Origin of the sequence: Pseudomonas sp. MCal1 (genome assembly GCF_026341415.1) — a bacterium.
In the GTDB taxonomy this organism is placed as follows: Bacteria; Pseudomonadota; Gammaproteobacteria; order Pseudomonadales; family Pseudomonadaceae; genus Aquipseudomonas.
Window position 1 is genome coordinate 337,697 of record NZ_JAKUMP010000001.1, and the last position, 57,111, is coordinate 394,807.

Consider the following 57,111-nt stretch of genomic DNA (forward strand, 5'->3'; position numbering starts at 1 on the left):
AGTGGCACCACGTACTCGGAATGAACGCGCAGATTCGCGGTGAGTCCAGGCACCCGGCAGTCGCCGCCGAAGCGCTGAAAACCGATTGGGTCATGGATCAGATTCTCAAGCGCCAATAATTCCCCAGACCACACCGTACCCCCTGTGTGCGAGCTTGCTCGCGATAGCGTCCTGTCAGTCAATAACTTGGGTGACTGATACACCTCTATCGCGAGCAAGCTCGCTCCCACAGGGGATGGTGTTGGACATCTAACCTTATGCTCATTCGGTATTTCTCAAGCTTGTCATAACGTCTCTAAGATCACGTCATAACTCGTTATAACAAGTGATCCCGTGATGACCGATAACGCTCTCTCCTCAAGCCCGCTCTCCTTATCAAGTGTCCCGCTGCACACCCAACTGCGCGACGTGCTGCGCGCCCGCATTCTCGACGGCGAATACCCGCAAGACAGCCAGATGCCGTCCGAAAGCGAGCTCGGCACGCTGTTCAAGGTCAGCCGCATCACCGTGCGTCAGGCCCTGGGCGATCTGCAGAAGGAAGGGCTGATCTTCAAGATCCACGGCAAAGGCACCTTCGTCGCCAAACCCAAGACTTTTCAAAACGTCAGCACCTTGCAAGGCCTCGCCGAGTCCATGACCGGCCGTGGCTACGAGGTGATCAACCGCCTGCGCAGCTTCAAATTCATCGCCGCCGACAAACGGGTCGCCGAGCGCTTGCAGGTCGCCGAAGGCGAAATCGTCGCCCAGATCAAACGCGTACGGCTGATCAACCGCGAGCCGATCTCGCTGGAAATCACCTATCTGCCCAAAGCCATAGGCGAGCGGTTGAAGAAGGCCGATCTGGTGACCCGCGACATCTTCCTGATCCTGGAAAACGACTGCGGCATTGCCCTCGGCCATGCCGATCTGGCCATCGACGCGGTGCTGGCCGATAGCGACCTGACCCAGGCGCTGAACGTCGAGGCCGGCTCGCCGATCATGCGCATCGAGCGTCTGACCCACGATGCCAACGGTCAACCGCTGGACTTCGAACACCTTTACTACCGTGGCGATGCGTTCCAGTACCGCCTGCGGATCGACCGGCAAAAAGGGGAGCAGGCATGAGTCGAACGACACTCGAACAGGAATACGACATCGTCGTGATCGGCGGCGGCACCGCTGGCCCGATGGCCGCGATCAAGGCCAAGGAAAAGAACAAGGACCTGCGCGTGCTGTTGGTGGACAAGGCCAACGTCAAGCGCAGCGGCGCCATCAGCATGGGCATGGACGGCTTGAACAACGCGATCATCCCCGGCCACTCGACGCCCGAGCAGTACACCAAGGAAATCACCATCGCCAACGACGGGATCGTCAACCAGGCGGCGGTGTACGCCTATGCCACCCACAGTTTCGAAACCATCGAGCAGCTCGACCGCTGGGGCGTGAAGTTCGAGAAGGACGAAACCGGTGATTACGCGGTGAAGAAAGTCCACCACATGGGCGCCTACGTGCTACCGATGCCGGAAGGGCACGACATCAAGAAGGTTCTTTATCGCCAGTTGAAACGGGCGCGAGTGAACATCACCAATCGCCTCGTCTGCACCCGTTTGCTGACCGACGAGGAGGGCGCCGTCAACGGCGTGATGGGCTTCGACTGCCGCACCGCCGACTTCCATGTGATCAAGGCCAAGGCTGTGATCCTTGCCTGCGGCGCGGCCGGGCGTCTGGGCCTGCCGTCCTCGGGTTACCTGATGGGCACCTACGAAAACCCGACCAACGCTGGCGACGGTTATGCGATGGCCTATCACGCCGGCGCCGAACTGGCGAACCTGGAGTGCTTCCAGATCAACCCATTGATCAAGGATTACAACGGCCCGGCCTGCGCCTACGTCACCGGCCCGCTCGGCGGTTATACCGCCAACAACAAGGGCGAACGCTTCATCGAGTGCGACTACTGGAGCGGGCAGATGATGTGGGAGTTCCACCAGGAACTGGAAAGTGGCAACGGCCCGGTGTTCCTCAAGCTCGATCACCTGGCCGAAGAAACCATCCAGAACATCGAGGAAATCCTGCACAGCAACGAGCGCCCGAGTCGCGGCCAGTTCCACGCCAATCGCGGCACCGATTACCGCACGCAGATGGTCGAGATGCACATCTCGGAAATCGGTTTTTGCAGCGGTCATTCGGCGTCCGGCGTGTGGGTCAACGAGCGCGCCGAAACCTCGGTGAAAGGTTTGTACTCGGCCGGTGACATGGCCGCCGTGCCGCACAACTACATGCTGGGCGCGTTCACCTACGGCTGGTTCGCGGGCAACAACGCGGCGGAATTTGTCGCCGGGCGCGAATTCTCCGCGCTGGATGCCGAGCAGATCGCGAAGGAAAAGGCCCGGGTCTACGCACCGCTGGACCGCGAGCACGGCCTGCCGCCGGCCCAGGTCGAGTACAAGCTGCGGCGCTTCGTCAACGACTACCTGCAACCGCCGAAAGTGACCAGGAAGATGGAAATCGGCCTGCAACGCTTCGGCGACATCGAACGCGATCTCAACGAGATGAAGGCCAACAACGCCCACGAACTGATGCGTGCAATGGAAACCAGCGTGATCCGCGACTGCGCCGAAATGGCCGCCCGCGCCTCGCTGTTCCGCGCCGAAAGCCGCTGGGGCCTGTACCACTACCGCGTCGATCACCCACAACGGGATGACCGCGAATGGTTCTGCCACTGCCACCTGAAGAAGGGCGAGGACGGGCGCATGACCAGTTTCAAGAAAGCCGTCGAGCCATACATCATCCCGCTCGATGCCGAGGAAATGCAGGCCTACGACCGCCTTCGGGTTGGCGCTTTCGCCGCTTGAGGCATCACCAGAGAGAGTCCGAACCATGGCCTATCAAGCCCAGGAAATCTTCTTCCGCTCCAATGCCCCCGTCACCGTGGACGAGGACAAATGCATCGCCGAAAAGGGCTGCACCGTGTGCGTCGACGTCTGCCCGATGGATCTGCTGGCGATCAACCCGGCCACGCAAAAGGCCTACATGGCGTTCGACGAATGCTGGTACTGCATGCCTTGTGAAAAGGACTGCCCGACCGGTGCCGTTAAAGTCGAAATTCCATATTTACTGCGTTGACCGGTAGTCCGCTTTCGCGAGCAAGCTCGCTCCCACAGTGGATAGAAGTCAGCCGCAAATAATGAGTAAACCGACGATCATGTGGGAGCGAGCTTGCTCGCGAAGATGCCCGCACAGATAGTCCCAAAGCCATCCGTAAACCCCGGACGCTGGATTCACCAAACACCCCTCGTTTCCCACCGCGCCCTGATCGCGGCGGAGACGAACATTCTGAAAATGATTCGAGGGGATTCAGCCATGTTGCGTGCAGCAATCGCCGGTCTGGTACTGGCTTCGTTCACCTCGTCGGCCTCGGCCGAAACCATCCGCATTGCCATCGGCACCCAGGACACCACCATCAACTGCGCCGCTGGCGGGCTGTTGATTCGTGAACTGGGCCTGCTCGACAAATACCTGCCTCACGACGGCGCCTACAAAGACGCCAAGTACGACGTGCAGTGGAAGAACTTCACCAGCGGCGCACCGCTGACCAATGAAATGGTCGCCGGCAAACTCGACTTCGGCGCCATGGCTGATTTCCCGGGTGCCTTCAACGGCGTGGCGTTTGAAACTGCCGGCAAACACAGCCTGTTCATCAGCGTGCTGTCGGGCAGCATCAAGGGCAGCGGCAACGGGATCGTGGTGCCGAGCGCGTCCGGCGTGCAGTCGCTGAGCGAGCTCAAGGGCAAGACCATTTCCGTGCCGTTCGCCTCCACCGCCCACGGCATGTTGCTGCGCGCCGTGGCAGAGCAGGGCTGGGATCCGCTGAAAGATGTGAACATCATCGCCCAGCCGCCGGAGGTTGCAGGTTCCGCGTTGCAGGCCGGCAAGATCGACGCACACGCCGACTTCGTACCGTTCGCCGAACTGTTCCCGAGCCGTGGCTTCGCCCGCAAGATCTACGACGGCGCCCAGGCCAATGCGCCAACCTTCCACGGTGCACTGGTGGATCAGGCCTACGCGAAAAAGTACCCGGAAATCGTCGTCGCTTACCTGCGCGCCAGCATCGAGGCCAATCAACTGCTGGCCGCCGAGCCCGAGAAGTACAGCGAACTGATCGCCAGGGTCACTGGCGTCGATGCCGAGGTCAATTATCTGTTCCACGGCCCGCTCGGCGTGCAGACCCGCGACCTGAGCTGGAAGCCGGAATACCGCCAGGCTGTGGGCACCGCGATCGACACGCTGAAGTTGCTGAAGAAGGCCGATCGCGGGCTCGATCTGAACACCTTTATCGACGATCAGTACATCCGTGCCGCGTTCAAGGCCTCGAATCTGGATTACACGGCGCAAGTGGCCAATTACGCGCAGACGCCATTGAAGTCTGTCGATGCGGCGACTGGAAACACCATCAGCGATTTCAGCCATGTCGCGGAAATCTGGGTGCGGGGTGAGGACAAGGTCCGGCGCTATGCCTCGGCAGGAGAGGCATTTACCGCACTGGCGGGACTGAAGTCGGAAGGCAAGAGCATCCGGGCGGTGTATGCGCAGGCGAGTGACAGCGGGATCAAATTGCTGGCGGAGCAGGCGTGGTTTGCCAGTGATGGGAAGGGGCGCCTCAGCGCGTTTTTGCTCAAAGGCCAGGCCCAGCAATTTGCCTCCGCTCAGGGCGGGAAAGTCTTTGATTTCACCGACGCCACGACCCAGGCCGTTGCCACCCGTTAACTCAAGCGAAGATCGTTCCCACGCTCTGCGTGGGAATGCATCCCGTGACGCTCTGCGTCACAGTGGACGCGGAGCGTCCATGGCGGCATTACCACGCAGAGCGTGGGAACGATCAGAGGTGATATATGTTTTCACGCTGGATCCCCCGAGCCGCCTCACTGCTGCTCTGCCTGCTCTTCTGGCAACTCGCCGCCAGCCATCACTGGAACCTCGGCCTCGTCACCTTCGCCAACGTCCCGACCCCGTTGGCCGTGATCGAAGCCGCCCTCGGCCTCGGCGACTCCGGAAAGCTCATCCAGCACCTGAGCGCCAGCCTCGGCCGGGTCTTCGCGGGCTACCTCGCCGCTATGGTGGCCGGCATCGCCCTGGGCCTGGCCATCGGCCGTTCCAGGTGGGCCGAAGACCTGCTGCTACCACCCCTGGAAGTGCTGCGCCCGATCCCCGCCGTCGCCTGGATTCCACTGGCGATCCTGATGTTCCCGTCGTCTGAACTGTCGATGGTGTTCATCACCTTCACCGGCGCGCTGTTCCCGATCCTGCTCAACACCGTGCACGGCGTCGAAGGCGTCGACCCGCGCCTGATCGCCTCGGCCAAAAGCCTTGGCGCCGCGCGCCGGGCGATCCTGCTGGAAGTGATTCTGCCGGGCGCCGCGCCGAGCATCATCACCGGCCTCGCCATCGGCATGGGCACCTCGTGGTTCTGTCTGGTGACTGCCGAAATGATCTCCGGCCAGTTCGGCATCGGTTACTACACCTGGGAGTCCTACACCATTCAGAACTACGCCGACATCGTGGTCGGCATGTTGCTGATCGGCGTGTTGGGCATGGGCAGCAGCCTGCTGATCAAACGCCTGGGCGGGCTGTTCACGCCCTGGCATCGACCACGAGGGAAAGCCTGATGAGCGTGATGCAAACCCCGGATGGGCGGATCCTTGAAGACCTGCGCCTGGATTTCCCCCGGCCACGCACCACTGAACTGGTGACCAGCCATGCGTTCTCGCGCCTCAAGCGCCACTGCCTCGACCTGCTGCGCCACGACAACGACCGACCGCTGCCGCGCCTCAATCCGCTCGGCTTGCCTCCTGAAAACCCCTTGCCGAGATTTGCCCTATGACCTCATTTTTTGCGGTGACCGATAACGACGACATTCTCGCCCTGCAACCGCGTCTGACGGCCGATGACGCCGGGGTACGGCGGATTGCCCTGATCGACCTGGCCGACCTCGAAGAACCGGACGGTCTGCTCTGGCTGGTCGAGCGCCTGGCCGAAGACCCTGCCGAAGAAGTGCGTGCCGAAGCGGCGCGCCTGTTGGAGGCCTGGGAAGATGAGCCGGTGGTTGAAGCGCTGTGCCAGGCGCTGACGGATCCGTCGCCGGCGGTGCAGGCCGCTGCGGCGCAGAGCCTGAGCCTGCTCAAGACCGAAGCGGCGGGCCGGGTGATTCTGCCGTGGACCGCCCATGTCGAAACCGGCGTGCGGATTGCCGCGTTCCGGGCCTTGCGTGAGTTGCGTTTCCCCGGCGCTGCGTCGGCCGCGATTCAGGCGCTGAACGATGCCGATGCCAGTGTCCGCCGCGAAGCTGTCGGGGTGCTCGGCTGGCTCAAGCAGCTCGACGCACTGCCGGGCCTGGCCCGCTTGGCGAGTGATGACCCGGACACCGAAGTACGTCGCGCCGCCACCGGCGCCCTGGGCCTGGCGAGTGATGCCGAGGTGCTGCCCGCGTTGCGTCAGGCCTTGCAGGATCAGGCCTGGCAAGTACGCGAAGAAGCCGCAACCACCCTTGGCAAGGTCGGCCATACAGATGCGGGCCCGGCGCTGATCGAAGCCCTGGATGACGATTACTGGCAGGTTCGTCTGCGCGCGACCCGCAGCCTCGGCCGTTTGCGCTATGTGCCGGCACTCGATGCCCTGATCGACACCCTCGGCCATCGCATCAGCAACCTGCGCAAGGAAGCCGCGCTGGCCCTCGGCGAATTGAATGATCGCGGGGCGGTGGCGGCATTGCAGGCCGCGCAGGACGACGGCGACCCGGAAGTGCGCAAAGCCGTGCGGATTGCCTTGAGTCAGCTGCAATGAATCCGCTGTCGGTCGGCAATTCCCGACGTGAGCACCGGTTACGGCTGAGCTGGCCGGATGGCCGCGAGCAGCTGCTGGACCATGCCGAACTGCGCCGCCAATGCCCGTGCTCGCAATGCCGGGCGTTTCGCCTGCGGGGCTCGCCGCCAATGATTGACCCGCGTGTGCGGGTCATCGAATTGAACGCTCAGGGGTACGGTCTGCAACTGGTGTTCAGCGACGGCCATCAACGCGGGATTTACCCGTGGGCCTATCTGGCGCAGCTGGAGGGGATCACTGTCCCGCCGTCATTGCCGGCCGACAACCATGGAAAATGTCCAGCCCAGGCTGATACAGCGACGTCCTGACCTCGAACAACCCCAGCACTGAGTGAAACAGATTGTCATGGCTCAGATCCGATTGGCTGCTTTTGCCTTGCAGGCAGCCACGGTCGATGCCGAGTTGCGCCAGGGTGTTGTTGCCGAACCACATCACCATCGGCACATGGGTCTGCGCTTCCGGCGCCAGCGCATAAGGCGCGGCGTGCAGGTACAGACCGTTCTCGCCCAGCGATTCGCCATGGTCGGAGACGTACAGCATCGACGTATCGAGGTGATCCTGATTGCGTTTGAGCAGTTCGATTACCTTGGCCAGGAAATGGTCGGTGTAGAGGATCGTGTTGTCGTAGACGTTGACCAGTTCGTCACGGCTGCAACTGCCCAGCTGGTTGGTGTGGCAGATCGGTTTGAAGCGCTCCATGTCCTTGGGGTAGCGCTCGTAGTATTCCGGGCCGTGGCTGCCGTCGGCGTGCAGGACGATGATCGCGTTGCCCTTGAGGCTGTCGATGTAGCCTTGCAGGTCGGCCAGCAGTGCTTCGTCGAGGCAGTTGTTGCCGTCGCAGAACGGTCCCGGCTGGTTCTTCGCGATGTCGCGGTTCGGCACGCGCAGGCAGGTGCCCTTGCAGTCGCTGTTGTTGTCCAGCCACAGCACCTGCACGCCGGCCCGTTGCAGGATGTCGAGCAGGCCTTCGTAGGTTTTGCCTTTCTTGTCGCTGTAGTCCTCGCGCGGGAACATCGAGAACATGCACGGCACCGACACCGCCGTCGAAGTGCCGCAGGAATGCACTTGGGTGAAATTGAGGATGTCGAGTTTGCTCAGCTGCGGATTGGTCTCGCGCTCGTAACCGTTAAGCGAGAAATGGTCGGCCCGGGCGGTTTCGCCCACTACGAACACCATCAGCGATTTCTTCTCGCGACTGGCTGCCTTGGCGCTCATTACCGCGTCTTCGCCGATGGCCTGCACCACGAAATGCTTTTTGATCCCCAGCCGTTGCTTGGTGTATTTGCTGATCGCGTAGATGTAGTTGGTCGGGTTGATGAAGTGGGTGAGCTTGTCTTCCTCGCGAAAGATCGGCGCGTAGGTCGAATAGAACGCGCCCACCGAAGCGCCGATCACCAACACGCAAGCCGCTATCACCAGCACCTTGTTCAGCAAGCCCCGAAAGAACGGTCGATAAACCACCGGCCAGCGCCAGATCAGCACGGCCGGCAACACGCCGAGCAACAGCACATAAGCCAGCAGTTTGCCGCTGAACAGCGCGGTGGCTTCCTCGGGATTGGTTTCGAACACGTTCTGGATCATCACCGTGTCGATGGTGATCCCGTATTCGTTCATGAAATACGCCGCGCAGGCCGAGAGCAGGGCCACCAGCGTCAGCGCCGGTTTCAGCGTCCAGCGAAACGACACCAGGGTCAGCAGCAGCGTGATCGCCGCCCAGAGAAACAGCCCGAAGGACGCGAAAAACGCCAGTTTCTGTGCACCTTGCAGGGTAATCAGTGTTCCCAGCGCCTTCCAGGTCGCCAGGTTGTACAGCGCCACCAGTGCCAGCGAAAACAGCAGCACCAGCCGGGTCGGAGTGATGGACGGTAAACGCAGTCCTTTGCCCAAAGCCATTTCGATACTTTCCTCTACGTCAGTCGGAACCCATGCGGTTACGCGCGTAACTGTAGAAGGGCGTTGGTAAAAATTCCGTAAACATCCAGTAACAAAATCACGCTGAGTGCAAAAAATGTGGGGCCAGCGATCTGGTCCCCCACCAGAGTTTTGCGTTCGGTCAGAAAGATTTGCTGACGCTGGCGACGACCGTCGCCGTGCACACGTCCTTGAAGCCCCAACTGCTCAGGCACTGGCTCTGCGAGAGATCGGTGTCGATGTAGCTCAGACCCAGCACCACGCCGGCCAGGTTGTGGGTCAGTTTGACTTCCCACTCCCGGTAGGACTCATCGCTGTGTCCGGACGCCGAATACATATGCGGGTCCTTGAAGTCCATGTTGCCGTAGCGCAGTTTCAGCCCGGAATCGAACGGCAATCCGGTTTCATAGCCGATGTAGCTGTAGAGCGAGCTCTGTTTGCTGTCGATGCCCGGCGCGTCACTGGAGTAATACGCCGCGAGTTTCACGCCGTAAGCGCTGAGAATCGAGTACACCTCGCTCTGGTTGAACTGGCTCTCCTTGGGGTACGCGTATTTGATGTAGCCCAGATCCAGACTCACGGCTTCGGTCGCCTGCCACAGCCAGCCGGCGTAGTAGTCGACTTCCTGACGGGTTTTCAGGCCACCGCCGAAATCGACGTTCGAACTCCACGCGCCCAGGTACAGGCCGCTGCTGTGGGCCAGGGTCAGACCGGCCTGCACGGCGGGATCGTTCTGGGTCTGGGAGATGCCGCGGGTGCGGTAATCACTGGCCAGGGTCAGGTCGACCAGCACCGCAAAATCATCGTTCAGGGCAATTGCGTGGCTGCTCAGGGGCAGCAGGCTCAAGGAAGTGAGGGCGAACAGGGGCAAGGCTTTCATGTGAAGTCCCGTTGTTGTGGTTGTTATGGGGCAGAAAGAGAAAACTTGTGGGAGCGAGCAAGCTCGCTCCCACAGGAGAACAGTTGTTGTCATTGAGCGGCGGTATAGACCTGACGGCCGGCGAACCAGGTTTGCAGGACCTGGGTGTCATGCAGGGCTTTGTCATCGACGCTGAACACGTCGCGATCGAGCACGATGAAATCGGCCTGTTTGCCGGGGCTCAGCGAGCCGATCTGTTGTTCCAGGCCGATGGTCCGCGCGGCGTTGGCGGTGTAGGCGTAGAACATGGTTTCGCGGTCCAGGCGTTCGTCGGCGTTGAGCACGCCCAGCGGCCCGGTGCGGGTGATGGCCTGGGCCATGGCGTTCCACGGGTTTGGCGAGGACACCGGCCAGTCGCTGGCACCGGCAATCGTCGCGCCCTGCTTGAGCAGCGAATGTGCCGGGTATTGATAGCGGAAGGCGAGGGCGCTGACGTAAGGCTTGATCATGTCGGTGGTGTAGTCGTCGGCGCTGGCCCAGAGCAGTTGCATCGAGGCGATCACGTTCAGCGGCTTGAAACGGGCGAACTCCTTCGGGTTGACCATTTGCAGGTGGGTGATCGAATGCGTCACGCCACTCTGCCGGTCCTTGCGCGCCTGGGCGATGCCGTTCAGTGATTCGCGCACGGCACGGTCGCCGATGGCGTGGATGTGCACCAGCCAGCCGCGCTGGTCGATGGCGCTGACCAGTTCGCCGAAGTGCTGCGGATCGATCAGCAGTTCGCCCTGTTTGTGCGAGTTGCTGTAGGGATCGATCATCGCCGCGCTCTGGGCCGGGTATTCGATCACACCGTCAGCGAAGATCTTGATCCCCGGCAGCGTCAGGTTGGGGATGCCCTGGAACTGCCGACGAACCTTGTCGAGGGTGTCGAGATCGGCCGGGACGCTTTTCGAGTTGGCCACCAGCAGCGCGGCGACGTGGGCGGTCATGCCGCCGCTTTCCGACAGGGCTTTGTAGGCCGGCAATACGCCGACGGTTTTCTCGGTGGGCTTGAGGGCGAACACCGGCTCGCCCGGCGCGGCGTTGGCGGCGGGGTCCATCCACGCGGTGATGCCGAGGCTGTTGTTGAAACGCACCGCCGATTGCGCAGCCTTGAGCAGGTCGGCCGGGCTCGGCGCCGGTATTTTCGAGGCGACGCGATCCCAGCCGGCATCGACCACAAAACCGTTCGGCTCACCGCTGGGCAGTTTGCCGATGGTGTCTTTTTCCGCGTCCGGCAGGGTTTTCAACAGCGCGGCGTCGATCCCCGCACGCTTGAGCATCACGTTGTTGGCCCATGCGGTGTGGTGATCGCTGCCGGTGAACACCACCGGCACGTCGGCCCATTCGCCATGGTTGAAGAGGTTGCCCAGCGCTTCAGCCCTGGCCCAGTACGCCGAACTCATGCCGGCCACACTCAATACGTCGCCATGCCGGGCCTTGCCGTCGTCACGCCAGTCGCGCAGGCGTTTTTCCAGTTCATCCAGACCGACCACTTCGTCTTCCATGTTGGCCGAGACCATTTCCAGTCCGCCGAAAATCGCGTGGGAGTGGCTGTCGATCAGGCCGGGCATCAGCGTCTGGCCTTTCAGGTCGATCACTTGGGTGCCGGGTTCGATCAAGGCCTTGATCTGCGCATCGCTGCCGACTTTCAACACTTTGCCGTTCTCCACGGCCAGCGCCTGAGCCTTCGGTTGAGCGCGGTCGGCGGTGAAAATCTTGCCATTGAGCAGCACCAGATCGGTCGCGGCCATGGCTTCCATCGAGGCAAAACTCACCGCGGCGATCAGCACGTTTTTTGCGAAATGCGGGATGAATCTTTTCATTGAACATTTCCGTGTTATTGCGTCTGATGGCCAGATTAGTGGCTGCCAACGCCCGACAGAACGCCTCCCTCACGAAAAACGTTTTTGCCTGAATGGAAAAAGCATGGACAAGCTGGGTGCACTGAAAATGTTTGTGGTCACCGCGCAGCTCGGCAGTTTCAGCCGCGCTGCCGAGCAACTGGGCAAGACCCCGTCGGCCCTGACCAAAGCGGTCAATCATCTGGAATCCGAGCTCGGCGCGCGGCTGTTCGAGCGCAGCACGCGGCGGATACTGCTGACTGAAATCGGCCGGCTCTATCTGGAAACCGCACGCCTGGTGCTGCAACGGCTGGACGAGGCCAGCGAGGAAATCGAGCAGTTGCAGCACGGCCTGCGCGGCAGCCTGAAAATCACTGCGCCGCTGGCTTACGGGCGGGCGTTTCTCGATCAGGTGTGCGACGGCTTTTTGCAGCAATACCCGCAGATCAGCCTGCAAGTGGATTTGTGCGATGAATTCGTCAATCTGCTGGAAAGCGGCTACGACCTGGCGCTGCGCGAAGGGCACGATGATTTGCCGGGGCTGATTGCCCGGGTGGTCGGCAGCAATCGGCTGGCGCTGTGTGGCAGCCCTGAATACCTGGCGCGCAAGGACTTGCCGGTCACACCGCAGACCCTCGATCAGCATGAGTGGCTGCTGTATCGGCATCCGTTGCTCAGCCGCGAATTCTGGTGGGCCGAGCGCGACGGTCAGCGCCTGAGCCTGGCGCAGCCGGCGGCACCGTTGTTGCGCAGTGACAATTACGATTTGCTGCTGGCCAGCGCTCTCGCCGGACGCGGTTTGTTGCATACGCCGCTGTGGAGCGCCGCGCCGTATATCGCCGACGGGCGACTGGTGCGGGTCATGGCCGATTACGAGATCGACCCGGACAGTTTTGGCCCGCACATTCTGGCGGTGTACCCGAGCCATCGGCGGGCGACGGCCAAGGTTATGGCGTTTATCGACTACATCGCAGGGTTTCTGGCGGAGCGGGGGTTGAGCTGACGGAGAGATCGTTCCCACGTCGAGGCGCCGAACCGTCCGCTTTGATCGTTCCCACGCTCTGCGTGGGAATGCCTCTAGGGACGCTCTGCGTCCAGTGACGCGGAGCGTCACGGGCTGCATTCCCACGCAGAGCGTGGGAACGATCATCAGTAGGTTTGAGCTGACTGGCGGTGCTTGTCAGGAAATTCCCACAAGAGTACAAATGTACTCCATGACAAATCTGACTCCCCGCCGTACCGCCATCCTGACCTTTATCCGCGAACGCATCGCCGAACACGGTCAGCCCCCAAGCCTCGCTGAAATCAGCGAGGCTTTTGGTTTTGCCTCCCGCAGCGTGGCGCGCAAGCATGTGCTGGCGCTCACCGAAGCCGGGTTTATCGAGGTCAATCCGCATCAGGCCCGGGGCATTCGCCTGCTCGGGCAGCCGGCGCGGCCGGAACTGCTCGAAGTCCCGGTACTCGGCCGGGTCGCTGCCGGTGCCCCCATCGGCGCCGATGCCGACCTGCACAATCGGCTGATGCTCGACCCCGCACTGTTCTCCCGCACGCCCGACTACATGCTGCGGGTGCAGGGCGATTCGATGATCGAGGACGGCATTCTCGACGGCGATCTGGTCGGCGTACGCCGCAACCCCGAGGCGCTCAACGGCCAGATCGTGGTGGCGCGACTCGACGGTGAAGTCACCATCAAACGCTTCGAGCGGATCGGCGATGAGGTTCGCCTGTTGCCGCGCAACCCGGCGTACCAGCCGATTGTGGTGCGGGCCGATCAGGATCTGGCCATCGAAGGGGTGTTCTGCGGTCTGGTGAGGCAAGGCTGATGGGTGCCGTCGTTGCGCTGGATACGCTGTTCAATGGCGGCCAGGTCTGGAAGGGCCGGCCTGCGCCACCCACCGCCAGCCCGCAACCCACCGGGCACGCGGCGCTGGATGCGGCCTTGCCCAGTGGCGGCTGGCCGGAAGCGGCGCTGAGCGAAATCCTCCTGGCCGGGCCCGGCGTTGGCGAACTGCAACTGGTGTGGCCGACGTTGGCGCGGCTGTCGGCAGCGGGCGAACGCATCGTGCTGGTGGCGCCGCCGTTCGTGCCATACCCGCAGGCGTGGGCCAATGCCGGGGTCGATCTGCGCCAGTTGTCGGTGATCCAGGCCAGTGAACGCGATGCCTTGTGGGCGGCGGAACAATGCCTGCGCTCGGGCAGTTGCGGCGCGGTGCTGTGCTGGCCGCACAAGGCCGATGACCGCGCCTTGCGCCGTTTGCAGGTGGCGGCGGAAACCGGCCAGACCCTGGCGTTCGCGTGGCGCCCCTTGAGCGAAGCGGTCAACCCGTCGCCGGCCGCGCTGCGCATTGCCATCGATGCCCGCCCGGCGCAATTGCGCGTGCTCAAGTGCCGGGGCGGTCTGGCGCGCAGCGCACCGATCGCCTTCGCCGTGGGGCATTGAGGTCGCCATGCGCTGGGTTTGCATTCTGTTCCCGCAATTGGCCCTCGACGCCGTGCTGCGTCAGCGCCCCGATCCCGAACAACCCCTGGCGTTGCTCAGCGGCCCGGCCCAGCGCCGGGTGCTGCAAGCGGTCAACCCGGCGGCGCGGGCGCTGGGCTTGCGTCCGGGGCAGTCGATGACCGCCGCGCAGGCCATGAGCAAAGGATTCGCCACCGTCGATTACGATTCGGCCGAGGTCGAGCACTGGCAGCAGTTTCTCGCCGCCTGGGCCTATCGTTTCAGCGCCCAGGTCAGCGTGCATTACCCGCGCACCGTGGTATTCGAGATCGAATCGAGCCTGGGGCTGTTCGGTTCCTGGGCGCAGTTCGAAGCACGGTTGCGCACGGAGCTGTCCGAGCTGGGCTTTCGTCACCGGATCGTCGCCGCGCCCAACCCGGTAGCGGCGCGAATACTGGCCAACGCCTACGACGGATTGGTGGTGCCCGACGGTGAAGCCTTGCGCCACCACCTCGGGCAATTGCCGGTCGACCGTATCGGGCTGGAACCGAGCGTGGCCACGGCGCTGTCGCGCATGGGCCTGCGCAACCTTCATCAGGTGCAGAACCTGCCGCGTCAGGCCCTGGCCCGGCGTTTCGAGGCGCCGATGCTCAAGCATCTGGACACGCTGTTCGGCGCACGGCCGCTGGCGCTGGCTTTCTATCTGCCGCCGGACCGTTTCGACGTGCGGATCGAACTCAATTTCGACGTGCAATCCCATCAGGCGCTGCTGTTTCCATTGCGCCGCCTGACGTCCGATCTGGCGGCGTTTTTGTGCGGGCGCGACAGCGGCGTGCAGCGCTTCGATCTGCATCTGGAACATGCGGGGCTGCCGGATACGCTGATCAAGGTCGGTCTGCTCAGCGCCGAGCGCGATCCGGCGATGCTCTTTGAACTGGCCCGTGGCCGACTGGAGCAGGTGCAGGTCGAAGCCCCGGTGCGCGGCTTTCGTCTGCGCGCCGAGGATCTGCCGAGTTTCGTGCCGCAGTTTCAGGAACTGTTCGACGACCGACCGCAGCAGACCTTGCCCTGGGAGCAACTGCGCGAACGCCTGCGCGCGCGGCTGGGGGATGAGGCGGTCCAGGGCCTGCGCTTTCAGGCCGATCACCGTCCGGAATGCGCGTGGCAGAACGCCGACGACAAACAGCGTTGCCCTGCATTGCCGGGCGTGCAGCGTCCGGGCTGGTTGTTGGGTGAGCCGCAGTGCGTGCCCGAAGGTTCGGCGCGCATTCTCATGGGCCCGGAACGGATCGAGTCCGGCTGGTGGGACGGTGATGACGTGCGCCGTGATTATTACCTGATCCAGAACCGCGCCGGCCAGCAAGGCTGGGCGTACCGGACAGTGGGTGAGGGCGGCCCGTTGTGGCTGCAAGGCTGGTTCGCGTGAATCAGGGTTATGCCGAGCTGCACTGCCTGTCGAACTTCAGTTTCCAGCGCGGTGCGTCCAGTGCGCTGGAGCTGTTTCAACGTGCAAAAAAACACGGCTATCAGGCGCTGGCGATCACTGATGAGTGCACGCTGGCCGGAATTGTCCGTGCCTGGCAGGCAGCGAAGTCGGTTGAGTTGCCGCTGATCATCGGCAGCGAAATCCGCATCGAGAACGGCCCGAAACTGGTGGTGCTGGTCGAGAACATCGAGGGTTATCAGGCGCTGTGCGGCTTGATCACTCAGGCCCGAAGGCGCATGCAGAAAGGCCAGTATCAAGTGCTGCGCGAGGACTTCAGCGAGTCATTGCCGGGATTGCGGGTGCTGTGGGTGCCGGATACGGTCGATGACGTGGAAGAGGGCCGCTGGCTGAAGCAGACCTTCGGTGAACGGCTGTGGCTGGCCGTGCAGTTGCATCGAGGGCAGAACGATCAGCAACGGCTGGCCGCACTGCTGAGTCTGGCGGATGAATTGCAGATTCCAGCGGTGGCCAGTGGCGATGTGCACATGCACGCCCGTGGCCGGCGGGCCTTGCAGGACACCATGACTGCGATCCGCCACCACGTCCCGGTGGCCGAGGCCGGGTTGCGTCTGCATCCCAACGGCGAGCGGCATTTGCGCAGCCTCGATGTGTTGCGCGAGTTGTATCCGCAGACCTTGCTGGACGAATCGGTGAAACTGGCCCGGCGCTGCACGTTCGATTTGAGCCAATTGCGTTATCAGTATCCGAAAGAGCTGGTGCCCGATGGACACTCGGGTCGTTCCTGGCTGCGACAGTTGACTAAACAGGGCATCGCCTGGCGCTGGGAAAACGGCGCGCCCTTCAAGGTGCTGAGGCAGATCAACAAGGAACTGAAGCTGATCGCCGAACTCGGCTACGAAAGCTACTTCCTCACCGTGCACGACGTGGTGCGCTTCGCCCGCAAGCAGAAAATCCTTTGCCAGGGCCGGGGTTCGGCGGCCAACTCGGCGGTGTGTTTTGCCTTGGGCATCACCGAGATCGATCCGGATCGCACCACGCTGCTGTTCGAGCGTTTCATGTCGAGAGAGCGCAACGAGCCGCCGGACATCGACGTGGATTTCGAGCACGAACGCCGGGAAGAAGTCCTGCAATACGTGTTTCGTCGTTATGGTCGCCGTCGTGCGGCGCTGACGGCGGTGGTCAGCACTTACCACGCCAGCGGCGCGATCCGCGATGTGGCCAAGGCGCTGGGCTTGCCGCCGGACCAGATCAATGCGCTGGCCGACTGCTGCGGCCACTGGAGCGATGAAACGCCGCCCGTGGAGCGCCTACGCGAAGGCGGTTTCGACCCCGAAAGTCCGCTGCTGCACCGGGTGCTGAGCCTGACCGGGCAACTGATCGGCTTCCCCCGACACCTGTCGCAGCACCCCGGTGGTTTCGTGATTTCCGAGCAACCGCTGGACACGCTGGTGCCGGTGGAAAACGCCGCCATGGCCGACCGCACGATCATTCAGTGGGACAAGGACGACCTCGATGCGGTCGGGCTGCTCAAGGTGGATATCCTTGCCCTCGGCATGCTCAGTGCGATTCGTCGCTGTTTCGATCTGCTGCGCCGTCATCGTCATAAGGATCTGAGCCTGGCGACCATCCCGGCTGACGACCGCCCGACCTACGACATGATCAGCCGCGCCGACACCATCGGCGTGTTCCAGATCGAGTCCCGGGCGCAGATGTCGATGCTGCCACGTCTGCGCCCGCAAACTTTCTACGATCTGGTGATCGAAGTGGCCATTGTCCGGCCGGGGCCGATCCAGGGCGGGATGGTCCATCCGTATCTGCGTCGCCGGAACGAGGAAGAAGAGGAGACCTATCCGTCACCGGAGCTGGAAGTGGTGCTCAAACGCACCCTCGGCGTGCCGCTGTTTCAGGAACAGGTGATGCAGATCGCGATTGTCGCCGCCGATTACAGCCCCGGCGAGGCCGACCAGTTGCGCCGCTCCATGGCGGCGTGGAAACGCCACGGCGGGCTGGAACCGCACAAGGAACGGCTGGCCGCCGGCATGAAGAAAAACGGCTACAGCCCGGAATTCGCCGCGCAGATCTTCGAACAGATCAAGGGCTTCGGCAGTTACGGCTTTCCCGAGTCCCACGCCGCCAGTTTTGCCTTGCTGACCTATGCCAGCTGCTGGCTCAAGTGCCACGAACCGGCGGCGTTCGCCTGTGCGCTGATCAACAGCTGGCCGATGGGTTTCTACAGCCCGGATCAGATTCTTCAGGACGCGCGCCGGCATCATTTGCAGATCCGCCCGGTGGACGTGCGCGCCAGTGACTGGGATTGCAGTCTGGAGCCGATTGCCGGCGAGCAACCGGCGATTCGCATGGGTTTGCGGATGATCAAGGGCTTTCGCGAAGAGGATGCGCGGAACATTGAAAGCGCTCGGGCGAGGGGCGCGTTTGCCGATGTCGCCGATCTGGGCGAGCGCGCCGGGCTCGACAGTCGCGCTCAGGCGCTACTGGCGGATGCCGGCGCGCTGCGCGGCCTGGCCGGTCATCGCCATCGGGCACGATGGGAAGTGGCCGGGGTGCAGAAACAGCTTGGACTGTTTGCCGGGTTGCCGAGTCAGGAGGAGCCGGATGTGCTGCTGCCGACGCCGAGTGTCAGCGAAGACCTGTTCACCGATTACGCCACCCTCGGCACCACGCTGGGGCCGCACCCGTTGACGTTGTTGCGCGACGAGTTGCGGGCGCGGCGCTGCCGCAGCTCCCGGGAGTTGCTGGAGGTCGAGCATGGCCGGCCGGTCAGCGTGGCGGGGCTGGTGACCGGTCGCCAGAGGCCGGGCACCGCCAGTGGCGTGACGTTCGTGACCCTGGAGGACGAGTTCGGCAACGTCAACGTGGTGGTCTGGCGCGATCTGGCCGAGCGCCAGCGTCAGGTGCTTGTGGGCTCGCAATTGCTCAAGGTCGATGGCCGCTGGGAACGGGAAGGCGAGGTGCGGCATCTGATCGCCGGACGCTTGAGCGACCTCAGTCCGTTGCTCAACGGGATTCGGGTGCAAAGCCGCGATTTCCACTGACGGCAACTGGTTGATTAGTGATCGTTCCCACGCTCCGCGTGGGAATGCCGCCATGGACGCTCCGCGTCCACTGTGACGCAGAGCGTCACGGTATGCATTCCCACGCGGACGGTTCGACGCCTCGACGTGGGAACGCTCGGTCGCTGACGGCAGCTGATCGCTTCAAAAGCCAATTTGCTGACGTCAAAAAAACCTGTCCTCACTGATGGCACTTTGGCATAATGCCGCCCCTTTCCCGATCCCCCACGACTTCGCCGTGCCGGGACACATCGATTTTCAGAAGGAATGCAAAGTGAGAATGATCTCCCGGATGTTGGTCTCAGGTATTGCGATTGCCGTCCTCGGCACCCTGGCCGGCTCGCTCGCCGGTTGCGCCACCGAAAGCTCCCGCGCACTGCCGGTGGCCAAGGTGGAAAGCGCCGCCCAGGCCTGGTCCGGCGTGCGTATCCCGATGGCCGTGGGCAAGTTCGACAACCGTTCGAGCTACATGCGCGGAATCTTCTCCGACGGCGTAGACCGTCTCGGCGGCCAGGCCAAGACCATCCTGATCACCCACTTGCAGCAGACCAACCGTTTCTCCGTGCTCGACCGCGACAACATGGGTGAAATCCAGCAGGAGGCGGCGATCAAGGGCCAGGCCCAGCGTCTGAAAGGCGCCGATTACGTCGTGACCGGTGACGTCACCGAGTTCGGCCGCAAAGAGACCGGCGATCATCAACTGTTCGGCATTCTCGGCCGTGGCAAGACCCAGGTTGCCTACGCCAAGGTCAACCTGAACATCGTCAACATCAGCACCTCCGAAGTGGTGTATTCGACCCAGGGCGCCGGCGAATACGCCTTGTCCAACCGCGAAATCATCGGCTTCGGCGGCACCGCTGCCTACGACTCCACCCTCAACGGCAAAGTCCTCGATCTGGCCATGCGCGAGGCGATCAATCGCCTGGTCGATGGCATGAACGCCGGCGCCTGGAAACCGGGCAACTGATAGACGCCCATCGCAAGGAGCAACACACCATGAATCTGTCCCTGTCCCGGTCGCTGATGGCCCTGGCTGCCGGCGCGCTGCTGGCTGGTTGCAGCAGCCCGCAAACCCTGTACCAGTGGGAAGGCTACCAGCCACAAGTCTACGAATACTTCAAAAGCGAAACGCCGAAAGAGGCCCAGGCCGAAGCGCTGGAAGCCGATCTGCAAAAGATCCGCGCCAGTGGCAAGCCGGTACCGCCGGGTTACCACGCACACCTTGGTCTGCTGTACCTGAGCATGGGCAAGGACGATCAGATGGTGCAGCAATTGCGCACCGAGAAGACCCTGTTCCCCGAGTCCGGCACGTACATGGACTTTCTGCTTAAAAACGCCAAGACCGGAGATGCGCAATGATCTCGCGTGCCTTGAAAGGGCTGGCCGCAGGCCTGGCGCTGACCGTTCTGGGTGGCTGCGTTGCACCTAAAACCGTGGACTACTCGGCGTACAAGCAAGCGCGGCCGAAATCCATTCTGGTACTGCCGCCGCTGAACACCTCGCCGGACGTCAAGGCGTCCTATAGCCTGTTGTCGCAAGTGACTTTTCCGCTGGCCGAGGCCGGTTACTACGTGCTGCCGATCACGTTGGTCGACGAGACGTTCCGCCAGAACGGCCTGACTACGCCGGATGACATCCATGCGGCACCGGCCAACAAGCTGCAGGAAATCTTCGGTGCCGACGCGGCGCTGTACATCACCGTCAGCGAGTACGGCACGCGTTACATGGTGATCAGCAGCGAAACTGCCGTCACCGCGAGCGCCAAACTGGTGGACCTGAAAACCGGCGTCACCCTGTGGACCGGTGCGGCCCGGGCGTCGAGCGAAGAGGGCGGCAACAACAGCGGTGGCGGCCTGATCGGCGCGCTGATCACCGCAGCGGTGAAGCAGATCATCAACAGCTCAACCGATGCCGGCTACCCGATTGCCGGTGTGGCCAGCAATCGACTGCTGTCGGCCGGACATCCGGCGGGCCTGCTGTACGGGCCACGGTCGCCGAAGTACGGCACTGACTGATCGACCTGTTTCGCACTGATCGTTCCCACGCTCTGCGGCTGCTCGGGATCGTTCCCACGCTCTGCGTGGGAATGCCGCCATGGACGCTCCGCGTCCACTGTGACGCAGAGCGTCACGGTATGCATTCCCACGCGGACGGTTCGACGCCTCGACGTGGGAATGATCAGCACCTCGGTGGGCCGCTGTTTTATCTGGCGGGCCAAAACCGCTCGCCACCTCCCGGTGCCTCCGTCCACGCTTGCAACGAGCGGGTCGGCAAATCGAAGTAATCCCGGGTCCGCGCATAACCATGGCCGCCCATGCGTCCGATCGCATCCAGCCCCAATTGATCGATGTACAGGGTTTTCGGGTCGATCAACTCGTCGCGCACATGCGCCATCAACACCTCGCCAAAAATGATCTCCCGCGACTGGCCGATGTTCAGCGCCATCATCCGCCGACATTCCAGCGCCACTGGCGCTTCGCCGATTCGCGGGCATTTGACCGAGGTGCCGGGAATTGCCGTCAGGCCCGCTGCGGTCAACTCATCGAAGCCCGGCGCGAACGGCACGGCACAGACGTTCATGGCTTCCACCAATGCGTCGCTGACGATGTTGACGGTGAATTCCTGATTCATCTGGATATTGCGCGTGGTGTCCTTGGGACTCTGGTCGCCATAGTTCTCCACGCCGAGCGCAAGAATGGGCGGATCCGCCGACAGCGCATTGAAGAAGCTGAACGGCGCCGCATTGACCCGGCCTTCGCCGTCGATGGTGGTAACCAGTGCAATCGGGCGCGGCACCACGCTGCCGATCAGAATCTTGTACTTTTCCCGTGGGCTCAGTTGGCTGAAATCGAAGCTGTGCATGGCAGTGTTCTCTAAAGAAGTGGATCGATGGCGCTCAACGGCGCTTCGGCGCTGTAGTCGTCGGCGAACGGTATGGCCGGCTGGAACAGGGTTTTCCAGTCCGGTCGGCCAAAGGCCCGGTCGCTGTGGCTGCGCATCAGTTTTTCGTATTGGCGCTGGGCCTGACGTTGCAGCGTGGGGTAGTCGACGCCGTTGACCTGACCGTCGTGCATCACGCAGCGACCGTCGATGAAACTGGCGATGCAGTCGTCGCCGCGTCCGGCCAGCAGCAGGTTTTTCAGTGGATCGAATAACGGGCCCAGGTGCAGTCCGCGCAGGTTGAACACGGTGATATCCGCCTTGGCGCCGGGTGCCAGGCGACCGAGGTCATCACGGCCCAAGGCCTTGGCACCGCCGAGGGTGGCGGCGTTGTACAGATCGAGGCAGCTGGTCAGCGTGGGCCCGCCCTCCATCAACCGGGCGATATTCAGTCCGTGGCGCATGTTTGCCAGCAAGTCCGCCGGCCAGGTGTCGGTGCCAAGGGCAAAGTTGATGCCCTTGGCGCGATAACGGCCGAACGAGTTCAGTGCCTCGCCGTCACGGGCGAACACCAGCGGGCAGTGCACCAGACTCGCGCCGCCGTCGATGACCCGTTGCAGATCGTCATCGCCCGAGGTGTAGATGCCGTGGGGTAACAGACTGCGCGGAGTGAGCAGGTCGAGTTGCTGCAACCAGCCCAGCGGCGTGGTGCCGCGCAACTGTTCGACCATCGCCACTTCGCCAGGCGCCTGACAACAATGCAGACGCATCGGTGCATTCAGCTCGCGGCTCAATGCAGACGTACGTTGCAGCAGTGCCGGGGTGCAGGTCTGGATGCGATCCGGCAGCAACGTACCGCGAATCAACCCCGCATGCGCACCATCGAAATCCTTGAAGAACCGTTCGGCCGCGTCCAGCCCGGCCAGCCCCCGAGCCTCATCCCAGTGGTGGGCGAGGCTGCCGTCGGCACGCCAGTAACTCATGCCGCTCATGTAGCAGGGGCCGAGGTACGTGCGCAGCCCCAGTTCGCCCGCCACGTCGGCGACAGCGGCAAACTCGTCGTAGGTCTCCGCCCATTCGCGGTAGTACATCGAGGTGATTGGCATCGCCGTGGTGATGCCGTTGCGGATCAACTGCGTAAAGGCGTAGCGGTACTTGAAGACTTCTTCTTCCGGGCTGAACGACTCACGCGGGCCGCTCGCCAGGTACTCCGCCGACCACATGCGGCCCATGGCGCGTTCGTCGCCGTTGTCCAGGGTCAGTACCGTGGAATCGAGATCGCCGAGGGCATCGAGGTCAATGAACCCGGGCCCGATCAGCGCATTGCCGTAATCGATCCACTGATCCAACGGCTCTTGATAACCGCGCCCGACAAATTCGATGCGCGAGCCGGCAAATACCACTTCGCCGTCGCGCCACAGCACATGCTGCGTGCCGTCGAAACCGACCACGCAAGCGGCCTTGAGGCCGATCCGTTTCACAGACGGCTGCCCAGCAAGCGACCGCCGCTGGCGATCAGTTCGCCGCCGCGATACACCTGACGCACTGGCCGCGCGACGACAGCCTCGCCGAGGGTTTCGACCGGCATCAGCAGAAAGTCCGCAGGCTTGCCGATGGCGAAGCCGTAACCCTCGATCCCCAATGCGCGCGCTCCGTTCACCGTTGCCGCGTCGAATGCCGCCGCCAGTTCATCGTCCTTGCCCAGGTCGAAACGGAACGCCAGCAACATCGCTCGTTCGAGCATGTCGCCATTGCCCATCGGCGACCACGCATCGCGGATGCCGTCGGAGCCGAGACACACGTTGACACCGGTTTCACGCAGCGCCAGAAACGGCGGCACCGCGCAATCGGCCGGCGCCGAACTCATCAGCGAAATCCCCAGCGCCGCGAGGCGTTCGGCAACGGGTTTGACCTGGCTCCAAGGCAACATGCCCAGGCAATAGGCATGGCTGATCATCACCCGGTTCTGCAGGTTGAAGCGCTCGGTGTAATCGGCGATCCGGGCGATCTGCCACAGACCCAGTTCGCCTTTGTCGTGCAGGTGAATGTCGACGCCACGCTGAAAGTCGCGGGCCAGGTTGAACACGAAATCCAGTTGTGCAATCGGGTCGTTGTCGATGCCGCAGGGGTCGAGTCCGCCGACGTTTTCCACGCCCAGGGCCATGGCTTCGCGCATCAGTTCCGCGGTGCCGGGGCGGCTGATCAGGCCGGTTTGCGGGAAGACCACCAGTTGCAGGTCGATCAGGTCGTTGTAGGTTTCGCGCAGTTGTTGCATGGCCTCGACGTGACGCAAGCCGAATTCCGGGTCGATGTCGACGTGGCAACGCATCGTCAGCGAACCCCGGGCGATGCAGTTTTCCAACAGCGCACCGGCCCGTTCGGCAATCGGCGCTTTCACTTCGCGCAACACGCGGCGTTCGTTGCTGATGTAATCCTTGAGCGTCGGGCCCGCGCTGTTCGGGCGCCAGGGCTGGCCGTACAGGGTCTTGTCGAGGTGGACGTGGCTTTCCACCAGCGGGGCGGTCAGGAGCTGGTTCTGGCCGTCGATGTCGGTGGCAGCCAATGGAGCATTGGAGGCCGGGCGGCGCTGGGTGAACTTGCCGTTTTCGATCAGCAGGTCTTCGGCGGGGGCGCCGTAGGGGCGGATGTTTCTGAGCCAGCGGGGATGGGACATTGCATACCTCTGTTTCTATGTTGTCTGGGCGGGCCTCATCGCTGGCAAGCCAGCTCCCACATTGGAACTGTGAGCGCCACCGATCCTTGTGGGAGCGAGCTTGCTCGCGATGGCCGCAACTGGGTCTTGAGTCAGGCGATCAACCCTTGAGCTTCGACCAGATCCGATCCTGCAGCTCCCGCGCCTTGTTGCTGCATTCCTTCTCCGGCCGCAGCCGCGAGGCGTATTCCTCGGGCATGTTGATCGCGTCCATGACCTTCCATTTCGCATCCAGCAACTGATCGCTCTGAATCCCGTTGGCATAGGCAATCGCGTTGGACACGGCCGCCGCGTTCTCGGGCTTCATCATCCAGTCGATAAAGATCTTCGCGTTGCCCGGATGCGGCGCGCTTTTAGGTACGGCGAAGTTGTCCTGGAACATCGCCAGGCCTTCTTTCGGGTACACGTATTTGATCGTGCTCTTCTGCAAGGTGGCGCGGGCGGTCGAGCCGTTCCAGTTCTGCATCATGATCACTTCGCCCGACGCCATGCGGTCGACGGTGTTGTCGGAGCTGTACATCTTCAAAAACGGTTTCTGCTTTTGCAGCAGTTCGAGGATGCGCTTGGCGTCCTGCGGGTTTTCCGTGCATTCGTCGACGTTCAGGTAATGGCTGGCGGCATTGATCACGCTGCTGGAGGTGTCGAGGGCGGCGAGTTGGCCTTGCAGTTCCTTGCGCGGTTCGAAGAACTCTTTCCACGAGTCGTCGAGCTTGCCGCCCGGCACCCGGGCGCTGTCATAGGAGAAACCGGTGGTGCCCCACAGATACGGCGCCGAATATTTGCGGCCCGGATCGAAGCTCGGATCGCGGAACGGCCCTTTGACGTACTGGAAGTTGTTCAGGGTCGGAGCGTCGATTTCCAGCAGCAGATCCTGTTTGATCAGCGTCTGCATGATCGACTGCGACGGCACGATCACGTCATACGCCGCGCCGCCGGCCTGCAACTTGGCGAGCAGGGTTTCGTTGCTGTCGTAGCCGTCCATGGTGACTTTGATCCCGGTCTCCTTTTCGAATTTGGCCAGCAGGTCCACCGGGTAGTAATCGGTCCAGTTGTAGAAGAACAACTCCTTGGGCTCGGCGGCGTGGGCGCCGAACGCGGTGAAACAACTCAGGGCCAGACCGGAAATAGCCAGACGCATGCTTTTGCTTTTCATGAACAGAGCGCTCCAGGTTTATTGTTGTTTGCCGCGTTGGCCAAGCCAGAAGGCCAGCACCACGAGCACGATGGAAATCACCAGCATCAGGGTCGAGATCGCGTTGATCTCCGGCGTTACGCCGGCCTTGATCGCCGAGAAGATGTACACCGGCAAGGTGGTTGAACCGGGCCCGGCGACGAAGAAGGTCATGATGAAATCGTCGAGGCTGACCACGAATGCCAGCACCGAACCGGACAACACCGCCGGCCACAGCAGTGGCAGGGTCACGCGGCGGAACACCTGCCACGGATTGGCGTACAGGTCGTTGGCGGCTTCCAGCAGGCTCTTGTCCAGATCGTTGAGCCGTGCGCGGATCGGCAGGTAGGCGAACGGAATGCAGAAGCCGATGTGCGCGACGATCACTGTCATCAGCCCGAGCTTGATCCCCAGTGCCATGAACAGCAGCAGGGTGGCCACGGCAGTGACGATCTCCGGCAGGATCAGCGGCAGGTTGATCCCGCCCTCGACCATTTTCTGCCCGTAGAACGGCCGATAAGTCGCCAGCGCCGCCAGCAGTGCAATCGCCGTCGCGCACACCGTGGCGATGGTCGCGACGATGATCGAATTCAGCGCCGCGGTCTGGATCGACGGGTTGGCCAGGATCCGCCCGTACCAGGCGAACGAGAACTCGGTCCACACCGTTGCCGAGCGGTTGGCGTTGAAGCTGTAGACGATCAACACCAGGATCGGCACGTACAGATAGGCGAGGATCAGCAGGCTGATTTCCCGGGTCGCCGGGAGTTTTTTCAGGTGCAGAGAGATCATGCTTTCGCTCCCCGATTCAGGGTTTTCGCCGCGCTGCGGCTGTAGAGGGCGTAGAGCACCAGGGACAACAGCAGAATCCCCAGCAACAGGAACGACAGCGAACTGCCCAGCGGCCAGTTGCGCGCGGTGCCGAATTGCTGCTGGATCAGGTTGCCGATCATCAGGGTCTTGCCCCCGCCGAGAATCGCCGGGGTGATGAAGGCGCCGAGGCTCGGCACGAACACCAGCAACGCGCCGGCAATCACGCCGGGCATCGACAGCGGCAGGATGATCCGGCGCAGTGCGTGCCAGCGGTTGGCGCCCAGGTCATAAGCGGCTTCCACCAGACGCCAGTCGAGTTTTTCCAGGGTCGAGTAGATCGGCAGGATCATGAACGGCAGGAAGCTGTAGACCAGACCGACGCTGACCGCGAAGTCGTTGTAGAGCAGGGTGATGCCGCCGGCATTCGGGAACAGCGCGTTAAGGCTCTGGGCGACCCAGCCCTGTTCGCGCAGGATGATCAGCCACGCGTAGTTGCGGATCAGCAGGTTGGTCCAGAACGGAATGGTGATGAGCAACACCATCAGGTTGCGTCGGCGCGGGGTCAGGCTCGACATCCACAACGCCACCGGAAACCCGAACAGAAAGCACAACACGGTGGTGCCGCCGGCCTGGAACACCGAGCGCAACAGCGCCTGGGCGTAGACCCAGTTCAGTTCCAGCTCGCCGTCGAAACCTTCCTGGAAAAACAGCTGCACGTAACTCTGCAACTGCCATTGCGCCTGCCAGTCGACGCCGCCGTAGGTGTTGCGCGGCAGCAGGCTGATGTAACCCATGATCCCCAGCGGAATGGCGATCAGGGCGAGCAGGGTCAACACCACCGGGCTGAGCAACAGCGCGCGGTTGAGGGAGGGGGAAGTGCTGCTGACGCTCATCTCAGGCCTCCATCAACAGGCAGGCCTGGGGTGGCAGATGCACCGCCACGGGCTCACCGACTGTGCGACAGGCGCTCAAACCTTCGTTGTTTTCCCGCAGCATGACTTTGATGTCGTTGTTCAAACGGCACTGGTACAGCGTCGCGGTGCCGACATACAGCACGGCTTCGATCACCCCGCGCAAATGATGCGGCTGGTCCGCCGCGACCAGTTGCGAGCGCTCGGGCCGAAACGCCAGTTGTACGCTGCTGCCATTGACGCCTTGCGGCGGGCAGGGAATTTCCACCGGCATGCCGTTGGGCACGAAGAGGTTCTGGTTGTGCTCGCCACGCTTGAGCTGGCCGGGGAGGAAATTGATGTCGCCGATGAACTGGGCGACGAAGCGGTGCTGCGGGCGCTCGTAGATGTCGGTCGGGGTGCCGATCTGCAGGATCTTGCCGGCGGACATCACCGCGATCCGGTCGGACAGGGTCAGGGCTTCTTCCTGATCGTGGGTGACGAAGATGAAGGTGATGCCGGCTTCCTGCTGCACGCGCTTGAGTTCGACCTGCATCTCCTTTCGCAGCTTCAGATCCAGCGCCGACAGCGGCTCGTCGAGCAACAGCACTTTCGGTTTCGGCGCCAGGGCCCGGGCCAGAGCGACGCGTTGCTGCTGGCCGCCGGACAGTTCCGCCGGTTTGCGCCCGGCCAGGTGCTCCATCTGCACCAGCGCGAGCATTTCGTCGACCCGTCCTGGAATGGTCTTGCGATCAAGACCCTGCATCTCGAGGCCGAAGGCGATATTCTGCGCGACACTCATGTGCGGAAACAGCGCGTAACTCTGGAATACTGTGTTGACCCGACGCTTGAACGGCGGCAGGTGATTGACCGTTTCGCCCGCCAGACGGATCTCGCCGTCGCTGACGTGTTCGAAACCGGCGATGGTGCGCAGCAGGGTGGTCTTGCCGCAGCCCGAGGGGCCGAGGAGGGTGAAGAACTCGTTGTCGGCGATGTTCACCGACACGTTGTCGAGGGCTGGCGCCAGGCCAGGATCATCAGAATACCGCTTGGATACGTTACGCACTTCAATGGCTATTGGCTGACCCATAATGGTGCAATCCTCTAATTATTGTATGCAATATCTGAATGCAATTTAGAAATACCCGGATTAATCTGCTGGCGCAACCCCCCATTTCCCCGACTGAGTCGTTCGTCGGGCAGCGTTGCCAGCATTGAAGGAGTTTTCAAATGACCGAGAAAAAAACGGAAACCACGGTCGACCGCGTCTACCAAGGGGTTTACGAGGCGATCAGCAAGCGTTCGCTGCGTCCGGGGATGAAGCTGGGCGAGGCGTCGCTGGCGGAGTTGTTCAATGTCAGCCGCACGTCGGTTCGAGCCGCGCTCAAGCAACTGGAGGCCGACGGATTGGTCACCACCGAGCCCAATAAAGGTGCGTCGGTGTCGCTGCCCAGCGATGAAGAGATCCGTTCGCTGTTTGAAACCCGGCGCTTGATCGAGATCGGCATCGTCACTGAACTGTGCCGGCGCAAGGACACTGCCGCGATGCAGGACCTGCGCGATCACTTGCTGCTGGAAGACGAGGCTCACGCAGCCGGCGACCACGAGCGGCTGATTCACCTGCTCGGCGAGTTCCACATCAAACTGGCCCGCAGCCTGAACAACCCGGTGTTGCTCGACTGGTTCCAGAAGCTGATTTCCCGCGCCTCGCTGTATGCCGCCGCGCTGGACGACGACAGCCACGAAGCCTGTCGCGACGACGAACATCTGCGACTGATCGAGTACATCGAGGCCGGCAATCAGAACGCCGCCATTGAGCTGACCTGTATGCACCTGGACGGCATCCAGAAGGCCATCCTCGATGTCGCTGCAAAGATGAAGACCGGCTACCATCCGCTCAAACACCTGATCGAAGTCTGAACGTCGAGCAGGGGTGAAATCGGCTATACCTCTAATGAAACCATCGCTGCCCAGCGCGCTCGAAATAGACGGGCGCGACGCTTGACCGCGCAGCGATTGAACCGGACCCACCACAAGGCGTTAAAGCAGCCGATGCAGTTTTTATCCGATAGCCATGGGTGTGACGGCTGGCAAGGCGAAATGGCCGGGCGAATCCGTGAGTTCGACTGGAGCGGCACGGATCTTGGCCCGCTCGAAACCTGGCCGGCCAGCCTGTGCAGCACGGTCCAGTTGATGCTGGCCTCGCCGCTGCCGATGGTCATGCTCTGGGGCCATGCCGGTTACATGATCTACAACGATGCCTATTCCCGATTTGCCGGCGGACGGCATCCGTACCTGCTTGGATCACCGGTGGAACTGGGTTGGCCGGAAGTCGCCGATTTCAATCGGCATGTGGTCGACACCTGTCTGGCGGGCGGCACCCTGGAGTACCGCAACAAGGTATTGGTGTTGTTGCGCGATGGCGTGCCCGAGGACGTCTGGCTCGACCTTTATTACAGCCCGGTGGCCAACGATGCCGGCGTGCCTTCGGGTGTCATGGCGATGGTGGTGGAAACCACTGAACTGGTGTTGTCCGAGCGTCTGCGCCAGGCCGCTGAAGATGCCTATCGTGCCGATAACGAGCGGGTGCGACTGGCCCTCAATGCCGGCGCATTGATCGGCTCCTTTGTCTGGGACGTAAAAAACAATGTGCTGTCGGCCGACGAGCGTTTTGCCCGGACATTTTCCTTCCCGCCGGATCAAGACCTCACCAACCTGCCGCAACACATTGCTGAAGCGCACATTCATCCCGATGATCGTCCCTGGGTGCAGGAGTGCATCGAAAATTCGGTACGCACCGGCGAACCCTACAACGCCGAGTACCGCGTAATACGCGCCGATGGCAGCTTTCTATGGGTATTGGCCAGTGGCTGCTGCGAGTTCGACGAACAGGGCCGGCCGTTCCGTTTTCCCGGCGTGCTGATCGATATTCACGAACGCAAGATCGCCGAAGAATCCCTGCTCAAGTTCACCCGCAATCTCGAGCAGCGTGTGGCAAATGAAGTCGAAGCGCGCCTCGCCGCCGAAGAGCGACTGCGACAGTCACAGAAACTCGAAGCCATCGGCGGCCTCACCGGCGGCGTGGCCCATGACTTCAACAATCTGCTGCAAGTGATTGCCGGCAACCTGCACCTGCTGGCTCGCCACGAACCGAACAACGCCAACGTGCAGCGTCGGGTCAGCGCCTCGCTGGCGGCAGTCGAGCGCGGTGCCAAGCTGTCCTCGCAACTGCTCGCGTTCGCCCGCCGCCAGCCACTGTCGCCGGCGGTGTGCAATCCCCGGCAGATCTTTGAAGGCGTCGGTGAGTTGCTGCAACGGGCGTTGGGCGAAATCATTCAGATCGACGTGCAGTTGCCGGACGAACCGTGGCACATCAACGTCGATCGCAATCAACTGGAAAACGCCATTCTCAATCTGGCGATCAATGCCCGCGACGCCATGAAGGGCGAGGGCACAATTGTGCTCGGCGCCGCCAACCTCTCGCTGGATCAGGCGTTCTGTTCGGGCAAGGGCATCGTGCCGGGGGATTTCGTCCGGGTCTCGGTCAGTGACAGCGGCGTCGGCATTGCGCCGCACATGCTCGAGCAGGTGTTCGAACCGTTTTTCACCACCAAGGCCGACGGCCAGGGCACCGGTCTCGGCTTGAGCATGGTGTTCGGTTTCGTCAAACAGAGCGGCGGCCATGTCGAGATCGACAGCCAGGTGGGCCAGGGTACGCGAGTGCAGTTGTACTTTCCGCGCAGCGTTCGACCGGTAGATCATGCGGCGCCCAGCGTGGAGAAACGCCTCACGGGTGGCAACGAGACGATCCTGGTGGTCGAGGACAACGAAGCGGTACGCAACTCCGCCGTCGAGCTGTTGCGTGAAGAAGGCTACCGCGTGCTGATCGCCGGCAATGGCGATGCGGCCATGCAGATGCTGATGGAAGGCGCTCGGGTCGACCTGATCTTCACCGACGTGGTCATGCCCGGCCTGATCAAGAGCTCCGATCTGGCGGCGTGGGCCAAGGTGCAGATGCCACCGGTGGCGGTGCTGTTCACCTCGGGCCACACCCGCGACATCATTTCGCGCAATCACCAGCTCAGCCCCGATACCCATCTGCTCGGCAAGCCTTACGGCCCCGAAGCGCTGTTGCAGATGATCCGAACCGTGCTCAGTGCCTGAGCTTCGAATCCCTTGATCAAGGCTGGCCAATGACCTCCAAGCGCAGCTCCAATTCCGCCGCCGGCATGGTTCGCGTGCGCGGCGCCCGTGAACACAACCTGAAGAACGTCGATGTCGATATTCCCCGTGATGCGCTGGTGGTGTTCACCGGCGTGTCGGGTTCGGGCAAGTCGTCGCTGGCGTTTTCGACGCTGTATGCCGAAGCACAGCGGCGCTATTTCGAATCGGTGGCGCCCTATGCGCGCAGGCTGATCGATCAGGTCGGCGTGCCGGACGTCGACTCCATTGAAGGCCTGCCGCCGGCCGTGGCCCTGCAGCAACAACGCGGCACGCCGAGTACGCGCTCGTCAGTCGGCAGCGTGACCACGCTGTCGAGCCTGATCCGCATGCTTTACTCGCGCGCCGGCAGCTACCCGCCGGATCAGCCGATGTTGTATGCCGAGGATTTTTCACCGAACACGCCACAAGGCGCGTGCCCCGAGTGCCATGGACTGGGGCGGGTTTACGAGGTGACCGAGGCGCTGATGGTGCCCGATCCCGAACTGACCATTCGCCAGCGCGCCGTGGCCGCCTGGCCGCTGGCCTGGCAGGGACAGAACCTGCGCGACATCCTGGTGACCATGGGCATCGACGTCGATATTCCATGGCGCAAACTGCCGAAAAAGCAGCGCGACTGGATCCTTTTCACCGAGGAAACACCGACGGTTCCGGTGTACGCCGGGCTGACACCCGAAGAAACCCGCGTCGCCCTGCAGCGCAAGATGGAGCCCAGTTATCAAGGCACCTTCACCGGCGCACGGCGCTACATCCTGCACACCTTCACTCATTCACAAAGCGCGTTGATGAAGAAGCGCGTGTCGCAATTCATGCTCGGCAGCCTGTGCCCGTTGTGCGATGGCAAGCGCCTCAAGCGAGAGGCGCTGTCGGTGACGTTTGCCGGGTATGACATCGGCGAGTTGTCGCGGATGCCACTGTTGCAAGTCGCCGAAGTCTTGAAGCCGGTGGCGGATGCGAGCTGGCTGGAGCACGCCGATGAAACCGGTGAAACCCTGACTCACCGCCAGACCCGCGAAGCCCGCCAGCAGCGCGTGGCCCATGGCGCCAGCGGCCACGCCAACGCGCCGGACGTGCGCCATACGCCGAACCTGTCGCTGGAGAAGCGCCTGGCCGCGCAGCGCATTGCCGAGGACTTGCTGGACCGGGTCAGCACCCTGACCGATCTCGGCCTCGGTTATCTGGCCCTGGAGCGCAGCACGCCGACCCTGTCGTCCGGCGAGTTGCAACGTCTGCGGCTGGCCACTCAACTGGGTTCGCAATTGTTCGGTGTGATCTACGTGCTCGACGAACCGTCCGCCGGCCTGCACCCGGCTGACGGCGAGGCGCTGTTCGAGGCCTTGCAGCGTCTGAAGGCCGACGGCAACAGTGTGTTTGTGGTCGAACACGATCTGGACACCATGCGCCGGGCCGACTGGCTGATCGATGTCGGCCCGGCAGCGGGCGAAAAGGGCGGGCAGATTCTCTACAGCGGCCCGCCACCGGGGCTGGCGGCGGTCGAACACTCGCAGACCCGCGCCTACCTGTTTGCCGAACAGCAACGGCCGACCCGCACCGCGCGCAAACCGTCGGGCTGGCTGAAGCTCGACGGCGTCACCCGCAACAACCTGAATAACCTCAGCGCCGAATTTCCGCTGGGCTGTTTCACCTCGGTCACCGGTGTCTCCGGTTCCGGCAAGTCGAGCCTGGTCAGTCAAGCGCTGCTGGAACTGGTCGGCGCGCAACTCGGGCGCAGTGTCAGTGACGCCGAGCCGGAAGAACTCAATCTGGAAGATGAGACCCCGACTGCCAGCACCGGCCAGGTCAGCGCCGGGCTGGAGTCGATCAGGCGTCTGGTGCAGGTCGATCAGAAACCCATCGGTCGTACTCCGCGTTCGAATCTGGCGACCTACACCGGGTTGTTCGACAACGTACGCAAGTTGTTCGCCGCGACCGACGAGGCGAAAGCGGCGGGATACGACGCCGGGCAGTTTTCCTTCAACGTCGCCAAGGGGCGCTGCCCGACCTGTGAAGGCGAGGGGTTTGTCAGTGTCGAATTGCTGTTCATGCCCAGCGTTTATGCGCCGTGCCCGACCTGTCATGGCGCGCGTTACAACCCCGAGACCCTGGCCATCCTCTGGCAGGGATTGAGCATCGCGCAGGTATTGCAGCTGACGGTGGATGAGGCGGTGACGGTGTTTGCCGAGCAACCGGCAATTCGCCGTTCGCTGGAGGTGCTGCGCGATATCGGCCTCGGTTACTTGCGCCTCGGGCAACCGGCGACCGAGCTGTCCGGCGGCGAAGCCCAGCGGATCAAACTGGCCACGAAGCTGCAGCGCAATCAGCGCGGCGCGACGTTGTACGTGCTGGATGAACCCACCACCGGTTTGCACCCTCGGGATGTCGACCGCTTGCTCGAGCAGCTGGATACGCTGGTGACGGCGGGGCATACGGTGATCGTGGTCGAGCATGAAATGCGCGTGGTGGCGCAGAGCGACTGGGTGATCGACATCGGACCGGGAGCGGGGGATCAGGGCGGCAAGATCGTCGTGGCCGGGACGCCGCAGAAAGTGGCGGCGAGCAAGAAGAGCCGGACTGCGCCGTTTCTTGCCCGGGCCTTGAGCCGATAACGGCGTCGCCTGGGCCGGCCTCATCGCGGGCAAGCCCGCCCCCACTGAGTCTGATGTGTTCACGAATGTGTGTACGGCAATAAGACTGTGGAAGCGGGCTTGCCCGCGATGGCGGCGTATCAGGCGCCGTCGAGCGTGCGGCGCACCTTGTCCAGCAATTCACTGATGTGGAACGGTTTGACCAACATCTCCATGCCAGCCCCGAGGAACACCTGGCGGTTGATCGCCGTTTCCGCGTAACCGGTCATGAACAGGATCGGCAACCCTTCGCGCCAGCCCCGGGCAACGTCCGCCAGTTCGCGGCCGCTCATGCGCGGCAGGCCGACGTCGGTCAGCAGCAGATTGATCGATGGATCGTTCTGCAAGCACTCCAGCGCGGTTTCGATATCGCCGGCCTGGGTGCAGCGGTAACCGGCGTCCTCCAGTACCTCGGTGACGAACAGTCGCACGCCCGGCATGTCTTCGACGATCAGCACGTGTTCGCCGCTGCCTTTGGCATCAATCGTCGGGATGGGCACATCGACGGCGGTCGGGTCGTTGCTGGCTGGCAACATGATCGTCACTTCGGTGCCGCGCCGCGCCACACTGCGGATGTGCGCATCGCCGCCTGACTGGCGGGCGAAACCGTAGATCGTCGACAGTCCCAGCCCGGTGCCCTGGCCGAGCGGTTTGGTGGTGAAAAACGGCTCGAATACCTTGTCGATCAAACTGTGCTCGATACCGGTGCCGTCATCGCGCACCGACAGCGCTACGTAGGAACCGTCGGTGAGGTTCGGATCACCGTGGGAGTACGCCGCGTAGGTGCTGACCCAGATATTGCCGCCCTGAGGCAACGCGTCCCGGGCATTGATCACCAGGTTGAGCACCGCGCTTTCCAGCTGGATCGGGTCAACCAGTGCAATCGCCGGTTTGGTGGTCAGCTCCAGCTTGAGGGCGATGCGTTCACCGATGGTGCGCACCAGTAATTCTTCGAGCGAACGAACGTGCTCGTTGATGTCCACCGGCCGAGTGTCGAGCGGCTGTTGCCGGGCGAAGGCCAGCAAACGATGGGTGAGCGAGGCCGCACTCATCGCCGAGTTCAGGGCCGCTTCGGCGTAGAACCGGACCTTGTCCGGACGGGCATCGGCGACGCGTTTCTGGATCAGCTCAAGACTGGTGATGATCCCGGTCAGCAGGTTGTTGAAGTCATGGGCGATGCCGCCGGTGAGTTTGCCCAGCGCATCCATCTTCTGCACTTGCAGCAGTTGCGATTCGGCGCGTACCCGGTCGGCGACTTCCTTGGCCAGTTGCGTGGTGGTGTCGTCCAACTGAGCCAGGTGCGAGCGTTCGCGATGACGGTGCTCGGTGACGTCTTCGACGAACACCAGGCTCAGCTTCGGGGTGCGATAGGGTGAAATCTGCCACTCGGTCTCGCGGATCTCGCCTTGCACGCGCATGTTCAGCGTGCCTTTCCAGCGCTCGCCGTCCACCAGACGCAGGCGCAACTCGCGAAGGATCGCACCTTGATCGTCAGCGAAACACTCGTTGAGTGCCTCGGAGTCGAGGTTGTCCTGGATCAGTTGGGAGAAGGCGTGATTGCACTCGTGGACCTTGAGCTCGGCATCGAGTACCGCAATCGGAGCCGAGACATTGACGAAAATCTCGCGAAAACGCGCCTCGCTTTCACGCAACGCACTCTCCGTGTCGCGTACTCGCAGCAGGGTGCGCAACGTTGCCAGCAGCACATCGGGATCGACCGGGTGAATCAGATAGGCATCGGCTCCGGCGTCGAGGCCGGTGATGATGTCGCCGGTCTGGATCGACGCGGCCGACACATGGATCACCGGGAGCAGGGCAGTGCGAGAGTCGGAGCGCAGTTCACGGACGATGTCGAAACCGCTCATGTCCGGCAGGTTGACGTCGAGAATCAGCGCATCGAGCGGTTCACTGGCGATCAACGCCAGACCTTCGCCGCCGGTGCCGGCTTCGAGCACTTCGTAACCGTGGCGCTCCAGGCGCCGGCGCAAGGCATAGCGAGTGGCGACGTTGTCATCGACGATCAACAGACGGATGTCATGTTTCATCGACGTTCTCCTGGGCGATCGCCAACGGAATGATCACGAAAAAGCTTGAGCCCACGCCCGGTGTACTCTCGACACCAACCTCACCACCGAGCAATTCGGCGAAGCGCTTGCACAGGGACAAGCCGAGCCCGGTGCCGCGCAGGCGCTTTTGCAGCGGTGAGTCGACCTGTGAAAAATCTTCGAACAAGGTGCCGTGCAATTCAGGAGCGATACCGATGCCGGTGTCGCTGACCGCAAATCGCACTTTGTCCTGGCCTTCGAGGCGCGCCGAGATCCGGACTTCGCCACGGGTGGTGAATTTCAGCGAGTTGGAAATGAAGTTGCGCAGGATTTGCGCCAGCTTCTTGTCATCCGTGAAGAGTCGCGGCAGGCCCACGGGTTCTTCAAAAATCAGGTCCACCGCCGTGGCGTCGACAATCGGCCGGAACATTCCCCGCAAGGCGGCGAACAGATCGAACATGTCGAACCACGCCGGGGAAATGTTGATGCGTCCGGCCTCGATCTTGGCCAAATCGAGCAGGTCATCGACCATGTCGCTGAGTTCCCGGGCGGCGCTGCTGACAAACGCCACCTGCTTGTGTTGCTCCGGGCTGAGTGGGCCGTCGAGTTCGTCGGCCAACAGGCTGTTGATGCTCAGAATCGAACCCAGCGGGGTGCGGAACTCGTGGCTCATGTACGACAGGAAGCGGCTTTTCAGGTCGGAGGCCTGACGCAGTTGTTCGGCCTGGGTATCGAGTTCGGCGTACAGGGCGAGCACGCCCTGATTGGTTTCGTCGAGTTCGTCACGCAGTGCCGCCGTTTCGCTCTGCAACCGGGCGATCAACGCAGCCTGTTCGGCGCTGTTCAAGGTCGGCGACTCAGCCATGGGCGGCCTCCAGGGCAATGACCAGCACCGTTACATCGTCGCGCCCGCGACAGAAGTCGCGGTGCAGGACGGTGGCTATCACGGCAGGATGACGATGCACCAGGCCGGGATAGTCTTGTAGATTCCAACGGGACTGCAAGCCATCGCTGTACATGATCAATAGATGTCCGTTCACGTGAGCATAGTCAAAGGGCTGGGCTTTTCGGTACTGGCCGCCGACGATTCCGGGGTGCGAGGCCAGTCCGCGGGACTTGTCGGCCGTCACCAGGCTGGCACCGATGTTGCCGACACCGGCATAGGTCAGGCTGGCGCGCTGGCCATGGAACTGCGCAAACGCCACCGCGCCGCCACGGGTGCCGATCATTTCCCGGTGCAGGTCCTCCATCAGCGGCACCGGGGAGCCGAAGGGGTTCAGGGCGAAGGCTTTTTCTCCGGTGCGGCCGGCGCGCTCGGCGTCTTCGCCATGGCCCAGGCCGTCGATGATCAGGGCGCTGATATCCGGCCCGTTGAACGCCAGATGCCACACGTCTCCACATGCCGGGTCGTTGTGCAGTGAATGCTGACTGACGCCGAAGCGCAGATCCGGCTGCCGATCACTGCGCGGATACAGCCGTGCCAGCAATACGGCGCCCCGAGCGTCGGCATACACATCAAACACTTCGGTCTGGCGCGACACCGCGCCGAGGCCGATCCCCTGAGTGCCGCCCGTGGAAAAACCATCGGCCATGCACGCATCGAGATCGAAGCCACCGGCGCGGTCGACCGCGAGCATTTCGAGGCCGAAACCATCGACGCGCTTCAACACGCGCAGGTGCAATTCACCGTGTGTCGCATGCTTGAGCACGTTGCTCGCCAGTTCCGTGGCCACCAGCGCAACACGTCCGGCATCGCGCTCATCAAAACCATGCTGCTCGGCGAGTTGCTGCGCCGTGCGCCGGGCATGGCCGATCTGGCTGCTGTCTTCAAGGAGCAGCACTCGGGTCAGACTCCCGCTGAAATTCATGTCCATCGGGTGATTGTTATCCGGGTGCCTTTACCGGGCGCGGTGTCCAGTTCGAATTCGTCGACCAGTCGCTTGGCTCCGGTCAACCCCAGGCCGAGGCCGCTGCCGGACGTCCAGCCGTCGGTCATCGCCAGTTTGATGTCGGCAATGCCCGGGCCTTCATCGCGAAAAGTCAGACGCAGGCCGACCTTGTGGTTGTCGTCGAGGATCTGCCAGTCCATGTCGCCGCCACCGCCGTAGACCATGGTGTTGCGCGCCAGCTCGCTGACCGCGGTCACCAGTTTGGTCAGGTCGATCAGGCGCATGCCGCATTCGGTGGCCAGTTTGCGTGCCTGTTGCCGGGCCAGCACCACGTCCTGCTCGATGTGAATCGGTTGGGTACCGCTGCTGCGCACGGTCATTGCTGGCGTACTCGTTCCTGCAACAGTTTCATTCCGCGCTCGACGTTCAGCGCGGTGCTGACGCCTGGCAGGTTCAGGCCGAGCTCGACCAGGGTGATCGCCACCGCCGGTTGCATGCCGACCAGCATGGTTTCGGCGTCCATGATTTTCGACAGGCCGGAAATGGTGCCGATCATCCGGCCGATGAACGAATCGACCATGTCCAGCGCCGAGATATCGATCAGCACCCCACGGGCCGAGGTTTTGCTGATGCGCTCGGACAAGTCGTCCTGCAGGGTGAGGGCGAGTTGGTCATGCATGTCGACCTGGATGGTCACCAGCAGGAAGTCGCCCATCTGAAGAATCGGGATACGTTCCATTGATCAAACCGTCTTGGTGAGGGTGGTACCCAGACGGGTCAGCGCCAGTTTCAAGGCATCGGCCAGATTGGCTTTGGTCACCACGCCTTGCAGATCGAGGCCCAGGTGGACGATGGTCTGGGCGATCTGCGGACGCACGCCGCTGATGATGCAATCGGCGCCCATCAGGCGGATCGCAGTGACGGTTTTCAGCAGGTGCTGGGCCACAAGGGTGTCGACGGTCGGCACGCCAGTGATGTCGATGATGGCGATTTCCGAACCGGTGTCGACGATGCGTTGCAGCAGCGACTCCATCACGACCTGGGTGCGTTGCGAGTCGAGGGTGCCGATCATCGGCAGCGCGAGCACGCCTTCCCACAGCTTGACCACCGGGGTGGACAGCTCCAGCAGTTCTTCCTGCTGACGCTTGATTACCGCTTCACGGGATTTCTGGAAGGTGCGGATGGTGTGCAGGCCGAAGGCGTCGAGCAGTTCGGAGATTTCCCAGAGCTGTTCGGCGAGCAGCGCCGGCTGTTCACGGTAATGGCTTTGCAGCAAAGCGAATAGCGGACCTTTGAGGGCGAAGATGAAACTGGCGGTCTGTTGTGAATCCTGACCGAGCAGGGCACGACTGTGAGACAGCTTTTCGAGGAACTGGCGGGTAGCCTCCCAGCCCGGTGCGGCGATGTTGGTGGCGTTGTCGTTTTCCAGTCCGCTGACCACCAGTTGCAGGAACTCGCTGGTCTGCTGCTGCACGTCGTGTTCCTTGAGATTGCGGGTGGCGCCGCTGTCTTGCAGCCCTTTGATCCATTCGCCCAGCAGTTGTGCCTGTTTGTTTTTCATCGCATCAAGTGTGCTGTTCTGCAGTGCTGCCATGTAGATGTTGCTCCATTGCGAATTGGGGGCCGGTTCTTCGATAAATGACCGGCGCGAAGTGAATGACCTTGGCCATTCGAAATAGTTGTTCGTACCCGCGAGGATATTTTAGATCTGCCGCATGGAACGCACCGGTAACTCTAGTCGGCGTGACGGCGAATGCTGGCATTTTGCGCGCAACAAGACCTCAACGCAAAGAGGCCGCGTCCAATGGAGGCGGCCTCTTTGCGTATCTGGCGGTTACTTGCTGGGGTGTTTGGCCTGCAGCTCTTTGGCGGCCGCCAGGTGTTTCTCCAGACCCGGCAACATTTTCTGCGCAAAGGCCTTGAGTTCAGTGGCGCCTTTGACCTTGTCGTCAGTCACGGTGTTGGCTTGTTTCTTGAAAAGCTCGATGGTTTCTTCGTGGGCCTTGACCTGATTGTTGGCGTACGCCGCATCGAAGGATTCATCGCGCATGTCCAGGATCTTTTCCTTGGCCTGCTTGACCAGCGTCGTAGTGTCTGGCACTTCAATGTCGTTGGCCTTGGCAATCGTCGCCAGCTCATCGTTGGCCTTGCCATGGTCGGTGATCATCATGTTGGCGAAGGCCTTGATGTCGGCCGACTGGCTTTTTTCCAGCGCCAGGCGGCTGGTTTCGATTTCAGCGATGCCACCGGCCGCGGCGTTATCGACGAAGTCGTTATCGGTGGCGGCGAAGGCCGAGCCCATGCCGGTGCTCAAAGCCACGGCCAGAAAAAGATGACGCAGTTTGAATCCGTCCATTGGTATTACTCCACGCAGGTTTTTGTGAGCGTTATTCAATGGAGGGAAATCGCCGACAAAAGGTTTTATCGCATTTGCGAAAGGGCGACGAACGGGCACCGCTGGTCTGACAGGAGGTCGACAGAACCGGTCAACCGAGGCCATTCTGATACCTGGCCAGCGCAATCGAACGCGTTGGCTGCCGATCAATTGACGGAGGTGTTCCATGCCGGTGACCCATGATTTGTTACAGGACTTGAAACTGACAAAGGAAGAGATCCAGCAACGACGCACCGCGGATCCACATCTGGATGCACTGATCAACAAGTATTTCCTGGCGGACGCCGAAGTCGTCAAGGCCGAGACGGCGACCTCGGATGCACCCAGCGACGACACCCTGAAGAAACTCAAAGAGAAGCGCTTGCAGGTCAAAGACAGGATCGTCGAGCAATTACAGGTTCGATCCTGACCGTCAGTCGCGCCACCGGCCCCCGGTGGTGAAACGACTGGAACAACAGCCCCGACGGGCACCTCGAATGTTAAGAGTCTTCACATAGCGACTCTCAGCGAGGTGCCTTATGAAAGATCCAAAATTTCCTAGTGAAGAGCAGGGCGCATTCGACCCGGTTCCCACGCATCCCGAGCCCAATAGTCCGGCGCACACCGTCCGTAATCCTGAAGAGGAACGCAAGAGCGAGGAAATGCCGGAGGATGAAGATCCGGACAAGTTTGATCGATCCAGTAACTGACCGGCTGCCATCGCCTCACTTCAAGGCTGCCTCGAGAGGCAATCGCGCCATGTGCGTGGCCTTCAGCGAGCCGAAATACAACCACTCGCCATACTCGCGCGCCGTGGTGATCGGCGAGTAATTGCCGGCACTGGCGTCCTGCAGATTGGCGATCACCTTGCCGTCCAGATCCAGCCCCAGGACAAACCCGCGTTTCTCCACCGGTTTGGGCAGCACGGTCATGGCCCGGACGATCATCTTGCGCACGAACGGGTGTTCAGCCGTGCGATCCAGCAGTGGATTGCGCGGCGTGTACACCGCCACCCAGAAACGATCGCGGCCATTGAATGCGAGGTTGTCCGGCAGCCCCGGCAGGTTGTCGATGAACAGGTCGTGGGTGCCGGCCTTGGGCCCGGTCAGCCAATAGCGGCTGATGCGGTAGGCGCCGGTTTCGTTGACCAGCACATAGGCGTCATCCGGGCCGAGGGTCACGCCATTGGCGAACTCCAGTCTGTCGAGCAGCACGACAGTCTTGCCGGTCTGGAAGTCGTAACGCAGCAGGCGTCCGTCGCCGCCATGCTCGATGATCGCTTCGCCATCGTGGCCGTAGCCCCAACGACTCGAAGCATCACTGAAATAGGCGTAATGCCCGGACTTGTCGATGGCCACGTCATCGGTAAACCCGAACGGCAGGCCATTGGCTTCGGTGGTCAGCGCCACGAGCTGACCCTGCGCGTCGAGCGACAGCAAACCCTTGACCCCGTCAGCGATCACCAGCAAACCGTTGGGATGCCGCGCCAGCCCCAGCGGCCGTCCGCCGGTATCCGCCAGCACCTTGCGCTGCTGGCCGTCGAGGCTGGTGCGCAGCAGGCGACCGTCGTGCAGGCCGGTAATCAGAAAGTTGTTTTCCAGCAACAGCGCTTCCGGGCCTTCGATGTCGCTCGGGCCGACTTGCGCTGCGCCCTTGAGCCGCTGGTTGACAGCGTATTGGCCTTCGGTCAGCGAGGGGGCCGGTTGCGGCGTCCAGGCCACGGGCTCGACCTTGGTCGGCAGCAACAGCAGAAAGGCCAGAACCGCGACAATCAGCAGCAACACCAGATAACGCCATCTCACACGTGGGCTCCCGCAAGAGACAGGTGCCGGGTCGCCATGTCACGCAGGGCGAGCATCGAAGCCGCCGATTCGCGATCGATGCGACGCTTGAGCAGCAGGTGGTTGGCAATGCGCAGGCCGATGCCTTCGAACTGATAATCCAGGGTGCGCACGAACCGCGTGGCATCGTTGTGCGCCGAGCATTCATAGGTCAGCAGCAACGACAGCCCCTGATCACCCTGTGCCCGGGCACACCAGCGCCGACCGGGCAGGTACTCGGTGACTTCCCAGCGCAAATGCCCCTCACGCCCGCCGGCATGGATGTCCTCGTCGAATCGCGCACCGGCATGCAGCGCACCGCTGGGGCCGTCGATCTTCAGCGAAGACGGGTGCCACTCCGGCCAGCGACTGACGGTGGCGGCGTAGGCGAGGACGGCGATCGGGTCGCCGGCGATGTCGACTGTGTGCTGCATGCGGGTCATGGGTATTCTCGAATCGGTCAGAGGGGCGATTTCCGGCTCCCAGTAGAGGGTGCCGAACAAGTAATCCATCAGCGGAAAAACGATATTGAAATTGCGTTCCTGCATGCGTTCGCGACGGTGATGCAGTTCGTGCAGGCGGCGCATCTGGCGGATCCACGGCAGGCGGGTCAACGGGTTCTGCGGCGGCAGATGCTCGCAGGCGTGAAACACTTCATAGGTCAGGTACCCGAGCACCATGCAGCCGCCGAACAGACCGGCGACGTTGCTGTTGACCTGCGCGAACAGCCACCACAGGGGCAGGGTGATCGCCAGCGTGTGCAGCACGATCAGCCAGGCGGGGAACAGAATCACCCGCCAGTCGCGGGCGCCGTCGTAGGTCATGTGCCCGGGGGTGAAGAAGCTGTGATGATCGCCGGCATGCCGGGCGTAGAACATCCGCGCAAAGCTCTTTTTGTGATGGCCGAGGTGGCGGTGCACCATGTACACGCCGAAATTGAAGAACAGCAGGGTCAGCGGCACGGTCAGCCATTCCAGCGGCCGTACCTGCTGCACGCTGCTCCAGAACGCGCCGATGGCCAGCACGCCGAACAGCAGCACGAACGCGCCGTGCAGCCACGGGTTGTAGCGGGGATGGATCGCCGCACGGTAGCGGCTGCGAAATGCCTCGGTGGTTTGCCTCACTGCGGTCACCTGCGGATATTTTTGTTATCCCGGCAGATTAGCCGATCCCGCCGTTTGTGCAGGGGCAACCTTCAGGTCACAAGTGCCATGCTCCGGTACATAGCGGCGGTCAGCTCAACGGGTTCCAGCGCTGCGACCAGTCGTCATCGGCCCTGATCACTTCGCGCAGCAGATCGAATGCCTGTTGCAGGATCGCCGAGTCGCGGTCGCGGGAGTAGACGAGGTAGGTCGGATAGCCGAATTCCGGGGCCTTGGTCACTGGCTCCAGTGCGCCGCTTTCCAGATAAGTGCGCACCACCCGGGTGCGGAAATAGCCGCTGCCGCCGTTCTCCAGAATGTACTGCAGGGCCAGCGGGCCGAGGTTGAAGCTCAGGGCGGCCTTGGCCTTTTCCGGCAGCGCCGCGTCGTGCTGGCGGCGGAAGTCCGGGCCCCAATCGATGTAAACGTAGGGAGCAGGGCGGCCGGGCGTGGTCACCAGAATCAGTTTCTCTTCCAGCACCTGCTCGACCTGCAGCCCCGGCCAGTATTCCGGTTGATAGACCAGTGCCGCATCGAGCACCCCGAGTTCGAGCTGACGCAGCAGGTTTTCGCCGTCGCGAATATCCATACGCAAGGCGTGGCCGGGGATTTTCTCCCGCAGTTCTGCGGCCCAACTGAGCATCAGCGGGTTGCACAGACTGACCTCGCCACCGATGTGCAATACGTTGTGATAACCCTCGGGCAAGGGCAGGTCGCGGCGCGCCGCTTCCCAGGTCTGCACCAGTTGATTGGCATAGACCACGAAGGCCTCGCCGTTGGCGGTCAGCCGCGCACCGGCGCGGTTGCGCACGAACAGCGTGCTGCCCAGCTGGCTTTCGAGTTTCTGGACTCGGGCGGTGATTGCCGTTTGGGTGACGAACAGCTTTTCAGCCGCCGCGGCGAGGCTGCCGTGGCGGACGATTTCCAGAAAGGTGCGGGCGAGGTCGATGTCCATGGGCGGGCCGGTGGTTGAGGTGCGCGCATTGTAAGGCAAAAGCGCCCTCAACCTGACCCTCCCGAAACGCCGGACCGGCCCGAGGGAGAGGGCCAGGGTGAGGGAAAAAGCAGACGCCGCGGACTAACCGGCCAACTCAGCCTCCCGCACTCGAGCCCAATCCTCCACCAACCGCGCCGGCGTGCAGCAGGTCTTGCGCTTATACACAAAATTCCGGCACTTCTCGGCGAACTGATTGCGGTTGTACAGCATGTCTTCCTGCATCTCTTGCAGCTCCGCTTCGCGACACTGACGAATCAACACGTGATCGACCCGCAACTTGCGTTCCCGCACCGCTGCATAAGTCGGATCACTCAGCACACTGTTGGCCCGTTGCAGCAACCACAAACCAAACTCGTCCGGGCAGCGCGGGCCGATTTCCTGAACCATGCCCAGTTGCAGCGCCTGCGCAGCGCTGACAGGCAGACAGGCCTGGGTCAGTTGTTCGGCCATCGCCGGGCCGACGGCGCGGGGCAGGCTGTAAGTCCAGTATTCCGAGCCATACAGTCCCATGCTCTTGTAATGCGGATTGAGCACGATGTCGGCGCGGGCAAACACGATGTCAGCCGCCAGTGCCAGCATCACACCACCGGCGCCAGCATTGCCGGTGACCCCGCTGACCACCAGTTGCCGCGCGTTGAGCAATTCTTCGCAGACATCATCGATGGCCTGGATATTGGCCCAGGCTTCGGCGCCCGGATCCTCGGCGGCCTGAATCACATTCAAATGCACGCCGTTGGAAAAACTGCCGCGTCCGCCCTTGATCAACAACACCTGAGTGTCGCGGGATTTGGCCCAGCGCAGTGCCTCGACCATGCGCCGGCATTGCTCGGTGCTCATGGCGCCGTTGTAGAACTCCAGCGTCAGTTCGCCGACCTGCCCGGACTCGCGATAACGGATGGGTTGATAGGCTTCGTCGCTGAACGGCGCGTTGGCGACCGACCAGTCCAGCACCGGCACGTTCGCCAGTTTTCCGGCCAACACGTGCCGCGCCGGACGCTTGAAGGTTTCTTCACCCGGTTGCGGTTTGCGTCGCAGCGAGCCGATCCACAGGCTGTGATCACCAGCCGCCACCAATACCGCGTCGTCGTGCACGGCGAGAATCTCGCCGGGAATGCCAGTGCGCTGATCGAGATGCGCGTCGTAGACGTAATACTGACCGCCGGCGAGACTGGCGAGCACGCCAGGCTGGCCGTCCGCCGCGTCAATGCAGCGTTTGATGTAACGCGAACAGTCGTGCCAGCTGAAGGTGCGGTCGTCCTGTTTCATGTTCGGTTGCAGGCAGCCGCGAACCTTGGGATCGGTGTAATCCAGGGGCACCGGGACGAAGCCGTCGATGAATTTCTCCACCACTTCGCGGATGCAACGGATCGCCGCGTCGCTGACCCGGCCGTTGTACAGCTCGGATTTGCGCAGGCCCGCCGGCAGGTTGAATTCGCAGGTGGCCCAGACCGGGCCGGCGTCCATTTCCTCTACTGCTTGCAAAGCGGTCACGCCCCAGGATGGCAACTCGCGCATGATCGCCCAGTCCAGTGCGCTGGCACCGCGATCGCCGACGATGCCGGGGTGAATGATGACCACCGGACGCTGGGTGTTGCTCCACAGCGTGTGAGGGACACGGTCTTTGAGGAACGGGCAGATCACCAGATCAGCGCCGCTGTTTTCGATCTGCTCGCACACGGCGGTTTCGTCGGTGAACAGCACGACGCTGGGTGCATGCCCGGCCTGACGCAGTTCCAGCCAGGCACGCTGAGTCAGGCCGTTGAACGCCGATGACAGAAGAATGATGTTGAGTGATCGCATGATTGCTCTTCCTTGAAAAGGTCAGCCGTAGGCTCCCGGTGAGCCGTCCGTGGCTAATCGATGGAGGCGCAAGGTTAGAGACTGGCGTGGCGGGCGCCACTGATCGAGATCAACGTTGTGTCAGCCAATGTTGCAGTGGCGACGATCTGCCTTGTCCTAAATGGTTTGGGCACTGAGTTGGCGGCGTCGTTTGCCGGTTTGAGCGCCTGAAACGACAAATCCCGCCACAGGGGCGGGATTTGTTTGCAGACGGGCTGCGGTCTTAAGCCGGGAACAGCTCGGACAGTTTCATCGACAGCATCATGTCGCCTTCAACGCGCAGCTTGCCGCCCATGAAAGCCTGCATGCCGTCGGTTTCGCCGCTGACGATACCTTTGAGGGTTTCGCTGTCCAGCACCAGCGTGCAGTTGGCGTTCGGGTTTTCGCCTTCCTGGATGTCGCAGGTGCCATCTTTGACGATCAGGGCGTATTGCTTGTCTTCGTCAGTGATGTTGAAACCGAAGACCAGATCCAGACCGGCAGCGGCGGCTGGGTTGAACTTGGCTTGCATTGCTTTTACGGCATCAGCTACGGAGGTCATGGTTCGATCCTTTTTGGTTGATTGCAGCAGGGTCACAGTAATCCGGACTCAGCGAAACGTGATGAGTTCCGGTGCCTTCAGCAGTTGCAGGTGTGCATGACTGTTGAAGGAAGCCAAAGCCACCTCGCGACCGCGGAACTTCAGCTGGTTGAGCGAGGTGTTGACGATTTGCCAATTCAGTTCAAAGGCCTGTCGTGCAGGCATTTGAGTGATGAGATGGAGCAGGGCGGTGATCGTGCCACCGGAGGTGAACACGGCAATTTTCTGGGTGTTGTCGGCCTGTTCGAGAATCCGCTGCAGCCCGGCCTGTACCCGCTCTACGAACGCCAGCCAGCTTTCCAGGCCCGGTGTGTCGTAGGTGCCGGCGAGCCAGCGTTCGATGATCAGGGCGAAGATGCGCTGGAACTCGCCACGGTTTTGCGCGGCGTTGCGCAGGATCTCCAGGGCTTCAGGCTCTTCGGGCAGCATGGCCGGGAGCAGTGCGCGGATCACGGCGTCGGCGTCGAATTCGTTGAAAGCCGAATCGATTTCCAGAACCGGAACCGGCAAACCGACGGCGGCGAACTGTTCCAGCGCGCTGTTGGCCGTGTGTTGCTGGCGGCGCAGATCGCCTGACAGGCAGCGGTCGAAGCTGATTCCGAGTTCGGCGAGGTGACGGCCGAGGATTTCTGCCTGGCGTACACCGGTCGGCGACAGGACGTCATAGTCGTCTGCACCGAAGGAGGCCTGGCCATGTCGAATCAAGTAGATGCTGCCCACGTCCGCGTCATCCCGGTACGTTGAAGGTTGTGGCGAGGTTATGGGGATGGCGGTGAGCTGTCAATGAAAAAACATACGCTTGTTTGAAATGCCTGTTCCAGCCTTGTTGCCGGAGGTTTCACGGCTGGCCGACGGGCCGGTGCATGGGTATGCTGGAGCCCATTCCCGCGCAGGTTTCACGACCGCGCATCGTTTGAAGGAGTCACTGTGGAGTTTTTGACTGAATACGCCAGTTTCCTGGCCAAGACCGTGACGCTGGTCATCGCCATTCTGGTGGTGCTGGCGAGTTTTGCTGCATTGCGCAGCAAGGGCCGGCGTAAATCCGCGGGCCAGTTGCAGGTCAGCAAGCTCAACGATTTCTATAAAGGCCTGCGTGAGCGGCTGGAGCAGACCCTGCTCGACAAGGATCAGCTCAAGGCCTTGCGCAAGGGCCAGGCCAAAACCGAGAAGAAACAGAAGAAGAAACCCGACGCCAAGCCTCGGGTGTTCGTGCTGGATTTCGACGGCGACATCAAGGCCTCGGCCACCGAAAGTCTGCGTCACGAAATCACCGCGCTGCTGACCCTGGCTACACCGAAGGACGAAGTGGTCCTGCGTCTGGAAAGCGGCGGCGGCATGGTCCACAGCTACGGTCTGGCGTCGTCGCAACTGGCGCGCATCCGTGAAGCCGGCGTGCCGTTGACTGTGTGCATCGACAAGGTCGCGGCCAGCGGTGGTTACATGATGGCCTGCATCGGCGAGAAGATCATCAGCGCGCCGTTCGCGATTCTCGGCTCCATCGGTGTGGTGGCGCAGTTGCCCAACGTCAATCGCCTGCTGAAAAAACATGACATCGATTTCGAAGTGCTGACCGCCGGGGAATACAAACGAACCCTGACCGTGTTCGGCGAAAACACCGAGAAGGGCCGGGAGAAATTCCAGGAAGACCTGGACATCACCCACCAGCTGTTCAAGAACTTCGTCGCCCGTTATCGCCCGCAACTGGCCATTGACGAGGTCGCCACCGGTGAAGTCTGGCTCGGTATCGCGGCGCTGGACAAGCAACTGGTGGACGAACTCAAGACCAGCGACGAATACCTGGCCGAGCGTGCCAAACAGTCCGAGGTCTATCACCTGCACTATGCCGAGCGTAAAAGCCTGCAGGAACGTATCGGCATGGCGGCCAGCGGTTCGGTGGATCGCGTGTTGCTGAGCTGGTGGAGCCGTCTGACTCAGCAACGCTTCTGGTAAAGACTTCACACGCTCGTGAGCTGTCAGGCTCGCGGGCGTGCTGCATTTTCAGCGGAAGAAAGTGCGGTACATAGTTATTTTATAGTTGCCTATTGTTGTTGTTTTGCCGGTTGATTCATCAATTAATTGCGCTGTATTGAAAGAAGCTGAAACTTTACTCTGAGCGCTCTTCTCAGAAATGAAGTTGCTAAACATGGATGTTAAAAAAAGTGATTCGAATACGCCTGTCATGACGCCTGCTCAACAGGGCGTTTTTTTTGACCTGTATAAAAAGCAGATCCCCAACTGGTTGCTTGAGTCTTCGGAAACTGCTCGAAACGATCTCTATGAAAGTTTCAAGAAAAGTTTCAAATCCCGTCACGCCGCGCGGGAAAAATTGCGCGCACTGAAATCCCCTCAGAGTTTTTGCACGCCACTGCTGGCCAAGGCCATGGCCGAGAAACTGGGCGAACCCTTTGAGGTCGAAGGGGCGATATTTCAGCATGTCCGCTCTGCGTCGAGCCTCTTGGGGCTGCATAGAAAACTGGTGCTGCCCATCAATCGCGATTTGTTGACCGCGGCTTGCGAGAATTTCGAATTGTCGGAAACCCTGGCCAGCACGTATCACGAGAGTTCCTTGCTGTACATCCCGGAGCGGATAACCGGACGGAACAATAAGGTATTGTCGATACAGCCTCACGAATTTGCCAGGCTTTGCCGGTATCTGGATCTGGGCAAGCAATACCAGAAACATATTGAGGGGTTCTTCGGCAGCGACAGTCAAATCGCAAGTTTGCAGGAGTCCGCTATTGCATATTCCAGGGATCAGTTTGATGTCGAACGGCACATCGCTTATATGCGCGGGCATATCAGTTCCGATGTTCACCAGATGCTTGGATCGGTGAGGAACTCGAATCCTGCAATCAAGCTGGGCAAGAACACCCTGGGTTATCAAAGCCTTGAAATTCTCGGAGTACAGCTCAAAGGCCCGATGTTCATCGGTCCGGTCAGCGAACATGCGGATGACGATTACCGTTGTGTCATCTATATGCCTGGCGATCCCGATCATCCTCTCAAGGAGTACCCCAGTTTCCAGAAGTTCGAGCTCGAGTTGAGCGGGCGTTTACGCAACTCGCAGTTTCGCAGTTTTTTCATGCGCTTCATCCCGATGAAGGATCGCTCGGTTTTCCTCACGGGACTCGACGTACGTCTGTTGAAAGCCCGACCGAACCAGTTCCCCGTTTCCACGACCTTTCTTCCGCTGAATGGGATCGATCTCCAGGGGGACGCAAGAGATAACCTGTTTCTCGCGATGTTCCAGCACCGCGCGGAGCAGGTTCGGGCCGATACTCGCCTGCTGGTAGTGCCGACGGATGATGAAGATGAGAAAACCCGCCTTGCCAGGCAGGACTCCTATAAAGCCATCGGGCTGAATACGCTGTTGTTCTTTGCGTCCTTCGTGCCGGTTCTCGGTGAGGTCATTTGTGCCGTCGCCGGGATCCAGTTGCTCGGTCAGATCTACGAAGGCATCGACAGTTGGGCCCACGGTGACCAGGAACATGCCACCGATTGTCTGTTCGATACGCTTGAAAACCTGATCCTCATGGCGGGTTTTGCCGCAGGCGGTCTTGCTGTCGGCAAAGCCTACAAAGTCGTGCGTTCGTCGAGTTTCATCCAGGGACTTCGGCGCGTTCAGGTTGGCCCAATGTCTTATCGCCTGTGGAATCCGGACATGAAGGCTTACCGTCAGCGCGAGTCATTGCCGCGCAGTTTTGCTGCGGATGCGCAAGGGCTGGTATGGCGTGCAGACAACCGCTATTTGCCGCTGGGTCCCGACGCGTATGCGGTGCGTCCGGTGACCGGCACCGGTTTGTGGGAGGTCCATGACCCGCACTTGCCCGGGCGTTATTCACCGTTGCTTGAGACCAATGGAGCTGGCGCCTGGCGTCATGACTCCGAGCTGCCCCATGATTGGAGTTCGTTGACCCTGTTCCGTCGTCTGGGTTTTCGCGAGGACAGGATTTCGGACATCCGTGCCCTGCAAGTCATTGCGGCCAGCGGAGTCAGCCAGGCGGCCATGCGCAAGTTATTTGTCCAACGCAGCAAGCCAATGGCGATGCTCACAGACTCGGTCAGACGGTTTCGTGCAGATTCCGACGTCAGTGAGTTCATGGCGCAAATTGACACGCCCGCGTCTGCTTCATTGGCGGATGCCGATCTGCAACTTTATTCGCTGACAGCGGCAGGTCGCTGGCCACGGGATATGGGCATCCTTGTGAAGGACATTACTGGAAACGAAGTGGCCCGCTATGGCGCAGACAAGACTGAACGCCAGGTGAGCATCAGTGAGGATGCACTGCGCAACGGTCAGTTTTATACGCCTCTTCTGGCGGCACTCAACGACAGTGAGCGCACACACTTGCTGGGTTCGGCCACTGTGGAGTCGAAAAACCAGATAGCGTTATTGGGTAAACATATTGCCGGGCTGGCGCCGCGGATGCGCATGGCGATGTTGGAGCGGTTGTTCCGGCGAACCGATGTCTGTGAGCTTTCCGCAGGCGAGACGATCATCAAGGCGTTTCCAGGGCTTTCAGCCAGTGTTGCCGACGAACTGGTGCAACATGCCGATGCGCGTGAGTGGGCGCAGCTTGAATCCGACACCGTACCGTTGCGTCTGGCCGAGGAGGCCAGGCGCTATCAGCAGGTACAGCGACTGAACCGCGCGTACGAGGGGTTATACCTGGACGCCGCCAGCGGGCGCGATGCAGACATGCTGGTACTCGATACCCTGAGCCACTTGCCGGGCTGGCCTGATGATGTATTTGTCGAAATTCTGGATTGGGGAGTGTACGCCGATCAGCGGGCCGTCATTGGCCCGAGCGATGCCCCACACAAAGTGCTTGTCGAAGCCTATGCCGAGCGCTATCAGGTCCAGGATCCGCGTAACAATAGCGTGTCCAGTCATCCGGCACGCACCCGGGCGAATTTTTTCCAGGCGCTGTGGGAAAGCCTTCCAACCCACAGTCGCAAGGCCATCGGCGTTGACGCGCAAGTTGACGGTACGGGCTTGCGACAGAAAATCACTGCATTGGCGCTGCAGCGGCGCGAAGCCTTCGCCAGGGTGCTGGAAATTGCACCGGTGCGATCGAGTTATCGTTCACCCATGGGGCTGGCAGATCCCCGGATCGAACAGGTCACTGTCGAGCAATCGGCACCTTCAAGCCATTCTTCTCCTGGCATTTCCCCCGCGCCCGCGCTCGTGCGTCGGGCGCAGGAGTTGTACCCGAGCCAATCAACCGCACAGATCAAACGTTTCGTGACCTCACTGGGCACCGATGAAGTACTGGCCATCAGATCGCTTGAGCGGTTGCACGAGCAATACCGAACGATGGTGGAAACCCTGGAGCGCTGGACTCATCGCAATACGTACTATCAGGATGAAGAAGGGCCCAGGCTCAAGGTGCCAGTCCACAGCAAAGCCCGGGCAATGCAAGCCATTTTGCGCGCGTGGCGCAAGGAAACCCGCGACGCGTCGCATCCGGGGCATCCGACCTACAGTCTGACCCTCGATCCGGTGCCGTTAGGGGAGATGCCGACCCTTGTCGGTGACTTTGCCCACATCACCGCGCTGGAAATGAGCGGCGTGGGCGCCAGTGCAGGTTTGAACAGGTTTCTGCACAACTTTCCCGGATTGCGGGTGCTGAATCTTTCGGGGAACGGACTGACACGCATCCCTCTCGCGATCGGGGACATGCCGGGGCTGACGGGGCTGGACTTGAGCAACAACCGCATCCGGCTTACCGGGCAGACGATTGTGGAGCTGGCCAGCAAGCAGCACCTGCGTACGCTGGATATGGGTTTCAACCCGCTCCTGGGGCGCACTCCGGATATCAGGGCGCTGCGCAATCTGCGTCACCTGAACCTGCGCAACACCGGCATTAGCGAATGGCCCGCAACCGATGCGCTTGCGCATCTGGAAACACTCGATCTGCGCAATAACCAGATCGTCGATATCCCGCCATCAGTGTTCAACTCTCGCGCTGTACTGAACCGGGGTACCGCCATCGACGGCAATCCGCTGTCGACAGAGAGTTTGCAAGCCATCGCGGAGTACCAGCAGTCACAAGGTATCAGTCTGGGCGTTAGCACCACCGAGTACGCCCGCGCCGCGCGGTTGGCCGGAGGTCGGGAAGGGACCGCGTGGGTAAATGGCTTGCCGACGGTGGAGGTTGAGCGGGCGAAGCAAGTACTGTTGTCACTGTCGGCTGATCCGGACTCTCGGGATTTTTTTGAAGTGCTCATGCAACTGCGTGAAACCTCCGATTTTGCCCGAACCCGCGAACAGCTGGGCCAGCGTGTGTGGAATGTGCTGGAGGCTGCCTGCGAGGACGACTCGTTGCGTCGTGCGCTGTTTCGCATGGCCCGCGCAGGCTGGCTCAGTGCGCCCAACGTTGCTGGACTGTTCAGCGATCTGGAAGTCAGAGTTCTGTGTTATCGGGCAGCGGCAGCGGCCCGCACCGGCACGCAGACTCTGGAAGGCGATCTGGTTCGCCTGTTGCGCGGGCTGTTTCGTCTGCAGCAGGTGGAAAAACAGGCGTTGATCGATAGTGCGCGGCGTTCCCGCGCAGGCACCTTCACCCAGCGTCAGGCGCTGGACATCAGCCTTGTTTACCGGGTACGACTGGCGCAGCGCCTGGCGTTGCCTGCACAACCCACGGAGCTGAATATGCCACTGGATGTCGAGGTGACCGACGCGCAGATCGATCACGCGTATCTGGAGGTCGTCAGGGCCGAGCAGACGACGCAACTCTCTGAGTGGGTCAACAGGCAGGAATTCTGGACCGAGTATTTGCTAGCGACGCGTCAGGATGCATTTACCGGTGTGTTCGATCGCAGCGCTCAAGCGTTTGCGCGACTGGAAGCGCAAGCCGGACTGTCTCGTGAAGCCGCCAGCCAACAAATGACGACGATTCTAGACAACTTCAGAAATGACAGCCTGGAGCTGCGTAAACAGTTGACCATTGCGGCGCTGGCGAGGCATCCGGGTCTGAGCTTGCCGGTCACGCCGGAATCGAACGAATTGGTAAAAACGCAGGGATAAGCAGCAATACCCGAGCCCGCGAATGCAGGCTCGGGTACACGGTCAACGGCGACGGAACAGCGGCAGCGGTTCGTCAGTGGCGGCCTGATAGGTCACCGAGAAGTCCTTGAGGCTTTCAAGGGCGTCGTACGGGTCTTTGTCCGCACGCAGGGCGAAGGCATCGAAACCGCAACGGCGCATATAGAACAGCTGATCGCGCAGCACGTCGCCGATGGCCCGCAGCTCGCCTTTGAAACCGTAACGGTCACGCAGCAGGCGGGCGTTGGAGTAGTTTCGACCGTCGGTGAAGGCCGGGAAGTTCAGGGCAATCACCTGGAACTCGTTCACGTCGTCACCGATTTCCTCGGCTTCTTCGTCGGCATCCAGCCACACACCCAGACCGCCGTCGCGGGCCTTGAGCATGCGGGCGTGCTCACGCCACAGCTGCAGCGGGACGATCAGGTCGTCGCAGTTGCTGATTTCGTCGATGTTGAAATCCTTGGGCAGCAGGTGCCAGGTCTCGTCGACGACCTCGTTGTTCTTAATGATTCGCTGCATAGACGCGTTCCTTGAAGAGGTCGATGCCAATACGCTGGTAGGTGTCGATGAAACGCTCGTCTTCGGTGCGTTGTTCCACGTACACGTCGATCAGTTTGGAGATCACGTCCGGCATGTCTTCCTGAGCGAAAGACGGGCCGAGGATCTTGCCCAGGCTGGCGTCACGGCTGGCGCTGCCGCCGAGCGAGACCTGGTAGAACTCTTCACCTTTCTTGTCCACGCCCAGAATGCCGATGTGGCCGACATGGTGGTGACCGCAGGCGTTCATGCAACCGGAGATGTTCAGGTCCAGTTCACCGATGTCGAACAGGTAGTCCAGGTCGTCGAAACGGCGCTGGATCGATTCGGCAATCGGGATCGACTTGGCGTTGGCCAGAGAGCAGAAATCGCCGCCAGGGCAGCAGATGATGTCGGTCAGCAAGCCGATGTTCGGCGTGGCGAAGCCGCTTTCACGCAGCTCGCCCCACAGGGTGAACAGCTGGCTCTGCTCGACATCGGCCAGAATGATGTTCTGCTCGTGGGAGGTGCGCAATTGGCCAAAGCTGTAACGGTCGGCCAGGTCGGCGACGGCGTCGAGCTGCTTGTCGGTGATGTCGCCCGGTGCAACGCCGGTCGGCTTCAGGGACAGGGTCACGGCCACGTAGCCCGGCTTCTTGTGCGCCAGGGTGTTGCGGGCGCGCCAGCGGGCGAAGCCCGGATGCTCCTTGTCGAGGGCGGCCAGTTCGGCGTCCTGACTGCTCAGCGCCTTGTAGTCCGGGTCGACGAAGTGTTTGGCGACGCGATGAACTTCGGCTTCGGTCAGAGTGGTCTGGCCGCCGCGCAGGTGTTCCATTTCGGCATCGACTTTCTGGGCGAAGACTTCCGGAGTCAGCGCCTTGACGAGGATCTTGATCCGCGCCTTGTATTTGTTGTCACGACGGCCGTAGCGGTTGTAGACCCGCAGGATCGCGTCGAGATAGCTCAGCAGGTCCTGCCATGGCAGGAACTCGTTGATGAACGCGCCTACGACCGGAGTACGACCCAGACCGCCGCCCACCAGCACGCGGAAACCGAGTTCGCCAGCCGCGTTGTGCACTGGCTCAAGGCCGATGTCGTGGACTTCGATGGCCGCACGGTCGGAGGTCGAACCGTTGACGGCGATCTTGAATTTGCGCGGCAGGTAGGCGAATTCCGGGTGGAAGGTCGTCCATTGACGAACGATTTCGCACCACGGACGCGGGTCGATCAATTCGTCGGCCGCAACACCGGCGAACTGGTCGGTGGTGACGTTGCGCAGGCAGTTGCCGCTGGTCTGGATCGCGTGCATCTGCACGGTGGCCAGCTCGGCGAGGATGTCCGGGATGTCTTCGACCGCCGGCCAGTTGAACTGGACGTTCTGGCGCGTACTGATGTGGGCGTAGCCCTTGTCATAGTCGCGGGCGATTTTGGCCATCATGCGCATCTGACGCGAAGTCAGCTGGCCGTAAGGCACCGCCACGCGCAACATCGGCGCGAAACGCTGGATATACAGGCCATTTTGCAGGCGCAGGGGGCGGAATTCTTCTTCGCTCAGCTCACCTGCCAGATAGCGTCGGGTCTGATCACGGAACTGCTTGACGCGGTCCTCGATGATCCGCTGATCGTACTCGTCGTATACGTACATATAAGTCCTGTTCTCAGGCTTGGGCCACTCGGAAAACGCTGCGTTTTCGCTTGCTGGAGTCCGATGGTTCCTCTGCAATTCTGCGCGCACGGCCGCGCACTCCTTGACGGAGCCGGGGCAATATACCCGTTTGCAGTTATGCGCAAAAGTGATGTTTGAGTATATGGAAAGAACCAAATCGCCTAACGAGAATTACTGTCAACTAACCCACATTTGTCGTGCGGTCAATCATCGTCTTAACTGTGGTCGAGTCTTTCTGCAATCACCGACAAAACCGACAAGAGGCGATGCAATGAGCAACCCAACCAAGGCAAGGAAAAGCGATAGCAGCGTCGATGCATGGGCCATTCTGTTCCTGATCATTCTGGTCGTTGGAACAGCGGTGTTCTGGGTCAGCCATCAGTAAAACGACTCGTCCGGGCCCCGCTTGCGACGATTGTCGGACAAAAGGCGGGATCAAGCGCCAAAGGTCAGGCGATCAATGGCTATAATGCGCGGCCATTTTTCCCTGGGCCCGGATGTTTCATGTTCAAGCTTCTCCACATCAGCCTGCTCCTGTTCGGCGCGGTTTTCGCTACCTGCGCGCGTGCGGAGTCGGTGCTGTTCCTGAATCCGGGCTCGACTCAGGAAACGTTCTGGCTCAGCTACTCGCAGTTCATGCAGGCCGCTGCCCGGGATCTGGGTGTGGACTTGCGCATCCTTTACGCCCAGCGCAATCCCGAACTGACCCTGGCCCAGGCGCGCCTGGCCCTGCAAGGGCCAGATCGCCCGGACTATCTGGTGTTCGTCAACGAACAGTACGTGGCGCCGCAGATCCTGCGCATGGCCAATGGCAGCGGCGTGAAGCTCTTTATTGTCAACTCGGCACTCACGCCCAGCCAGAAGGCGCTGATGGCAGATCGTGCTGATCATATCGGCAGCCTGGTGCCCAACGATGAAGAGGGCGGCTATCTGATGATGAAGGAGCTGATTCGCTTGCATCCACCCGTGGCGCCCGGTGAAAGCATTGATTTGCTGGCCTTTTCCGGTCTGAAAATCACCCCTTCGGCGCAACTGCGCGAAAAGGGCATGCAGCGGGCGCTGGCCGAGCACCCTCAGGTGCGTTTGCGACAACTGGTCTACGGTGGCTGGACGCAGCAACGGGCCTACGAGCAGGCCAGACAGTTGCTGGTCCGCTATCCCGACGTTTCGTTAGTGTGGGCGGCCAACGATGAAATGGCCTTCGGTGCGATGCGCGCCGTTTCCGAGGCCGGCAAAGTACCGGGCAAGGACGTATTGTTCAGCGCGGTCAATACCTCGGCCAAAGCTTTGCAGGCGTTAGTGGATGGGCGCTTGAGCGCTTTGCTCGGCGGCCATTTCACTCTGGGCGGCTGGGCGCTTGTCGAGTTGCACGATCACGCGCAAGGCGTCGATCTGAATCAATATGGCGGTCGTGACCGGCAGA

Annotated in this window: 48 protein-coding genes and 2 pseudogenes (2 of these 50 only partly in view); 25 read left to right on the forward strand and 25 right to left on the reverse strand. The window is 61.7% G+C overall.

The genetic code is table 11. The features are described from left to right. The 9 genes and pseudogenes from MKZ87_RS01540 to MKZ87_RS01580 all read left to right on the forward strand — a co-directional run. On the forward strand, window positions 1-119 hold the 3' end of the coding sequence (locus MKZ87_RS01540) for a Gfo/Idh/MocA family protein (protein ID WP_266200130.1). Its footprint begins 850 nt before the window's first position; the window shows 119 of its 969 coding nt (coding positions 851-969); its start codon lies off the left edge, out of view; it ends in the stop codon at window positions 117-119. A 217-nt stretch (window positions 120-336) separates the two neighbouring features. Continuing rightward, entirely contained in the window at window positions 337-1,104 is a 768-nt protein-coding gene (locus MKZ87_RS01545; protein WP_266200131.1) for a GntR family transcriptional regulator, read from the forward strand. After that, window positions 1,101-2,831, forward strand: coding sequence for a fumarate reductase/succinate dehydrogenase flavoprotein subunit (locus tag MKZ87_RS01550; RefSeq protein ID WP_266200132.1), 1,731 nt, complete (start codon window positions 1,101-1,103; stop codon window positions 2,829-2,831). Before MKZ87_RS01545 ends, MKZ87_RS01550 begins: the two co-directional genes overlap by 4 nt. Window positions 2,832-2,856: 25 nt before the next feature. Continuing rightward, window positions 2,857-3,102 carry a 4Fe-4S dicluster domain-containing protein gene (locus tag MKZ87_RS01555; RefSeq protein ID WP_007959413.1) on the forward strand — a complete coding sequence of 82 codons (246 nt, stop codon included), beginning with the start codon at window positions 2,857-2,859 and terminating at the stop codon, window positions 3,100-3,102. 237 nt (window positions 3,103-3,339) lie between these two features. Then, entirely contained in the window at window positions 3,340-4,743 is a 1,404-nt protein-coding gene (locus MKZ87_RS01560) for an ABC transporter substrate-binding protein (protein WP_266200134.1), read from the forward strand. A gap of 125 nt (window positions 4,744-4,868) precedes the next feature. Further along, on the forward strand, window positions 4,869-5,642 hold the full coding sequence (locus MKZ87_RS01565) for an ABC transporter permease (RefSeq protein ID WP_227232771.1): 774 nt from the start codon (window positions 4,869-4,871) through the stop codon (window positions 5,640-5,642). A gap of 5 nt (window positions 5,643-5,647) precedes the next feature. Further along, window positions 5,648-5,857: pseudogene (locus tag MKZ87_RS01570) on the forward strand (ABC transporter ATP-binding protein); the annotation flags it as partial. Next, window positions 5,854-6,816 carry a HEAT repeat domain-containing protein gene (locus MKZ87_RS01575; protein WP_266200135.1) on the forward strand — a complete coding sequence of 321 codons (963 nt, stop codon included), beginning with the start codon at window positions 5,854-5,856 and terminating at the stop codon, window positions 6,814-6,816. The pseudogene MKZ87_RS01570 and the gene MKZ87_RS01575, both read left to right, overlap by 4 nt. Further along, window positions 6,813-7,082: pseudogene (locus tag MKZ87_RS01580) on the forward strand (DUF971 domain-containing protein); the annotation flags it as partial. The gene MKZ87_RS01575 and the pseudogene MKZ87_RS01580, both read left to right, overlap by 4 nt. Before the next feature lie 7 nt (window positions 7,083-7,089). Here MKZ87_RS01580 and MKZ87_RS01585 read toward each other — a convergent pair. From MKZ87_RS01585 to MKZ87_RS01595, 3 genes are all read right to left on the reverse strand, one after another. Then, window positions 7,090-8,748, reverse strand: coding sequence for a phosphoethanolamine transferase (locus MKZ87_RS01585; protein ID WP_085701867.1), 1,659 nt, complete (start codon window positions 8,746-8,748; stop codon window positions 7,090-7,092). Between the two features lie 160 nt (window positions 8,749-8,908). Further along, entirely contained in the window at window positions 8,909-9,646 is a 738-nt protein-coding gene (locus MKZ87_RS01590) for a TorF family putative porin (RefSeq protein WP_234205458.1), read from the reverse strand. Between the two features lie 89 nt (window positions 9,647-9,735). Beyond that, window positions 9,736-11,490: an amidohydrolase gene (locus tag MKZ87_RS01595; RefSeq protein WP_227232768.1), complete on the reverse strand. Its 1,755-nt coding sequence runs from the start codon at window positions 11,488-11,490 to the stop codon at window positions 9,736-9,738. 103 nt (window positions 11,491-11,593) lie between these two features. Here MKZ87_RS01595 and MKZ87_RS01600 point away from each other — a divergent pair, with 103 nt between their 5' ends. From MKZ87_RS01600 to MKZ87_RS01635, 8 genes are all read left to right on the forward strand, one after another. Beyond that, complete coding sequence (locus tag MKZ87_RS01600; protein WP_266200137.1) at window positions 11,594-12,511, forward strand: LysR family transcriptional regulator; 918 nt, start codon at window positions 11,594-11,596, stop codon at window positions 12,509-12,511. 202 nt (window positions 12,512-12,713) lie between these two features. After that, the gene (gene lexA / locus MKZ87_RS01605) at window positions 12,714-13,331 is read left to right on the forward strand and encodes a transcriptional repressor LexA (protein ID WP_085695893.1); all 618 of its coding nucleotides are present in this window, start codon (window positions 12,714-12,716) and stop codon (window positions 13,329-13,331) included. Then, entirely contained in the window at window positions 13,331-13,948 is a 618-nt protein-coding gene (imuA, locus tag MKZ87_RS01610) for a translesion DNA synthesis-associated protein ImuA (protein WP_085695894.1), read from the forward strand. Before lexA ends, imuA begins: the two co-directional genes overlap by 1 nt. A 7-nt stretch (window positions 13,949-13,955) precedes the next feature. Beyond that, window positions 13,956-15,371 carry a Y-family DNA polymerase gene (locus tag MKZ87_RS01615; protein ID WP_266200138.1) on the forward strand — a complete coding sequence of 472 codons (1,416 nt, stop codon included), beginning with the start codon at window positions 13,956-13,958 and terminating at the stop codon, window positions 15,369-15,371. Then, on the forward strand, window positions 15,347-18,445 hold the full coding sequence (locus MKZ87_RS01620) for an error-prone DNA polymerase (RefSeq protein ID WP_266200139.1): 3,099 nt from the start codon (window positions 15,347-15,349) through the stop codon (window positions 18,443-18,445). Before MKZ87_RS01615 ends, MKZ87_RS01620 begins: the two co-directional genes overlap by 25 nt. Window positions 18,446-18,743: 298 nt before the next feature. Beyond that, window positions 18,744-19,430, forward strand: a complete 687-nt coding sequence (locus MKZ87_RS01625) for a CsgG/HfaB family protein (RefSeq protein WP_176247708.1) — start codon at window positions 18,744-18,746, stop codon at window positions 19,428-19,430. A 29-nt stretch (window positions 19,431-19,459) separates the two neighbouring features. Next, window positions 19,460-19,822: a DUF4810 domain-containing protein gene (locus MKZ87_RS01630; protein ID WP_085695897.1), complete on the forward strand. Its 363-nt coding sequence runs from the start codon at window positions 19,460-19,462 to the stop codon at window positions 19,820-19,822. Beyond that, entirely contained in the window at window positions 19,819-20,478 is a 660-nt protein-coding gene (locus tag MKZ87_RS01635; protein ID WP_085695898.1) for a DUF799 domain-containing protein, read from the forward strand. Before MKZ87_RS01630 ends, MKZ87_RS01635 begins: the two co-directional genes overlap by 4 nt. Window positions 20,479-20,665: 187 nt before the next feature. On the opposite strand, the gene MKZ87_RS01640 is transcribed toward MKZ87_RS01635, so the two are convergent. The 7 genes from MKZ87_RS01640 to MKZ87_RS01670 all read right to left on the reverse strand — a co-directional run bounded on the left by MKZ87_RS01640 (window position 20,666) and on the right by MKZ87_RS01670 (window position 28,017). Beyond that, complete coding sequence (locus MKZ87_RS01640) at window positions 20,666-21,325, reverse strand: flavin reductase family protein (RefSeq protein WP_085695899.1); 660 nt, start codon at window positions 21,323-21,325, stop codon at window positions 20,666-20,668. Window positions 21,326-21,336: 11 nt separating this feature from the next. Further along, the gene (locus tag MKZ87_RS01645) at window positions 21,337-22,824 is read right to left on the reverse strand and encodes an amidohydrolase family protein (RefSeq protein WP_266200140.1); all 1,488 of its coding nucleotides are present in this window, start codon (window positions 22,822-22,824) and stop codon (window positions 21,337-21,339) included. After that, window positions 22,821-24,017 carry an amidohydrolase family protein gene (locus tag MKZ87_RS01650; protein ID WP_227232761.1) on the reverse strand — a complete coding sequence of 399 codons (1,197 nt, stop codon included), beginning with the start codon at window positions 24,015-24,017 and terminating at the stop codon, window positions 22,821-22,823. Before MKZ87_RS01650 ends, MKZ87_RS01645 begins: the two co-directional genes overlap by 4 nt. A 139-nt stretch (window positions 24,018-24,156) precedes the next feature. Beyond that, window positions 24,157-25,209: an extracellular solute-binding protein gene (locus MKZ87_RS01655; protein ID WP_266200141.1), complete on the reverse strand. Its 1,053-nt coding sequence runs from the start codon at window positions 25,207-25,209 to the stop codon at window positions 24,157-24,159. Between the two features lie 18 nt (window positions 25,210-25,227). Then, window positions 25,228-26,016 carry an ABC transporter permease gene (locus tag MKZ87_RS01660; RefSeq protein ID WP_085695903.1) on the reverse strand — a complete coding sequence of 263 codons (789 nt, stop codon included), beginning with the start codon at window positions 26,014-26,016 and terminating at the stop codon, window positions 25,228-25,230. Next, window positions 26,013-26,930 carry an ABC transporter permease gene (locus tag MKZ87_RS01665; protein ID WP_085695904.1) on the reverse strand — a complete coding sequence of 306 codons (918 nt, stop codon included), beginning with the start codon at window positions 26,928-26,930 and terminating at the stop codon, window positions 26,013-26,015. Before MKZ87_RS01665 ends, MKZ87_RS01660 begins: the two co-directional genes overlap by 4 nt. Window position 26,931: 1 nt before the next feature. Beyond that, entirely contained in the window at window positions 26,932-28,017 is a 1,086-nt protein-coding gene (locus MKZ87_RS01670; RefSeq protein ID WP_266200142.1) for an ABC transporter ATP-binding protein, read from the reverse strand. A gap of 140 nt (window positions 28,018-28,157) precedes the next feature. On the opposite strand from MKZ87_RS01670, the gene MKZ87_RS01675 reads away from it, so the two are divergent. The 3 genes from MKZ87_RS01675 to MKZ87_RS01685 all read left to right on the forward strand — a co-directional run bounded on the left by MKZ87_RS01675 (window position 28,158) and on the right by MKZ87_RS01685 (window position 33,754). Continuing rightward, window positions 28,158-28,847: a GntR family transcriptional regulator gene (locus tag MKZ87_RS01675; protein ID WP_085701879.1), complete on the forward strand. Its 690-nt coding sequence runs from the start codon at window positions 28,158-28,160 to the stop codon at window positions 28,845-28,847. Between the two features lie 132 nt (window positions 28,848-28,979). Beyond that, window positions 28,980-31,091, forward strand: coding sequence for a PAS domain-containing hybrid sensor histidine kinase/response regulator (locus MKZ87_RS01680; protein WP_085701880.1), 2,112 nt, complete (start codon window positions 28,980-28,982; stop codon window positions 31,089-31,091). Between the two features lie 29 nt (window positions 31,092-31,120). Next, the gene (locus MKZ87_RS01685; RefSeq protein WP_266200143.1) at window positions 31,121-33,754 is read left to right on the forward strand and encodes an excinuclease ABC subunit UvrA; all 2,634 of its coding nucleotides are present in this window, start codon (window positions 31,121-31,123) and stop codon (window positions 33,752-33,754) included. A gap of 119 nt (window positions 33,755-33,873) precedes the next feature. Here the strand turns inward: MKZ87_RS01685 and MKZ87_RS01690 are convergent, their stop codons facing one another. From MKZ87_RS01690 to MKZ87_RS01720, 7 genes are all read right to left on the reverse strand, one after another. Continuing rightward, the gene (locus tag MKZ87_RS01690) at window positions 33,874-35,817 is read right to left on the reverse strand and encodes a response regulator (RefSeq protein ID WP_227232756.1); all 1,944 of its coding nucleotides are present in this window, start codon (window positions 35,815-35,817) and stop codon (window positions 33,874-33,876) included. Beyond that, window positions 35,807-36,682 carry a sensor histidine kinase gene (locus MKZ87_RS01695; protein WP_085695910.1) on the reverse strand — a complete coding sequence of 292 codons (876 nt, stop codon included), beginning with the start codon at window positions 36,680-36,682 and terminating at the stop codon, window positions 35,807-35,809. Before MKZ87_RS01695 ends, MKZ87_RS01690 begins: the two co-directional genes overlap by 11 nt. Next, a complete protein-coding gene (locus MKZ87_RS01700; protein WP_266200284.1) occupies window positions 36,675-37,685 on the reverse strand; it encodes an ATP-binding protein in 1,011 nt (336 codons plus the stop codon). The genes MKZ87_RS01695 and MKZ87_RS01700 overlap by 8 nt, the downstream gene beginning before the upstream one ends. Further along, a complete protein-coding gene (locus MKZ87_RS01705; RefSeq protein WP_085695911.1) occupies window positions 37,682-38,086 on the reverse strand; it encodes an anti-sigma regulatory factor in 405 nt (134 codons plus the stop codon). The genes MKZ87_RS01700 and MKZ87_RS01705 overlap by 4 nt, the downstream gene beginning before the upstream one ends. After that, window positions 38,083-38,445, reverse strand: coding sequence for an STAS domain-containing protein (locus tag MKZ87_RS01710; RefSeq protein WP_007959463.1), 363 nt, complete (start codon window positions 38,443-38,445; stop codon window positions 38,083-38,085). The genes MKZ87_RS01705 and MKZ87_RS01710 overlap by 4 nt, the downstream gene beginning before the upstream one ends. 3 nt (window positions 38,446-38,448) lie before the next feature. Beyond that, complete coding sequence (locus MKZ87_RS01715) at window positions 38,449-39,300, reverse strand: STAS domain-containing protein (protein ID WP_085695912.1); 852 nt, start codon at window positions 39,298-39,300, stop codon at window positions 38,449-38,451. 240 nt (window positions 39,301-39,540) lie between these two features. Beyond that, window positions 39,541-40,062 (reverse strand): DUF4142 domain-containing protein, encoded by a 522-nt coding sequence (locus tag MKZ87_RS01720; protein WP_085695913.1) that lies wholly within the window; start codon window positions 40,060-40,062, stop codon window positions 39,541-39,543. Window positions 40,063-40,267: 205 nt separating this feature from the next. On the opposite strand from MKZ87_RS01720, the gene MKZ87_RS01725 reads away from it, so the two are divergent. Further along, window positions 40,268-40,510: a DUF465 domain-containing protein gene (locus MKZ87_RS01725; RefSeq protein ID WP_085695914.1), complete on the forward strand. Its 243-nt coding sequence runs from the start codon at window positions 40,268-40,270 to the stop codon at window positions 40,508-40,510. A gap of 109 nt (window positions 40,511-40,619) precedes the next feature. Next, complete coding sequence (locus tag MKZ87_RS01730) at window positions 40,620-40,790, forward strand: hypothetical protein (RefSeq protein ID WP_170929673.1); 171 nt, start codon at window positions 40,620-40,622, stop codon at window positions 40,788-40,790. Window positions 40,791-40,805: 15 nt separating this feature from the next. Here MKZ87_RS01730 and MKZ87_RS01735 read toward each other — a convergent pair whose 3' ends face one another. The 6 genes from MKZ87_RS01735 to MKZ87_RS01760 all read right to left on the reverse strand — a co-directional run bounded on the left by MKZ87_RS01735 (window position 40,806) and on the right by MKZ87_RS01760 (window position 47,178). Then, window positions 40,806-41,882 (reverse strand): SMP-30/gluconolactonase/LRE family protein, encoded by a 1,077-nt coding sequence (locus MKZ87_RS01735; protein WP_266200144.1) that lies wholly within the window; start codon window positions 41,880-41,882, stop codon window positions 40,806-40,808. Next, complete coding sequence (locus tag MKZ87_RS01740; RefSeq protein ID WP_085695916.1) at window positions 41,879-43,024, reverse strand: sterol desaturase family protein; 1,146 nt, start codon at window positions 43,022-43,024, stop codon at window positions 41,879-41,881. Before MKZ87_RS01740 ends, MKZ87_RS01735 begins: the two co-directional genes overlap by 4 nt. A gap of 109 nt (window positions 43,025-43,133) precedes the next feature. Continuing rightward, window positions 43,134-43,997 (reverse strand): LysR family transcriptional regulator, encoded by an 864-nt coding sequence (locus MKZ87_RS01745; protein WP_085610473.1) that lies wholly within the window; start codon window positions 43,995-43,997, stop codon window positions 43,134-43,136. 123 nt (window positions 43,998-44,120) lie between these two features. After that, window positions 44,121-45,839, reverse strand: coding sequence for a hydrogenase maturation protein (locus MKZ87_RS01750; RefSeq protein ID WP_266200145.1), 1,719 nt, complete (start codon window positions 45,837-45,839; stop codon window positions 44,121-44,123). A gap of 262 nt (window positions 45,840-46,101) precedes the next feature. Beyond that, window positions 46,102-46,419 carry an SCP2 sterol-binding domain-containing protein gene (locus MKZ87_RS01755; protein WP_085695918.1) on the reverse strand — a complete coding sequence of 106 codons (318 nt, stop codon included), beginning with the start codon at window positions 46,417-46,419 and terminating at the stop codon, window positions 46,102-46,104. A 48-nt stretch (window positions 46,420-46,467) separates the two neighbouring features. Then, window positions 46,468-47,178: a histidine phosphatase family protein gene (locus tag MKZ87_RS01760; protein WP_085695919.1), complete on the reverse strand. Its 711-nt coding sequence runs from the start codon at window positions 47,176-47,178 to the stop codon at window positions 46,468-46,470. Between the two features lie 207 nt (window positions 47,179-47,385). Between MKZ87_RS01760 and sohB the strand changes: the two genes are divergently transcribed. Continuing rightward, on the forward strand, window positions 47,386-48,408 hold the full coding sequence (gene sohB / locus MKZ87_RS01765) for a protease SohB (protein WP_085695920.1): 1,023 nt from the start codon (window positions 47,386-47,388) through the stop codon (window positions 48,406-48,408). A gap of 193 nt (window positions 48,409-48,601) precedes the next feature. Continuing rightward, window positions 48,602-53,488 (forward strand): dermonecrotic toxin domain-containing protein, encoded by a 4,887-nt coding sequence (locus MKZ87_RS01770; protein WP_266200146.1) that lies wholly within the window; start codon window positions 48,602-48,604, stop codon window positions 53,486-53,488. A gap of 42 nt (window positions 53,489-53,530) precedes the next feature. Here the strand turns inward: MKZ87_RS01770 and MKZ87_RS01775 are convergent, their stop codons facing one another. Together MKZ87_RS01775 and MKZ87_RS01780 are read right to left on the reverse strand one after the other, a co-directional pair. Beyond that, window positions 53,531-54,025 (reverse strand): DUF934 domain-containing protein, encoded by a 495-nt coding sequence (locus MKZ87_RS01775; protein WP_007959510.1) that lies wholly within the window; start codon window positions 54,023-54,025, stop codon window positions 53,531-53,533. Continuing rightward, window positions 54,009-55,667 carry a nitrite/sulfite reductase gene (locus tag MKZ87_RS01780; RefSeq protein ID WP_085701888.1) on the reverse strand — a complete coding sequence of 553 codons (1,659 nt, stop codon included), beginning with the start codon at window positions 55,665-55,667 and terminating at the stop codon, window positions 54,009-54,011. The genes MKZ87_RS01775 and MKZ87_RS01780 overlap by 17 nt, the downstream gene beginning before the upstream one ends. A gap of 525 nt (window positions 55,668-56,192) precedes the next feature. Here MKZ87_RS01780 and MKZ87_RS01785 point away from each other — a divergent pair. Then, window positions 56,193-57,111, forward strand: partial view of an ABC transporter substrate-binding protein gene (locus tag MKZ87_RS01785; protein WP_266200147.1) — the 5' portion only. The gene runs 155 nt beyond the window's last position; the window shows 919 of its 1,074 coding nt (coding positions 1-919); it begins with the start codon at window positions 56,193-56,195; its stop codon lies beyond the right edge, outside the window.

Excerpts from the sequence above, each read along its gene's own strand:
- MKZ87_RS01545 (WP_266200131.1), top strand. The coding sequence starts at position 337 with ATGACCGATAACGCTCTCTCCTCAAGCCCGCTCTCCTTATCAAGTGTC.
- MKZ87_RS01550 (WP_266200132.1), top strand. The coding sequence starts at position 1,101 with ATGAGTCGAACGACACTCGAACAGGAATACGACATCGTCGTGATCGGC.
- MKZ87_RS01555 (WP_007959413.1), top strand. The coding sequence starts at position 2,857 with ATGGCCTATCAAGCCCAGGAAATCTTCTTCCGCTCCAATGCCCCCGTC.
- MKZ87_RS01560 (WP_266200134.1), top strand. The coding sequence starts at position 3,340 with ATGTTGCGTGCAGCAATCGCCGGTCTGGTACTGGCTTCGTTCACCTCG.
- MKZ87_RS01565 (WP_227232771.1), top strand. The coding sequence starts at position 4,869 with ATGTTTTCACGCTGGATCCCCCGAGCCGCCTCACTGCTGCTCTGCCTG.
- MKZ87_RS01575 (WP_266200135.1), top strand. The coding sequence starts at position 5,854 with ATGACCTCATTTTTTGCGGTGACCGATAACGACGACATTCTCGCCCTG.
- MKZ87_RS01585 (WP_085701867.1), bottom strand. The coding sequence starts at position 8,748 with ATGGCTTTGGGCAAAGGACTGCGTTTACCGTCCATCACTCCGACCCGG.
- MKZ87_RS01590 (WP_234205458.1), bottom strand. The coding sequence starts at position 9,646 with ATGAAAGCCTTGCCCCTGTTCGCCCTCACTTCCTTGAGCCTGCTGCCC.
- MKZ87_RS01595 (WP_227232768.1), bottom strand. The coding sequence starts at position 11,490 with ATGAAAAGATTCATCCCGCATTTCGCAAAAAACGTGCTGATCGCCGCG.
- MKZ87_RS01600 (WP_266200137.1), top strand. The coding sequence starts at position 11,594 with ATGGACAAGCTGGGTGCACTGAAAATGTTTGTGGTCACCGCGCAGCTC.
- lexA (WP_085695893.1), top strand. The coding sequence starts at position 12,714 with ATGTACTCCATGACAAATCTGACTCCCCGCCGTACCGCCATCCTGACC.
- imuA (WP_085695894.1), top strand. The coding sequence starts at position 13,331 with ATGGGTGCCGTCGTTGCGCTGGATACGCTGTTCAATGGCGGCCAGGTC.
- MKZ87_RS01615 (WP_266200138.1), top strand. The coding sequence starts at position 13,956 with ATGCGCTGGGTTTGCATTCTGTTCCCGCAATTGGCCCTCGACGCCGTG.
- MKZ87_RS01625 (WP_176247708.1), top strand. The coding sequence starts at position 18,744 with ATGATCTCCCGGATGTTGGTCTCAGGTATTGCGATTGCCGTCCTCGGC.
- MKZ87_RS01630 (WP_085695897.1), top strand. The coding sequence starts at position 19,460 with ATGAATCTGTCCCTGTCCCGGTCGCTGATGGCCCTGGCTGCCGGCGCG.
- MKZ87_RS01635 (WP_085695898.1), top strand. The coding sequence starts at position 19,819 with ATGATCTCGCGTGCCTTGAAAGGGCTGGCCGCAGGCCTGGCGCTGACC.
- MKZ87_RS01640 (WP_085695899.1), bottom strand. The coding sequence starts at position 21,325 with ATGCACAGCTTCGATTTCAGCCAACTGAGCCCACGGGAAAAGTACAAG.
- MKZ87_RS01650 (WP_227232761.1), bottom strand. The coding sequence starts at position 24,017 with ATGTCCCATCCCCGCTGGCTCAGAAACATCCGCCCCTACGGCGCCCCC.
- MKZ87_RS01655 (WP_266200141.1), bottom strand. The coding sequence starts at position 25,209 with ATGAAAAGCAAAAGCATGCGTCTGGCTATTTCCGGTCTGGCCCTGAGT.
- MKZ87_RS01660 (WP_085695903.1), bottom strand. The coding sequence starts at position 26,016 with ATGATCTCTCTGCACCTGAAAAAACTCCCGGCGACCCGGGAAATCAGC.
- MKZ87_RS01665 (WP_085695904.1), bottom strand. The coding sequence starts at position 26,930 with ATGAGCGTCAGCAGCACTTCCCCCTCCCTCAACCGCGCGCTGTTGCTC.
- MKZ87_RS01670 (WP_266200142.1), bottom strand. The coding sequence starts at position 28,017 with ATGGGTCAGCCAATAGCCATTGAAGTGCGTAACGTATCCAAGCGGTAT.
- MKZ87_RS01675 (WP_085701879.1), top strand. The coding sequence starts at position 28,158 with ATGACCGAGAAAAAAACGGAAACCACGGTCGACCGCGTCTACCAAGGG.
- MKZ87_RS01680 (WP_085701880.1), top strand. The coding sequence starts at position 28,980 with ATGCAGTTTTTATCCGATAGCCATGGGTGTGACGGCTGGCAAGGCGAA.
- MKZ87_RS01685 (WP_266200143.1), top strand. The coding sequence starts at position 31,121 with ATGACCTCCAAGCGCAGCTCCAATTCCGCCGCCGGCATGGTTCGCGTG.
- MKZ87_RS01690 (WP_227232756.1), bottom strand. The coding sequence starts at position 35,817 with ATGAAACATGACATCCGTCTGTTGATCGTCGATGACAACGTCGCCACT.
- MKZ87_RS01695 (WP_085695910.1), bottom strand. The coding sequence starts at position 36,682 with ATGGCTGAGTCGCCGACCTTGAACAGCGCCGAACAGGCTGCGTTGATC.
- MKZ87_RS01700 (WP_266200284.1), bottom strand. The coding sequence starts at position 37,685 with ATGAATTTCAGCGGGAGTCTGACCCGAGTGCTGCTCCTTGAAGACAGC.
- MKZ87_RS01705 (WP_085695911.1), bottom strand. The coding sequence starts at position 38,086 with ATGACCGTGCGCAGCAGCGGTACCCAACCGATTCACATCGAGCAGGAC.
- MKZ87_RS01710 (WP_007959463.1), bottom strand. The coding sequence starts at position 38,445 with ATGGAACGTATCCCGATTCTTCAGATGGGCGACTTCCTGCTGGTGACC.
- MKZ87_RS01715 (WP_085695912.1), bottom strand. The coding sequence starts at position 39,300 with ATGGCAGCACTGCAGAACAGCACACTTGATGCGATGAAAAACAAACAG.
- MKZ87_RS01720 (WP_085695913.1), bottom strand. The coding sequence starts at position 40,062 with ATGGACGGATTCAAACTGCGTCATCTTTTTCTGGCCGTGGCTTTGAGC.
- MKZ87_RS01725 (WP_085695914.1), top strand. The coding sequence starts at position 40,268 with ATGCCGGTGACCCATGATTTGTTACAGGACTTGAAACTGACAAAGGAA.
- MKZ87_RS01730 (WP_170929673.1), top strand. The coding sequence starts at position 40,620 with ATGAAAGATCCAAAATTTCCTAGTGAAGAGCAGGGCGCATTCGACCCG.
- MKZ87_RS01745 (WP_085610473.1), bottom strand. The coding sequence starts at position 43,997 with ATGGACATCGACCTCGCCCGCACCTTTCTGGAAATCGTCCGCCACGGC.
- MKZ87_RS01750 (WP_266200145.1), bottom strand. The coding sequence starts at position 45,839 with ATGCGATCACTCAACATCATTCTTCTGTCATCGGCGTTCAACGGCCTG.
- MKZ87_RS01755 (WP_085695918.1), bottom strand. The coding sequence starts at position 46,419 with ATGACCTCCGTAGCTGATGCCGTAAAAGCAATGCAAGCCAAGTTCAAC.
- MKZ87_RS01770 (WP_266200146.1), top strand. The coding sequence starts at position 48,602 with ATGGATGTTAAAAAAAGTGATTCGAATACGCCTGTCATGACGCCTGCT.
- MKZ87_RS01775 (WP_007959510.1), bottom strand. The coding sequence starts at position 54,025 with ATGCAGCGAATCATTAAGAACAACGAGGTCGTCGACGAGACCTGGCAC.
- MKZ87_RS01780 (WP_085701888.1), bottom strand. The coding sequence starts at position 55,667 with ATGTACGTATACGACGAGTACGATCAGCGGATCATCGAGGACCGCGTC.